Annotated in this window: 53 protein-coding genes and 2 pseudogenes (2 of these 55 running past the window's edge); 21 read left to right on the forward strand and 34 right to left on the reverse strand. The window is 59.4% G+C overall.

Going from position 1 to position 55,382, the window contains the following annotated elements; genetic code table 11:
- The 3 genes in view from xdhA to xdhC are tightly spaced (at most 4 nt apart) and all read left to right on the forward strand, a layout consistent with a single transcriptional unit that may run on beyond the window.
- Nucleotides 1-104: the final stretch of a xanthine dehydrogenase small subunit gene (gene xdhA / locus ACPYOP_RS10800; RefSeq protein ID WP_481410381.1), read on the forward strand. Its footprint begins 1,381 nt before the window's first position; only the last 104 of its 1,485 coding nucleotides appear in the window; its start codon lies off the left edge, out of view; its stop codon occupies nucleotides 102-104.
- Between the two features lie 3 nt (nucleotides 105-107).
- Nucleotides 108-2,462 carry a xanthine dehydrogenase molybdopterin binding subunit gene (xdhB, locus tag ACPYOP_RS10805; RefSeq protein ID WP_481410382.1) on the forward strand — a complete coding sequence of 785 codons (2,355 nt, stop codon included), beginning with the start codon at nucleotides 108-110 and terminating at the stop codon, nucleotides 2,460-2,462.
- A gap of 4 nt (nucleotides 2,463-2,466) precedes the next feature.
- Nucleotides 2,467-3,315, forward strand: coding sequence for a xanthine dehydrogenase accessory protein XdhC (gene xdhC, locus ACPYOP_RS10810; RefSeq protein ID WP_481410383.1), 849 nt, complete (start codon nucleotides 2,467-2,469; stop codon nucleotides 3,313-3,315).
- Here xdhC and ACPYOP_RS10815 read toward each other — a convergent pair.
- A complete protein-coding gene (locus tag ACPYOP_RS10815) occupies nucleotides 3,305-4,249 on the reverse strand; it encodes a LysR family transcriptional regulator (protein WP_481410384.1) in 945 nt (314 codons plus the stop codon). The two genes, xdhC and ACPYOP_RS10815, sit on opposite strands and share 11 nt — an antisense overlap.
- A gap of 157 nt (nucleotides 4,250-4,406) precedes the next feature.
- On the opposite strand from ACPYOP_RS10815, the gene ACPYOP_RS10820 reads away from it, so the two are divergent.
- The 6 genes and pseudogenes from ACPYOP_RS10820 to ligD all read left to right on the forward strand — a co-directional run bounded on the left by ACPYOP_RS10820 (nucleotide 4,407) and on the right by ligD (nucleotide 12,835).
- Nucleotides 4,407-5,645: a urate hydroxylase PuuD gene (locus tag ACPYOP_RS10820; protein WP_481410385.1), complete on the forward strand. Its 1,239-nt coding sequence runs from the start codon at nucleotides 4,407-4,409 to the stop codon at nucleotides 5,643-5,645.
- Nucleotides 5,642-6,994 carry a guanine deaminase gene (gene guaD / locus ACPYOP_RS10825; RefSeq protein WP_481410386.1) on the forward strand — a complete coding sequence of 451 codons (1,353 nt, stop codon included), beginning with the start codon at nucleotides 5,642-5,644 and terminating at the stop codon, nucleotides 6,992-6,994. Before ACPYOP_RS10820 ends, guaD begins: the two co-directional genes overlap by 4 nt.
- A gap of 260 nt (nucleotides 6,995-7,254) precedes the next feature.
- Nucleotides 7,255-8,883 (forward strand): MFS transporter, encoded by a 1,629-nt coding sequence (locus tag ACPYOP_RS10830; protein ID WP_481410387.1) that lies wholly within the window; start codon nucleotides 7,255-7,257, stop codon nucleotides 8,881-8,883.
- Between the two features lie 29 nt (nucleotides 8,884-8,912).
- Nucleotides 8,913-9,188, forward strand: a pseudogene (locus tag ACPYOP_RS10835) (hypothetical protein); the annotation flags it as partial.
- A gap of 183 nt (nucleotides 9,189-9,371) precedes the next feature.
- A complete protein-coding gene (gene ku / locus ACPYOP_RS10840) occupies nucleotides 9,372-10,259 on the forward strand; it encodes a non-homologous end joining protein Ku (RefSeq protein WP_481410388.1) in 888 nt (295 codons plus the stop codon).
- Between the two features lie 2 nt (nucleotides 10,260-10,261).
- On the forward strand, nucleotides 10,262-12,835 hold the full coding sequence (ligD, locus tag ACPYOP_RS10845) for a DNA ligase D (protein ID WP_481410389.1): 2,574 nt from the start codon (nucleotides 10,262-10,264) through the stop codon (nucleotides 12,833-12,835).
- Between the two features lie 9 nt (nucleotides 12,836-12,844).
- Here ligD and ku (ACPYOP_RS10850) read toward each other — a convergent pair whose 3' ends face one another.
- From ku (ACPYOP_RS10850) to ACPYOP_RS10865, 4 genes are all read right to left on the reverse strand, one after another.
- Nucleotides 12,845-13,651 carry a non-homologous end joining protein Ku gene (gene ku, locus ACPYOP_RS10850; RefSeq protein WP_481410390.1) on the reverse strand — a complete coding sequence of 269 codons (807 nt, stop codon included), beginning with the start codon at nucleotides 13,649-13,651 and terminating at the stop codon, nucleotides 12,845-12,847.
- A 63-nt stretch (nucleotides 13,652-13,714) separates the two neighbouring features.
- The gene (locus tag ACPYOP_RS10855; protein ID WP_481410391.1) at nucleotides 13,715-15,322 is read right to left on the reverse strand and encodes a DHA2 family efflux MFS transporter permease subunit; all 1,608 of its coding nucleotides are present in this window, start codon (nucleotides 15,320-15,322) and stop codon (nucleotides 13,715-13,717) included.
- A gap of 1 nt (nucleotide 15,323) precedes the next feature.
- On the reverse strand, nucleotides 15,324-16,466 hold the full coding sequence (locus ACPYOP_RS10860) for an HlyD family secretion protein (protein ID WP_481410392.1): 1,143 nt from the start codon (nucleotides 16,464-16,466) through the stop codon (nucleotides 15,324-15,326).
- 62 nt (nucleotides 16,467-16,528) lie between these two features.
- Nucleotides 16,529-17,179 (reverse strand): UdgX family uracil-DNA binding protein, encoded by a 651-nt coding sequence (locus tag ACPYOP_RS10865; protein WP_481410393.1) that lies wholly within the window; start codon nucleotides 17,177-17,179, stop codon nucleotides 16,529-16,531.
- A 143-nt stretch (nucleotides 17,180-17,322) separates the two neighbouring features.
- Between ACPYOP_RS10865 and ACPYOP_RS10870 the strand changes: the two genes are divergently transcribed.
- On the forward strand, nucleotides 17,323-17,676 hold the full coding sequence (locus ACPYOP_RS10870) for a hypothetical protein (RefSeq protein ID WP_481410394.1): 354 nt from the start codon (nucleotides 17,323-17,325) through the stop codon (nucleotides 17,674-17,676).
- Between the two features lie 63 nt (nucleotides 17,677-17,739).
- Here ACPYOP_RS10870 and ACPYOP_RS10875 read toward each other — a convergent pair whose 3' ends face one another.
- Together ACPYOP_RS10875 and ACPYOP_RS10880 are read right to left on the reverse strand one after the other, a co-directional pair.
- The gene (locus ACPYOP_RS10875) at nucleotides 17,740-17,931 is read right to left on the reverse strand and encodes a hypothetical protein (RefSeq protein WP_481410395.1); all 192 of its coding nucleotides are present in this window, start codon (nucleotides 17,929-17,931) and stop codon (nucleotides 17,740-17,742) included.
- Nucleotides 17,928-18,281 (reverse strand): DUF982 domain-containing protein, encoded by a 354-nt coding sequence (locus ACPYOP_RS10880; RefSeq protein ID WP_481410461.1) that lies wholly within the window; start codon nucleotides 18,279-18,281, stop codon nucleotides 17,928-17,930. The genes ACPYOP_RS10875 and ACPYOP_RS10880 overlap by 4 nt, the downstream gene beginning before the upstream one ends.
- Before the next feature lie 178 nt (nucleotides 18,282-18,459).
- Between ACPYOP_RS10880 and ACPYOP_RS10885 the strand changes: the two genes are divergently transcribed.
- A complete protein-coding gene (locus ACPYOP_RS10885; protein WP_481410396.1) occupies nucleotides 18,460-18,852 on the forward strand; it encodes a response regulator in 393 nt (130 codons plus the stop codon).
- Here ACPYOP_RS10885 and ACPYOP_RS10890 read toward each other — a convergent pair.
- A complete protein-coding gene (locus ACPYOP_RS10890; RefSeq protein WP_481410397.1) occupies nucleotides 18,849-19,613 on the reverse strand; it encodes a sigma-70 family RNA polymerase sigma factor in 765 nt (254 codons plus the stop codon). The genes ACPYOP_RS10885 and ACPYOP_RS10890 overlap by 4 nt on opposite strands.
- A 70-nt stretch (nucleotides 19,614-19,683) precedes the next feature.
- Nucleotides 19,684-20,241, reverse strand: a complete 558-nt coding sequence (locus tag ACPYOP_RS10895) for a NuoB/complex I 20 kDa subunit family protein (protein WP_481410398.1) — start codon at nucleotides 20,239-20,241, stop codon at nucleotides 19,684-19,686.
- A gap of 275 nt (nucleotides 20,242-20,516) precedes the next feature.
- Between ACPYOP_RS10895 and ACPYOP_RS10900 the strand changes: the two genes are divergently transcribed.
- Together ACPYOP_RS10900 and ACPYOP_RS10905 are read left to right on the forward strand one after the other, a co-directional pair.
- Entirely contained in the window at nucleotides 20,517-20,762 is a 246-nt protein-coding gene (locus ACPYOP_RS10900; protein WP_481410399.1) for a hypothetical protein, read from the forward strand.
- 66 nt (nucleotides 20,763-20,828) lie between these two features.
- Nucleotides 20,829-21,797: a DUF72 domain-containing protein gene (locus ACPYOP_RS10905; protein WP_481410400.1), complete on the forward strand. Its 969-nt coding sequence runs from the start codon at nucleotides 20,829-20,831 to the stop codon at nucleotides 21,795-21,797.
- 37 nt (nucleotides 21,798-21,834) lie between these two features.
- Here the strand turns inward: ACPYOP_RS10905 and ACPYOP_RS10910 are convergent, their stop codons facing one another.
- Both ACPYOP_RS10910 and ACPYOP_RS10915 read right to left on the reverse strand, forming a co-directional pair.
- Nucleotides 21,835-22,761, reverse strand: a complete 927-nt coding sequence (locus ACPYOP_RS10910; protein ID WP_481410401.1) for a helix-turn-helix domain-containing protein — start codon at nucleotides 22,759-22,761, stop codon at nucleotides 21,835-21,837.
- 222 nt (nucleotides 22,762-22,983) lie between these two features.
- Nucleotides 22,984-23,892, reverse strand: a complete 909-nt coding sequence (locus ACPYOP_RS10915) for an AraC family transcriptional regulator (RefSeq protein ID WP_481410402.1) — start codon at nucleotides 23,890-23,892, stop codon at nucleotides 22,984-22,986.
- A gap of 505 nt (nucleotides 23,893-24,397) precedes the next feature.
- Between ACPYOP_RS10915 and ACPYOP_RS10920 the strand changes: the two genes are divergently transcribed.
- Nucleotides 24,398-25,615 (forward strand): sensor histidine kinase, encoded by a 1,218-nt coding sequence (locus ACPYOP_RS10920; RefSeq protein ID WP_481410403.1) that lies wholly within the window; start codon nucleotides 24,398-24,400, stop codon nucleotides 25,613-25,615.
- A 54-nt stretch (nucleotides 25,616-25,669) separates the two neighbouring features.
- The gene (locus ACPYOP_RS10925) at nucleotides 25,670-26,281 is read left to right on the forward strand and encodes a response regulator transcription factor (protein WP_481410404.1); all 612 of its coding nucleotides are present in this window, start codon (nucleotides 25,670-25,672) and stop codon (nucleotides 26,279-26,281) included.
- Between the two features lie 6 nt (nucleotides 26,282-26,287).
- Here the strand turns inward: ACPYOP_RS10925 and ACPYOP_RS10930 are convergent, their stop codons facing one another.
- The 6 genes from ACPYOP_RS10930 to ACPYOP_RS10955 form a co-directional block, all read right to left on the reverse strand.
- Nucleotides 26,288-26,662, reverse strand: coding sequence for a response regulator transcription factor (locus tag ACPYOP_RS10930; protein WP_481410405.1), 375 nt, complete (start codon nucleotides 26,660-26,662; stop codon nucleotides 26,288-26,290).
- Nucleotides 26,663-26,864: 202 nt separating this feature from the next.
- Entirely contained in the window at nucleotides 26,865-27,440 is a 576-nt protein-coding gene (locus tag ACPYOP_RS10935) for a helix-turn-helix domain-containing protein (protein WP_481410406.1), read from the reverse strand.
- Nucleotides 27,441-27,778: 338 nt separating this feature from the next.
- Entirely contained in the window at nucleotides 27,779-28,846 is a 1,068-nt protein-coding gene (locus tag ACPYOP_RS10940; protein WP_481410407.1) for an MBL fold metallo-hydrolase, read from the reverse strand.
- A 55-nt stretch (nucleotides 28,847-28,901) separates the two neighbouring features.
- A complete protein-coding gene (locus ACPYOP_RS10945; RefSeq protein WP_481410408.1) occupies nucleotides 28,902-29,243 on the reverse strand; it encodes a DUF2188 domain-containing protein in 342 nt (113 codons plus the stop codon).
- Between the two features lie 326 nt (nucleotides 29,244-29,569).
- Nucleotides 29,570-30,682, reverse strand: a complete 1,113-nt coding sequence (locus ACPYOP_RS10950) for an FAD binding domain-containing protein (RefSeq protein WP_481410409.1) — start codon at nucleotides 30,680-30,682, stop codon at nucleotides 29,570-29,572.
- 9 nt (nucleotides 30,683-30,691) lie between these two features.
- Complete coding sequence (locus tag ACPYOP_RS10955; RefSeq protein ID WP_481410410.1) at nucleotides 30,692-31,903, reverse strand: MFS transporter; 1,212 nt, start codon at nucleotides 31,901-31,903, stop codon at nucleotides 30,692-30,694.
- Nucleotides 31,904-32,007: 104 nt separating this feature from the next.
- Between ACPYOP_RS10955 and ACPYOP_RS10960 the strand changes: the two genes are divergently transcribed.
- A complete protein-coding gene (locus tag ACPYOP_RS10960) occupies nucleotides 32,008-32,907 on the forward strand; it encodes a LysR family transcriptional regulator (protein ID WP_481410411.1) in 900 nt (299 codons plus the stop codon).
- Here the strand turns inward: ACPYOP_RS10960 and ACPYOP_RS10965 are convergent.
- Genes ACPYOP_RS10965 through ACPYOP_RS10975 form a run of 3 tightly spaced genes read right to left on the reverse strand, consistent with a single transcriptional unit; the run spans nucleotide 32,897 to nucleotide 36,938 of the window.
- The gene (locus ACPYOP_RS10965) at nucleotides 32,897-35,155 is read right to left on the reverse strand and encodes a xanthine dehydrogenase family protein molybdopterin-binding subunit (RefSeq protein WP_481410412.1); all 2,259 of its coding nucleotides are present in this window, start codon (nucleotides 35,153-35,155) and stop codon (nucleotides 32,897-32,899) included. The two genes, ACPYOP_RS10960 and ACPYOP_RS10965, sit on opposite strands and share 11 nt — an antisense overlap.
- On the reverse strand, nucleotides 35,152-35,640 hold the full coding sequence (locus ACPYOP_RS10970; protein WP_481410413.1) for a (2Fe-2S)-binding protein: 489 nt from the start codon (nucleotides 35,638-35,640) through the stop codon (nucleotides 35,152-35,154). Before ACPYOP_RS10970 ends, ACPYOP_RS10965 begins: the two co-directional genes overlap by 4 nt.
- Entirely contained in the window at nucleotides 35,637-36,938 is a 1,302-nt protein-coding gene (locus ACPYOP_RS10975) for a c-type cytochrome (RefSeq protein WP_481410414.1), read from the reverse strand. The genes ACPYOP_RS10970 and ACPYOP_RS10975 overlap by 4 nt, the downstream gene beginning before the upstream one ends.
- A gap of 395 nt (nucleotides 36,939-37,333) precedes the next feature.
- Between ACPYOP_RS10975 and ACPYOP_RS10980 the strand changes: the two genes are divergently transcribed.
- Entirely contained in the window at nucleotides 37,334-38,896 is a 1,563-nt protein-coding gene (locus ACPYOP_RS10980) for a cyclic nucleotide-binding domain-containing protein (protein WP_481410415.1), read from the forward strand.
- A 741-nt stretch (nucleotides 38,897-39,637) separates the two neighbouring features.
- Here ACPYOP_RS10980 and ACPYOP_RS10985 read toward each other — a convergent pair.
- From ACPYOP_RS10985 to ACPYOP_RS10995, 3 genes are all read right to left on the reverse strand, one after another.
- The gene (locus ACPYOP_RS10985; RefSeq protein ID WP_481410416.1) at nucleotides 39,638-40,156 is read right to left on the reverse strand and encodes a Dps family protein; all 519 of its coding nucleotides are present in this window, start codon (nucleotides 40,154-40,156) and stop codon (nucleotides 39,638-39,640) included.
- A gap of 43 nt (nucleotides 40,157-40,199) precedes the next feature.
- On the reverse strand, nucleotides 40,200-40,382 hold the full coding sequence (locus ACPYOP_RS10990; RefSeq protein WP_481410417.1) for a hypothetical protein: 183 nt from the start codon (nucleotides 40,380-40,382) through the stop codon (nucleotides 40,200-40,202).
- 274 nt (nucleotides 40,383-40,656) lie between these two features.
- Nucleotides 40,657-41,409: an SDR family oxidoreductase gene (locus ACPYOP_RS10995; RefSeq protein WP_481410418.1), complete on the reverse strand. Its 753-nt coding sequence runs from the start codon at nucleotides 41,407-41,409 to the stop codon at nucleotides 40,657-40,659.
- 97 nt (nucleotides 41,410-41,506) lie between these two features.
- Between ACPYOP_RS10995 and ACPYOP_RS11000 the strand changes: the two genes are divergently transcribed.
- On the forward strand, nucleotides 41,507-42,463 hold the full coding sequence (locus tag ACPYOP_RS11000; protein WP_481410462.1) for an AraC family transcriptional regulator: 957 nt from the start codon (nucleotides 41,507-41,509) through the stop codon (nucleotides 42,461-42,463).
- Nucleotides 42,464-42,541: 78 nt separating this feature from the next.
- Here the strand turns inward: ACPYOP_RS11000 and ACPYOP_RS11005 are convergent, their stop codons facing one another.
- Nucleotides 42,542-43,222 (reverse strand): YoaK family protein, encoded by a 681-nt coding sequence (locus ACPYOP_RS11005; RefSeq protein WP_481410419.1) that lies wholly within the window; start codon nucleotides 43,220-43,222, stop codon nucleotides 42,542-42,544.
- A gap of 107 nt (nucleotides 43,223-43,329) precedes the next feature.
- The gene (locus tag ACPYOP_RS11010; RefSeq protein WP_481410463.1) at nucleotides 43,330-44,286 is read right to left on the reverse strand and encodes an alpha/beta fold hydrolase; all 957 of its coding nucleotides are present in this window, start codon (nucleotides 44,284-44,286) and stop codon (nucleotides 43,330-43,332) included.
- Between ACPYOP_RS11010 and ACPYOP_RS11015 the strand changes: the two genes are divergently transcribed.
- Entirely contained in the window at nucleotides 44,171-44,416 is a 246-nt protein-coding gene (locus ACPYOP_RS11015) for a hypothetical protein (protein WP_481410469.1), read from the forward strand. The two genes, ACPYOP_RS11010 and ACPYOP_RS11015, sit on opposite strands and share 116 nt — an antisense overlap.
- 25 nt (nucleotides 44,417-44,441) lie before the next feature.
- On the opposite strand, the pseudogene ACPYOP_RS11020 reads toward ACPYOP_RS11015, so the two are convergent.
- From ACPYOP_RS11020 to ACPYOP_RS11060, 9 genes and pseudogenes are all read right to left on the reverse strand, one after another.
- Nucleotides 44,442-45,752: pseudogene (locus tag ACPYOP_RS11020) on the reverse strand (alginate export family protein); the annotation flags it as partial.
- Nucleotides 45,753-45,897: 145 nt separating this feature from the next.
- Nucleotides 45,898-46,779: a VOC family protein gene (locus tag ACPYOP_RS11025; RefSeq protein WP_481410420.1), complete on the reverse strand. Its 882-nt coding sequence runs from the start codon at nucleotides 46,777-46,779 to the stop codon at nucleotides 45,898-45,900.
- A gap of 134 nt (nucleotides 46,780-46,913) precedes the next feature.
- The gene (locus ACPYOP_RS11030; protein ID WP_481410465.1) at nucleotides 46,914-47,345 is read right to left on the reverse strand and encodes a DoxX family protein; all 432 of its coding nucleotides are present in this window, start codon (nucleotides 47,343-47,345) and stop codon (nucleotides 46,914-46,916) included.
- Nucleotides 47,346-47,365: 20 nt separating this feature from the next.
- Entirely contained in the window at nucleotides 47,366-49,348 is a 1,983-nt protein-coding gene (locus ACPYOP_RS11035) for an amidohydrolase (protein WP_481410421.1), read from the reverse strand.
- Nucleotides 49,348-49,635: a XapX domain-containing protein gene (locus ACPYOP_RS11040; protein ID WP_481410422.1), complete on the reverse strand. Its 288-nt coding sequence runs from the start codon at nucleotides 49,633-49,635 to the stop codon at nucleotides 49,348-49,350. Before ACPYOP_RS11040 ends, ACPYOP_RS11035 begins: the two co-directional genes overlap by 1 nt.
- A gap of 31 nt (nucleotides 49,636-49,666) precedes the next feature.
- The gene (locus ACPYOP_RS11045; protein WP_481410423.1) at nucleotides 49,667-50,374 is read right to left on the reverse strand and encodes an alpha/beta fold hydrolase; all 708 of its coding nucleotides are present in this window, start codon (nucleotides 50,372-50,374) and stop codon (nucleotides 49,667-49,669) included.
- A gap of 123 nt (nucleotides 50,375-50,497) precedes the next feature.
- The gene (locus tag ACPYOP_RS11050; RefSeq protein ID WP_481410424.1) at nucleotides 50,498-51,154 is read right to left on the reverse strand and encodes a hydrolase; all 657 of its coding nucleotides are present in this window, start codon (nucleotides 51,152-51,154) and stop codon (nucleotides 50,498-50,500) included.
- Nucleotides 51,155-51,372: 218 nt separating this feature from the next.
- Complete coding sequence (locus tag ACPYOP_RS11055) at nucleotides 51,373-52,212, reverse strand: helix-turn-helix domain-containing protein (RefSeq protein ID WP_481410425.1); 840 nt, start codon at nucleotides 52,210-52,212, stop codon at nucleotides 51,373-51,375.
- A gap of 161 nt (nucleotides 52,213-52,373) precedes the next feature.
- A complete protein-coding gene (locus tag ACPYOP_RS11060) occupies nucleotides 52,374-53,279 on the reverse strand; it encodes a helix-turn-helix domain-containing protein (protein ID WP_481410426.1) in 906 nt (301 codons plus the stop codon).
- Nucleotides 53,280-53,664: 385 nt separating this feature from the next.
- Here ACPYOP_RS11060 and ACPYOP_RS11065 point away from each other — a divergent pair, with 385 nt between their 5' ends.
- Nucleotides 53,665-54,735, forward strand: a complete 1,071-nt coding sequence (locus tag ACPYOP_RS11065; RefSeq protein ID WP_481410427.1) for a glycosyltransferase family 25 protein — start codon at nucleotides 53,665-53,667, stop codon at nucleotides 54,733-54,735.
- A gap of 142 nt (nucleotides 54,736-54,877) precedes the next feature.
- Nucleotides 54,878-55,382, forward strand: the 5' portion of a protein-coding gene (locus tag ACPYOP_RS11070; protein WP_481410428.1) for a polysaccharide deacetylase family protein. 56 nt of this gene lie beyond the right edge of the window; the window shows 505 of its 561 coding nt (coding positions 1-505); the start codon lies at nucleotides 54,878-54,880; the stop codon falls past the right edge of the window.

Raw genomic sequence — 55,382 nt, forward strand, 5'->3', positions numbered from 1 at the left:
CGGAATACCGCGCGCTCGCAGCCAGGAACCTTCTCTTGCGTTTCCATCTCGAAACGACATCCAGTGCGGCGCCGGCTCAGGTGTCCAGATACGAGGCCGCGTAAGCCATGAACAAACACACTTCAGATATCAAGGCCGAAACCATCGTCGGCGGGGTGCATAGCAGCCCGCGCCATGATTCCGCCCATAAGCATGTCTCCGGTACGGCCGTCTATATTGATGACATCACCGAACCGACAGGAACGCTGCATGCCGGTCTTGGCCTGTCCACCGTCGCGCATGGCGTCCTGAAATCCGTCGATCTTTCCACCGTACGTGCTGCACCCGGCGTTGTTGCCGTGTTGACCCATGAAGACGTGCCCGGCGTCAACGATATCTCCCCTTCCTATATGCACGACGACCCAGTGCTTGCCGACGGCAAGGTCGAGTTTCATGGCCAGCCGATCTTCTGCGTGATCGCCGAAACGCGCGAGCAGGCCCGCCGCGCCGCAAGGCTCGCCAAGATCGACTATGAGGAATTGCCGGCCGATATCGACATCTGGGATCTCGACGTTTCGACCCACCGTCAGGTCGTCACCCCACTAACGCTGAAGCGTGGCGATGCGGCGGAAAACCTTGCGAGCGCACCGCGTCGCGTGAAAGGCCGCATGCGGCTTGGCGGCCAGGATCATTTCTATCTCGAAGGCCAGGTTTCGCTAGCCGTCCCCGGCGAGGATGACGAGGTCGTCGTCTATTGCTCCACTCAAGGCCCGAGCGAGACGCAACATATGGTTGCTCATGCGCTCGGCGTACCGAGCAATGCTGTTACGATCGAGGTTCGTCGCATGGGCGGCGGCTTCGGCGGCAAGGAAACCCAAGCGAACCAGTGTGCCGCGATCGCAGCCATCGCCGCCAAGAAGCTGAAACGCGCCGTCAAGGTCCGGCTCGACCGCGACGAAGACATGGTCGCGACAGGCAAACGGCACGATTTCGCCATCGATTACGATGTCGGCTTCGACGATGAGGGCCGCATTCTCGCCGTCGATTATACGTTCGCGCTCCGGGCCGGCTTTTCTGCCGACCTTTCCGGCCCGGTCGGCGACCGCGCGCTGTTCCACTGCGACAACGCCTATTTCTTCCCGCATGTTCATGCGAAATCGGCGCCGCTTTACACCAATACGGTTTCCAACACCGCCTTCCGTGGCTTCGGCGGCCCGCAGGGCATGGTCGGCGCAGAGCGCGTCATCGACGAGGTGGCGTTTGCCGTCGGCAAGGACCCGCTCGAGATCCGCAAGCTGAATTTCTATGACGCGATGGGCGTTCAGGGCGAGCGCAACCTCACGCCCTATTACCAGACCGTCGAGGATTGCATCGTCCAGCGCATCGTCGCCGAACTGGAGGAAAGCGCCGATTACGCCGGACGCAGAAAGGCTATTTCCGAGTTCAATGCGACGAGCCGTATCGTCAAGCGCGGGATCGCGCTGACACCGGTCAAATTCGGCATTTCCTTCACCAAGACGGAATCGAACCAGGCCGGCGCTCTGGTGCATGTCTATAGCGACGGCTCCGTGCACATGAACCATGGCGGCACGGAGATGGGGCAAGGCCTGCACCTGAAGGTGGCGCAGGTCGTGGCGGAGGAATTCCAGATCGATCTCGACCGCGTGAAGATCACCGCGACGACGACAGCTAAGGTGCCGAACACCTCGCCTACCGCCGCCTCCTCGGGCGCGGACCTGAACGGCATGGCGGCGCAGAACGCCGCGCGCCAGATCAAGGACCGGCTGATCGCCTTTGCGGCGGAAAGCCACCAGGTGCCTCGCGAAAAGGTGGTGTTCCTGCCCAATCGCGTGCGGATCGGCGATATCGAGATCTCCTTCCCCGATCTCATCAAGAAGGCCTATATGGCCCGCGTCCAGCTTTCGGCCGCCGGCTTCTACAAGACGCCAAAGATCCATTGGGACCGAAGGGCGGGCCGCGGCCATGCCTTTTATTATTACGCCTATGGCGCTGCCTGCTCAGAGGTATCGATCGACACGCTGACCGGCGAATATGTCGTTGAACGCACCGATATCCTGCACGACACCGGCCGCTCGCTGAACAAGGCGATCGATATCGGCCAGATCGAAGGCGGCTTCATCCAAGGCATGGGCTGGCTGACGACGGAGGAGCTCTGGTGGGATGGGAAGGGGCGGCTGCGCACTCATGCGCCCTCCACCTACAAGATCCCACTTGCATCCGATCGGCCAAAGATTTTCAATGTAGCTCTGACCGACTGGTCGGAAGCCTATGAGCCGACGATCCATCGTTCCAAGGCGGTCGGGGAACCGCCGCTGCCGCTCGGCATTTCCGTCTTGCACGCCCTATCGGACGCGGTGGCGAGCGTTGCCGACCACAGGATCTGCCCGCGTCTCGACGCGCCGGCAACGCCCGAGCGGGTGCTGATGGCAATCGAGCGTCTCAAGGCCGCGCAAAAGGAGTGAGGTCATGTCTGCCGCCTGCGAAGATATCCGGGATTTCCTGCGCCGCGAACCGGCATCGATCCTGGTCGAGGTGACCGGCGTCGCGGGTTCGGCGCCGCGCGACACCGATGCCTGGATGCTGGTGTCGGAACGGGCGATCTTCGCGACGATCGGCGGCGGGCAGCTCGAATATATGGCAATCGACCAGGCGCGCCGGGCGTTACGCTCCGGCCTTGCCGCCGAGCCGATGAACGTGCCGCTCGGCCCGGAGATCGGCCAGTGCTGCGGCGGCCGCGTCGGCCTTGCCTTCACCGCGCTCAATCCTGCCCTTGCTAACGACCTCATTGCCCGCAGCGACCGCGAACTGGCGGCTCGACCGCATGTCTATGTTTTCGGAGCCGGCCATGTCGGCGATGCACTCGCCATGGCGCTTTCACTGGCGCCGCTGCGCGTCGTGCTGGTGGATACGCGCGAGGATGAACTCACCACCTGCACCGTGCCGGGTATCGAAACCTGCCTGACTGCTATGCCCGAAGCTGTTGTACGCGATGCGCCGGCCGGCAGCAGTTTCGTGGTCCTTACCCATGATCACGCGCTCGATTTCCTGATTGCCACCGAGGCGCTCAAGCGCATGGACGCCGCCTATGTCGGCATGATCGGCTCCAAAACGAAGCGCGCCACCTTCCGCAACTGGCTGCAGCGCGAAACCGGTCGACCGGACCTTTTCGATCGCCTAGTCTGTCCGATCGGTGGGACGGCGGTAAAGGACAAGCGCCCAACGGTCATCGCCACCCTCGCTGCCGCCGAGATCATGACGGCTGCGCTGGCCTGGGCCGCCGATCGCGCAAAGCTTACTGGAGCCGTCAGCCGCTAGCGGCTGCGGCCGCTGCCTCATCCTCGAGCAGCTTGCCGATGAGCCGCTGACAGCGCTCCGCCATGAAATCGATCATCAGGCGGACCTTCGGGTCCTGGAACCGCTTGTGCGGATAGATCGCTGCGAGCTGCACCGGAGCCGGCGGGCTCTCCTTCAGGATTTCCACCAGCCGCCCTTCTCTCAGATAGGCCTTCACCTCGAACAGCGGCTTGTTGATGATGCCGCGACCTTCGAGCGCCCATTGGGTGAGCACATCGCCGTCATCGCTGTCATAGGGACCGGCAACCTCGAATTTGCGCGGACCTTCCGCCGTCACCAGCGTCCAGTAGTATTCCTTCGAGCCGGGATAGCGCAGCAGAAGACAGTCATGCTTGTCGGCAATCAAGGCGTCGGCGGTCGGCGGCACGCCGCGCTGCGCGAGATAGGCGGGAGATGCACAGAGCACACGTTCGCAATTGAGGATGCCGCGCATGCGCAGGTTCGAATCCTCAAGCACGCCAAGCTTGAAGGCGACATCGACGCCCTCGGCCAGGATATCGACATTGTGGTCAGACAGGCGCACCCGCACCTCGATATCCGGGTACTTGTCGTGGAATTCCGGAATGCCCGAAGCGATCAGCCGCCGGCCGATGCCGAGCGGCGCCGTGATCCTCAGCGACCCCTTCGGGTTGCGCGAGAGATCGGCGATCGCCGCCTCCGCCTCATTGACAGCCTCGATGATCTTCACCGCCTTTTCATAGAAGACGCGGCCATGTTCGGTCGGCGACAGCTTGCGCGTCGTGCGGTTGAAAAGGCGCACGCCGAGATGGCGCTCGAGCTCCTTGATGCGATTGCTGGCAACCGCAGGCGTGACCCGCTGGTCGCGCCCTGCTGCCGAAAGGGTACCGAGTTCGACCACGCGAACGAAGACACGGACATTATCAAGATAGGACATGGCCTCTTTCTACCACATCGGCGTGCGGAACAAAGCAGGGTTCATCTTATAGATTTTTTTGAAAGTGTTGGCGGATTAACCGGGATTTTCGAGAAAATCGCGTGATGGCAAACAGTCCCGTGAAGATCGGCCTATGAAGATCGGGAGGGGAGTTCCCATGTACGAATATGCCATCGCCTGGGACTGGATAACCTTCGCCGTCCGCTGGCTGCACGTCATCACCGCGATCGCCTGGATTGGCTCGTCATTCTATTTCGTCGCGCTCGACCTGGGCCTGAAGAAACATCCGGCCCTGCCGCCCGGCGCCTATGGCGAGGAATGGCAGGTGCATGGCGGCGGCTTCTACCATATCCAGAAATATCTGGTGGCGCCGGCCAATATGCCTGACCACCTCGTCTGGTTCAAATGGGAGAGCTATGTCACGTGGCTTTCGGGCTTCGGCATGCTCTGTCTCGTCTATTATGCCGGCGCCGATCTCTACATGATCGATCCGGCCGTGCTCGATGTCTCCAAGCCGGTGGCAATCGCCATTTCGCTCGGCTCGATCGCTGGCGGCTGGCTTCTATACGACCTGATCTGCAAATCGCCCTTCGGCAATGACAATACGCGCCTGATGGTGGCGCTGTATTTCATTCTGGTCGTGGTGGCCTGGGGATACACGCACCTGTTTACGGGCCGCGCGGCCTTCCTGCATCTCGGCGCCTTCACGGCCACGATCATGTCGGCCAACGTCTTCTTCATCATCATTCCGAACCAGAAGATCGTCGTCGCCGACCTGATCGCCGGCCGCACGCCCGATCCGAAATATGGCCGCATCGCCAAGCAGCGCTCGACACACAACAACTACCTGACGCTGCCGGTGCTGTTCCTGATGCTATCGAACCACTATCCGCTGGCCTTCGGCACGCAATTCAACTGGATTATCGCCTCGCTCGTCTTCCTGATGGGCGTCACGATCCGCCACTGGTTCAACACCCGCCATGCCAATGCCGGCAACCCGACCTGGACCTGGCTGATCACCGTCGTCCTCTTCATCGTCATCATGTGGCTTTCCACCGTGCCGAAGATCCTCACGGGCGAACCGGCGACGAAGATTTCCGCAACCCAGCAGCCCTTCGTCGCGGCCGAATCTTTCCCGAAAGTTCGCGATACCATCATGGGGCGCTGCTCCATGTGCCATGCGAAGGAACCGAGCTGGGAGGGCATCATCGCGCCGCCGAAGGGCGTGGTGTTCGAGACCGATCGCGACATTGCCGCCCATGCCCGCGAGATCTATCTGCAGGCCGGCCGCAGCCACGCCATGCCGCCGGCCAACGCCTCGCACATTACCGACGAGGAGCGCCGCCTGCTCGTCTCCTGGTACGAAAGTGCCATCAATGGGGAGAAGACCCAATGAATGAAATCCTGATCCGTGGTCGCGTGCTGACCTTCCTTGCCGAGCCACAAGGCATCGATGATACGACCTCCTATCGCTATATCGAGGATGGCGCGGTCTTCGTGCGCAACGGCAAGATCGTTGACATCGGTTTGTATAGTGACATTCGCAAGCTGGCGGATGCCGGTATCAAGATCGCCGACCATCGTCCGAACCTTATCCTGCCCGGCTTTATCGACACGCATCTGCATTTCCCGCAGACGCAGGCGATCGCCTCCTATGGCGCGCAGCTGCTCGAATGGCTGAACACCTATATTTTCGTCGAGGAGCAGAAATTCGCGCGCGCCGCCCACGCGGCCGAAGTGGCGGACCGCTTCATGGACGAACTACTATCCAACGGCACGACGACGGCGGTCGCCTATTGTTCGGTGCATCCGGAAAGCGTCGAGGCCTATTTCGCGGCCGCCGAAGCACGCGGCATGTGCATGATCGGCGGCAAGGTGATGATGGATCGCAATGCGCCGGACGCGCTGCGCGATACGCCGCAGCGCGGCTACGACGAGACAAAGCGGCTGATCGAGAAATGGCACGGCCGCGGTCGCGCGCATTACGCCATCAGCCCGCGCTTTGCCATCACTTCCACGCCCGAGCAGATGGAGATGAGCAAGGCGCTCGTCGCCGAACATCCGGACTGCTACGTCCAGACGCATCTCTCCGAAAATCGCAACGAGATCGCCTTTGCCACCTCCCTTTATCCCGAGGCGAAAGACTACACGGATATCTACGCCCGCTACGGCCTGCTCAACGATCGCATGCTGCTCGGCCATTGCATCCACATGAGCGAGCGGGAAGTTGCCGTTCTGGCCGAAACCGGCGCGGTCTGCGTCTTCTGCCCGACCTCGAACCTCTTTCTCGGCTCCGGGCTTTTCAACGCCGCGGAACTCGACAGGCTCGGCGCGCGCTGGTCGGTCGCAACCGATGTCGGCGCCGGCACCAGCTTCTCCATGCTGGAGACGATGGACGAGGCCTACAAGGTGCTGCATCTGCAGGGGCAGCGGCTGACGCCGTTCAATTCCTTCTATCGTATGACGCGCGGCAATGCTCTGGCGCTCGGCCTCGAAAAGCAGATCGGCTCGCTTCAGGCCGGCGCGGATGCCGATATCGTCGTGCTCGATTCCAGTGCCAAGTCGGCAATGGAATTCCGCATGCGCACGGCAACGTCGTTAGCAGAGGAGCTTTTCATTCTGCAGACCATGGGCGACGACCGCTGCATCAGGGAAGTCTATGTCGCCGGCAAGGCGATGAAGACGAAGCATGCGAAGTCTGAGGCAACGGTAAGTCAAAGATCGGAAGCCGCCCTGTTCGCATAGGGGTCTGCATGCGGCTTCAATCTCTCTGGGAAAAATGGGCATAGGACCCGATGAAATAGCGCGCGCCTTCGCCTGGCCACGGATCTGCGGATCAGGCCCGGCGTGGCGCGCATTTTCCGCTTCACCAGTGAGAATATTATTCCAAAATCATTTCGGAAATTAGCAAATCGCTATAGGCTAAGGTCGACTCGGCTGCGCATGCGCTTTGGGGGAGTTTGCCGCGCCCGTCGAGCAAGACAATCCGATAAAGAAAAGCCGACATGCCCAACAGAACCTCGCCGCTCGTCGCGTTCCAGTCCAGGACATTCCGTTCGCTCTGGTCGGCAACGCTCATCTCCAATCTCGGCGGGCTGGTCGAAGGCGTCGGCGCTGCCTGGCTCATGACCAGCCTTGCCACCTCTCACGGCATGGTAGCGCTGGTCCAGTCCTCCACAACACTGCCTGTCATGATCTTTTCGCTCGCCGCCGGGGCGCTGGCCGACAATTACGATCGAAGACGGATCATGCTGATCGCGCAGATGCTGATGCTGTGCGTGTCCGCGACGCTGGCGGTGCTGTCTTACAGCAATGCCTTGACGCCCTGGCTGCTGCTTAGCCTCACATTCCTGATCGGCTGCGGCGGCGCCTTGCACAATCCGTCCTGGCAGGCCTCCATGGGCGATGTCGTGCCGCGCGACCACCTGCCGGGCGCCGTCGCGCTCAACAGCATGAGCTACAATCTGATGCGTAGCATCGGGCCGGCAATCGGCGGCGTCATCGTGGCGGCGGCGGGTGCCGCTTTCGCGTTTCTTTTCAACGTTTTCTGTTATTTCGCTCTCATCTCTGCCTTGTTGCGCTGGAAAAAGGCGCCTGACCGCAATGCTCTGCCGCGCGAACCCTTCGGCAGCGCGATGTCGGCCGGCTTTCGCTATGTCCTGATGTCGCCGAACCTGCTCAAGGTGATGTGCCGCGGTTTCACCTTCGGCCTGACGGCGATCGTCATTCTGGCGTTGCTGCCGCTGGTTGCGCGCGATCATGTGCATGGTACTGCCGTCACCTACGGCATCATGCTCGGCTTCTTCGGTTTCGGCGCGATCTGCGGCGCGCTGCTGATCGGCCGCATTCGCGACCTCCTCAGCAATGAATGGGTGATCCGCGGCGCCTTCTTCACGCTGGCGGTCAGCTGCGTCTTTCTGGCGCTGAACGATCAGGTATGGCTGAGCTGCCTGCTCCTCATGCCGGCGGGCGTTGCCTGGGTACAGGCCTTCTCGCTGTTCAACGTCACCGTCCAGCTTTCCACACCGCGCTGGGTCGTCGGCCGTGCGCTTTCGCTCTACCAAACCGCCACCTTCGGCGGTATGGCGATGGGAAGCTGGCTCTGGGGCGAACTGGCCGACGCCCATGGTGTCACCGGCGCGCTCTTCATCGCGAGCGCCGCCTTGGCCGTAGGCGGCCTGCTCGGCATCCTGCTGCGCCAGCCGGATTTCGAATCCCTCAACCTCGATCCGACGAATACTTTCAGCGAACCACAGCTGCAGCTCGACCTGCGCTCCCGCAGCGGCCCGATCCTGGTCATGGTGGATTACAGCATCGATCAGGAAGACGTGCCGGAATTTCTGGCCGTCATGGCGCAACGGCGCCGGATGAGGATCCGGGATGGCGCAAAACAATGGTCGCTGTTGCGCGACCTGGAAAAGCCGAGCACCTGGACGGAAAGCTATCACCTGCCGACCTGGATAGACTATGTCCGCCATGGCCAGCGCCAGACGCATGCCGACGTCGAGGTCGCCGAGCGCCTCGATGCCCTGCATCGCGGCGATCAGCCGCCAGTCATCCACCATATGATCGAACGGCAGACGGTGCCGAGACGCGATGACATGCCCTTGAAGCCCTATCTCGACGCAACGTGATAGTGCTTACGGCTGGGCGCGGCCACCCACCGGAACTCGTCGCGCAAGGGAAGAAAGGCCCGTCCGTCATGACGCGGCTCGCCAGATTCTTCCTCGTCACCCTCCTGATCATCGGCGGCCTTTTCGGTTATTGGCTCTGGTATGTGACCAGCGCGGGCTCGCAATTTACGTCGCCGGCCATGGATCTCAACAATATGATGCCTGCTCCTCTCAACAGCTGGGGCTGCGATCAGCTGAAAAAGCGTTTCGGCGATCAACGGGCGCCCTTCGGATGTGTCGCATCGGACTATACCAGCTGGAAGTGAGCTCGGGCTGATATCGATGGACGCGGTTTCCCCCGGGAGCCGCGTCCACGTGCGACTTCGCGTGCTCGATGGTTCCCGGCATGGCTGACGTTGCGCCGCCTCCCAGCAGGAAGGGAACAATGATCGGCGAATGTCGTTTGACTTCCATTGTCGATCTGGAACCTGGACGACTGGAGCCCGCATATGAGCCCGCGCGCGCAATGGAAGGGATATCTGAAATTCGGAGAGGTCAGCTGCGCCGTCGCCCTTTACACGGCGGTCTCGACCTCGGAGCGGATTTCTTTCCATACGCTGAACCGGGAAACCGGCAATCGTGTCAGGCGCGAGTTCATCGATAGCCAGACCGAAAAACCTGTGCCGCGTGATGACCAGGTCAAGGGCTATGAGCTCAACAAGGATGATTTCATCGTTCTGGAGCCCGAGGAGGTCGCCGCCGCCGTGCCGGAAAGCGACAAGGTCCTGCACGTAAAGGCTTTTCTGGCGTGCTCGGATATTGACGATGTCTATCTTGACCGGCCCTACTACCTCGCTCCTTCCGCCTCGGCCAGCGAGGAAGCCTTTGCGCTGATCCGTGAGGGCATGCGCAGGAAGAAAGTGGCCGCCATTGCCCAGGCCGTCCTGTTTCGCCGTCTGCGAACGCTCATGATCCGTCCACACGGCAATGGGCTGATCGCCACCACCTTGAACTTCGACTATGAAGTTCGCTCGGCACGGGACGCTTTCGAGGACGTGCCCGACATGAAGATCAAGGGCGAGATGCTCGATCTTGCCAAGCACATCATTACCACGAAGGAAGGCAGCTTTGACGCTGGCGAATTCGACGATCGCTACGAAGCCGCGCTGAAGGAGCTCGTCAAGGCCAAGATCGAAGGCAGGGCGATCCCGCAACGCAAGCCCGCGAAGGTCGCCAAGGTGACCGACCTCATGGAGGCCTTGCGCCAGAGTGCCGGCGCGGATGGCCGCGGTAAGGCAAGTCCGAAACGCGCTTCACAAAAGGCTGGTTCGACGTCTCGCAAGGCGGAGAAATCGCAAGCCGCATCCTCGTCCCGGTCGCAACGCAAGGCGGGCTGACGATGGTATTGGAAACCTATAACCGCAAGCGTGATTTCACGAGAACGACCGAGCCGAAAGGGCTGGCAAACAAGGGAAAGCGGAGAGCTACGGGAGATAGCTTCGTCATCCAGAAACATGATGCGCGCCGGCTCCATTACGATTTCCGCCTTGAACTCGATGGCGTCCTGAAGAGCTGGGCCGTGACCAAGGGGCCGAGCCTCGTGCCGGGCGAGAAGCGGCTCGCCGTGCTGACCGAAGATCATCCCCTGGAATACGGCGATTTCGAAGGCACGATCCCGAAAGGCGAATATGGCGGGGGCACCGTCCTTGTCTGGGACAAGGGCTCCTGGACGCCGCTTGGCGATCCCCACAAGGGTCTGACTAAGGGACATCTCGAATTCGAGCTCCATGGAAAAAAGCTCGGCGGCCGCTGGCACCTGATCCGCATGGCGGGAAAGCCGCGCGAAAAGCGCGAGAACTGGCTGCTGATCAAGGGGGAAGACGATGCGGCTCGCCCGGAAGGGGCACCCGACATTCTCGACGAACGTCCGGAATCGGCGAAAACGGGGCGCGTTATCGCCGAGGTCGAGGGCGAAAAACCGGGCTGGTCCTCGAAGACCGGCAAGATCGATCGCCGGAAGAGCCGGGCGAATGGCGCCACTGAGGAAAAGACGAGCAAAACCCAGCCGGAAGCGGATGCGAAGACTGTCGATCCATCGTCCCTGAAGGGCGCCAGAAAGGCCCCATTGCCAGCCTTCATCGAGCCGGCCCTGGCAACGCTCGTGGCAAAGCCACCCACAGGCGCGCGCTGGCTGCACGAAATCAAGTTCGACGGCTATCGGCTCGAGGTCCGCATGGAGGCCGGGCGCATCAAACTGTTTACCCGCAGCGGGCTCGACTGGACCGGAAAGTTCGGCAAGGAGATCATCGCAGCCTTCAAGGACCTGCCCGTCGGCACGGCGATCATCGATGGCGAACTGGTCGTCGAGCCGGCAGCCGGTGCCTCGGACTTTTCAGCACTTCAGGCCGACCTCAGCGAGGGCCGCAGCGATCGCTTCGTCTTTTATGCCTTCGATCTCCTCTATCTGGATGGCTATGATCTCGCCTTGTGTCCATTGGTCAGCCGCAAGGAATTGCTGCGGACGATCATCTCATCCGAGACCGGCATACTTCGCTTCAGCAGCCATTTTGATGAAAACGGCGACCTGCTGCTGAGCCACGCCTGCCGGCTGAGCCTGGAAGGGATCGTCTCCAAGGTCGCCAACGATCCCTATCGCCCCGGGCGCGGAAAGAGCTGGGTCAAATCGAAATGTTCGTCGCGGCAGGAATTCGTCATCGGCGGCTGGGTACCCTCCACGGCGTCGCGAAACGCGATCGGCTCGCTGGTTCTCGGCGTCTATGAAGACGGCAAGCTCGAACATGTCGGTCGCGTCGGCACGGGCTACACACACGTCGTTGCCGAGCAGCTTTTCAAGACGCTTGGCCGCCTGAAAGCGGAGGAAAATCCCTTTGCAACGAAGCTGACGGCGGAAGAAAATCGCGGTGTCCGCTTCGTGCGGCCCGAACTGGTCGCGGAGGTCGAGTTCCGTGCATGGACGGCCGATGGCCACCTGCGGCACGCCTCCTTCCGTGGCTTGAGAGAGGATAAGAACCCGCTCGAGATCGTCCGGGAAACACCGAGAGCCGCCACCGCAACCTCGGCCGAAAAGCCTGCCCACAGCAGTGTGTCCTTGACGCATGGCGACCGCCTTTACTGGCCGGACGAAGGTGTTACCAAGGCAGGACTTGCGGACTATTACACCGAGGTTTGGCGCTACATGGGCCCCTACGTCGTCGGTCGGCCGCTTGCGCTCGTGCGCTGCCCGAACGGCATTACAGGCCAACATTTCTTTCAGAAGCACGCCTGGAAAGGCATGAACCGGAATATTGCCTTGGCGAAAGATCCGCAGGACGAAGAGCCCTATGTCAGTATCAACGACCTGAACGGCCTGATCGGCCTCGTGCAGGCCGCCGTTCTCGAAATCCATCCCTGGGGATCGATGGTCGGCAATTGGGAAAAGCCTGACACGATCATCATGGACCTCGATCCGGGGCCGGGTGTTGACTGGACCGAGATCATCGCCGCCGCGGAAGAGACGGGCGAGCGCCTGAAACAGGCAGGTCTCGTTCCCTTCATCAAGACATCGGGTGGCAAAGGGCTGCACATCGTCTGCCCGTTGGTCGCCAAGGCCGAATGGCCTGCCGTCAAGGCTTTCACCAAGGGTATCGCCGACGCGATGGCGGCTGACAGCCCGGGGCACTACGTTTCGACCATCACCAAATCGAAACGACACGGCAAGATCCTCATCGACTATCTCAGAAACCAGCGCGGTTCGACGGCGGTTGCGCCCTATTCGACCCGTGCTCGCCCGGGAGCCGCCGTCTCCATGCCGCTCTCCTGGGAGGAGTTGAGTCCCGCCATCGGCCCGGACTACTTCACCGTGCCCAACGTGACGACACGGCTTGCCGCGCTCCGCTCTGATCCCTGGGCCGACTTCAGGGCGGCTGCCGAACCATTGCGTCCGTCGCAAGCAAAAGGAAAACGCGGTTCGTGACCAAGCTCACTATCGCTTCTTTGCACCCTTCTCCTGCGAGAGGCTCTTTCGAAGCGCATCCATGATGGAGACGACGTTGCTCGGTGCCGCTTCTTCCTGCGCCCTCGCCTTGGCCGGACGCTTGCGGCCTTTCTTCTTGGAGGCGATAATCTCGAGCAGCTTTTCCTGTACGGGGTCCGAGACCATGCCAGGATCCCACGACTTCGTCCGCTCCTCTATGAGCTCCTCGACAAGCCCCATCAGCTTGGTGTCCACCGATTTGGACGCGATATCGCCGAAATAATTTCTGTCGTCACGCACCTCGTCGCCAAAGCGCAAGGTCCACAATACGATGCCCTTGTCTCTTGGCTCCAGCATGACGGCGCGTTCGCGGCGATACATGACAAGCCGGGATATGCCGACCATGCGGCTCGCCGCCATTGCGTCGCGGATGACGCAGTAAGCCTCCTCGCCGACGGGATCGTCCGGCGTCAGATAATGCGGCGTATCGAACCATATCCATTCGATGCCGTCGCGCGGCACGAACATCTCGATATCGATCGTCCGAGTACTTTCCAGGGCGACCGCGTCAAGCTCTTCGTCCTCGAGCAGGACGTAGTCATCCTCGCCGCGCTCATATCCCTTGACCTCATCGTCCTCATCGACCGCCGTGCCGGTGACGGAATCCACATATCGGCTGACGATCCGATTGCCTGTCTTCCTGTTGAGCGTATGGAAGCGAACCTTCTCATTGTCGCTGGTTGCAGGCGTCATGGCGACGGGGCAGGTCACGAGCGACAGCTTGAGGTAGCCCTTCCAGAATGATCGCGGAGCCATGAATTTTTCCTCCAATAGGAGAAGGAGGAACGGTCTTCGCCTTGCATGGTTCCGCTCAGCCGGTCAATGCATGCCGCCGCCATCTCCCTTGAGATCGACATTGCTGAGGATCAATGCAAGCGGAATGGCACAAAGCACGATCAGCATCAGCACATGGAACACATCGATATAGGCGAGATAGCTCGCCTGGGTCTGCACCTGCTGTCCGATCCAGGCGGTCGCCTGCGCCTTCGCATCCGCCATCGTCGCGCCCTTCTCGGCAAAATAGCGCGACATGGTCTGCAGCGTCTCCTGATAGGCCGGCGAGGACGGCACCACATGCTCCACAAGGCGGCTCTGATGCCACTGCTCGCGATGGGCCAGGACGTTCGACGCGACGCATACGCCGATCGAACCGCCAATGTTGCGGGCCGCATTGATCATGGCGGACGCCTGGTTGGTCTGCTCCGGCTTGAGGCCGTAATAGGAAGCCGAGGTGATCGGGATGAAGATCAGCGGCAGGCCGAGACCGATATAGAGGCGCGACCAGACGAAGAAACCGAAGTTCAGGCCGGGATAGAGCCGCGTCAATTGCCACATGGACACCGCAATGATCGCAGCGCCGATGGCAATCAGATATTTCGGCTGAACAAGCGAATTCACGCGCCCCGCAACGAACATCATGACCATGGTGACAAGCCCGCCCGGCGACAGGGCGAGCCCCGCCCAGGTCGCCGTATATCCATAGTTCTGCTGCACGACTTCGGGAATGAACTGCGTCGTCGCGATCAGGATGGCACCGGTTGCCATCATGACGATAAAGCAGGACCCGAACTGCCGGGTGCCAAGCAACCATCCGTCGATGATCGGGTTGGCCTTCGTTAGAACCCATGGGATCGCAAGCAGAAATGCGAGAACGCATATGGCGGTCATCGCGATGATGAAGCCCGAGCCGAACCAGTCATCGGTCTGGCCTCGATCCAGCACGAGTTCCAGTGAGCCGAGAAAGGTCGCCACCAGCAGAAAGCCGACGAGATCGAAGCGGACTCCTTTTCGGCGAAACTCCTCGCGCATGCGCTTCGTCTGAGGCGTTTCCTTCAACAGCACGTAGACCAGGCCAAAGGCGAAGACGCCGACGGGGCCGTTGATAAGAAAACACCAGTGCCAGGAAAGATTGTCGGAGAGATAGCCGCCCAATGTCGGCCCGATGACGGGCGCCACGACGACTGCCACGCCGAAAAGAGCGAAGGCCTGCCCGCGCTTTGCCGGCGGAAAGGCATCCGCTAGAATCGCCTGCGAGGTCGGCACCATGCCGCCGCCGGCAAAGCCCTGGATCATCCGGAACACCAGCAATGTTTCCAGATTCCAGGATAGGCCGCACAGGACGGAAGCGATCGTGAAGGTCGCCAGGCACAGGAGGTAGAACCTGCGACGTCCGAACCGCTCGGCGAAATAACTGCTGGCAACAAGCACGATCGCGTTCGAGACGAGATAGGTCGTGACCACCCAGGAGGCCTGGTCGGAACTGACGGCGAGACCGCCTGAAATATAACGCAAGGCGACATTGGCAATCGTCGTGTCGAGCACTTCCATGAAGGTCGCAAGCGACACCACGATGGCAATCAGCCAGGGATTCGTGACATGTGCGGAAGACGCCCCTGCGCCGCCGGCCGTTGCGCTTGCGCCGCTCATCTCAGCTCCTCGGGCGCACCGTCACCGTCGGCACCACGGACATGCCGGGGCCGATGGCGACATCTGCGGGCCACTTGTCGACGATGATTTTGACCGGCACGCGCTGCGTGACCTTGACGTAGTTGCCGGTCGCATTCTCGGCCGGCAATAGCGAGAAGGCCGTTCCGGAGCCTGGCTGCACGGATGCGACCTTGCCGCGGAGCGTATGATCCGGATAGGCGTCGATCGTGAGCTCCACAGGCTGCCCCGGCCGCATATCCGTCAGCTGCGTCTCCTTGAAGTTAGCCGTAATCCAGATTTCGTCGGGAACGAATGTCGAGATCGCCTGCCCCGCATCGATATATTGACCTTTTGAGCCGGTGAGGCGGACAACGCGACCCGGCTGGGCTGCGGTGATCGTCGTATAGCTCAGGTTCTGCTGTGCCTCTTCCGCCTGCGCTTGCGCCTGTTTCAGACTGGCGAGCGCGCTGGATTGCTGCGCTTCCGAAACGGTCTTGTTTTTCAACGCGGAGATCACATTCGCCTGCATCTGCGCAAGGCTTGCCTGATCCTGCTGCAGGGTCGACGCCGCCTGTTGGACGGCCTGCACGCTGCCGGAACCCGTCTTGACCAATTGCTGCTGGCGAGCAGATTCCTGCTGAGCATATTGGAGGGCGGCGGCAGCGGAATTCTGCTGCGCTCTGGCAACATCGACGGAAGCATTGGCCGCTTCGATCTGCGCGCCGGCGCTATCGACGGAGGCCTTGGCCACCTCGACCTGGCCATTGGCCTGGTCGAGCGCGATTTGATAGTCGCGTGGCTCGATCCGCAAAATGATATCTCCGGCCCCGACGTGTTGGTTGTCGGTCACGGGAACGTCCGCGACATAACCGGAAACCTTGGCGGCCACGGAAAAGCTGCGCGCGCCGACGAAGGCGTCATCCGTCGACTCGTAGGGATAGAAATAGATCTTCCAGCCGAACCACGCGCCGACCATCAGAGCCACCAGCACCAAGATGCCGGAGAGTATCCAGAAGGGATGGCGGCGGACGAATGAAGGCCGTTTTCCCTCCGAGACGTCGTTTCGACGATCCGCGTCGTCGGCGGGCTGCTGTTTCGGCCGATCCGGCTTGGTTTCCATGATATTGGGTTGATTGTCAGCCATGACATGACCTTTGCTTGTTGTCGTGCGGGGTTCAGCTCCCGGTCAATCGGTTGAAACGATGGTCAATGCCGCAGAAAGCGCCGGATCTTTTTCAGATCCCGAACGAAGGCGAGCCGGCTCTTTTCCTTTTCATCCTGCTCCCTGATCCGCAAAAGTGCGGAAGGGTGAATGGTCACGAGAACATCGGGCTTCCCCGAGGAATGCAGGATGTGGCCACGGTCGCGCATGACCTTGACCTTCGAACCGAGCAGCGAGGAGACCGCTGTGGCGCCGAGTGCGACGACCAGTTTGGGTTTCAGAAGCTCGAGTTCAGCCCCGAGCCACCAGGCGCAACGCTGCACCTCTCCGGCATTGGGCCTTGCATGCAGGCGCTTCTTGCCGCGCATCTGGTATTTGAAATGCTTGACGGCGTTGGTGACATAGCAGCGATCCCGATCCACGCCCGCCTCTTCGAGACATTGATCGAGAAGCCGGCCCGCCGGCCCGACGAAGGGTCGCGCGGCCAGATCCTCCTTGTCGCCGGGCTGTTCGCCGACAAGCACGATATCGGCCGTATCGGGACCTTCGCCGAAGACGAGATGGGTGGCATTGCGATAGAGATCGCATCGGGTGCACGAGCGAGCATCGTCGCGCAGCTCACCAAGGGTTTCTGCGTCCGCATGTTCATATGCCAGCGAAGGACCTGTACCGGCCAAGGGAAATCTATCGAGCATTGGGGGCTCGCAATGGTTCCAGACTCTACGACGATCAACTAATCGCCGTTCTCTTTGTTCCATGCTCGGATGTCCTCGGTATGGGAACCCACTTCTCCGCTGCTCGTTAGGATGATGAAACCGTAGGAACGGAGGAACTCGTCATGAACGGCGACAGCCAAATAGGCTCCTTTGCGCTGAGCGCATTCTTCAACGACGAATATGATGCCGAGGCAGCAGCCCAGGCACTCATGGATGCCGGCATACCCAAGGATGCAATCACCATGACACCGGGCAATCGACCGGATACATCGCCGATCGATCACATGGGCTTTCTCGACGCGCTGACCGGAATCTTCTTTCACGAGGAACAGCGTTCCGCCTATGCGGCAGCTCTCGAACAAGGCGGAACGCTGGTGACCGTGCAGGAAATGAACGAGGCACAGCACAATATCGCGCTGCCGATCCTGGCCGAGAAAGGTCAGATCGACCTTAACGAACGGGAAGGCGACAGGTGATCCATTCGCCTTGCCGTGCGGGACCAACAGGTCACCGCTACGGTTCAGGCCACCTATGGGCTATCAACCCGACGGGCGGCCTGGCAGATGCTCATCGCTTGGGATCTTCTGCGCGTCCATGAACCCGTGCGCCCACTTGTCGCGGCGGTGGTCGCCTTCCGGAAAAGGGTTATTGTCGCCGGTCGCGCCTTTCTGGAAGGCCTTCCTGCCGAGCTCATAAGCGTCAGTTTCGGAAATCGTGTCGTCGTTTCTCATGGCCGATATCCGCCCGTTCTCATCAAACGCGCATCAAGACAGGCCATCACGAAGGCTGGTCTGGATGCCTCGACCGGAATCCGGTGTGAAACGGCTGCGACGCAGCGCTCCCTTGCATGGGCGTAGGAGGAGCCTCTTTCGCACGGCCATCGCCGCGACAGGAAATGGATTGCATCGTCCGGCCCCCGGACTGTCTGGCAGCCTTGATCTCCGACAGCAAGGCGGACAGGCGCGTTCCAAAGAATTTTAAATTCGACATCAATGACTTCGTGCATGCGATCCTCCCATTTGTGGAGGCCCCTTTCCCATTTGACGAACCACGGGCGCGACCATTTGTTCCCGAAGCCCATACCTATCCGGCATGCTTGCACGAGATTCTTTTGCTGTTGATTTGGAAACTTTTATCGCTCTTGAATGTTCGGGATGCTAGGTCCCTCAGGCGAATGCCCTGCCTTTGTCTCGCCTTGCGGTTTACTTTCAGTTCACGCAAAACCATCTATAAGCGATTAACTCAGTCTGGATTGACGGATGGACAATTCGACGCCCCCTTATAGCCAAATGTTCCGGGGCAAACGGCTTTTGATCGTGGAGGACTGCTATTTCCTCGCCGATGACGCGCGGCAAAAACTGCAGGAGCTCGGCGCGATCATAGTCGGACCGGTCGATGATATCGAACACGCAGTCGGACTGATTGAGGCAGGCAACGCGGATGCGGCAATCCTGGATTTGCATCTCGCCACCGAGCGCGCCTTTTCTCTCGTTGAGCGGCTTGAAGGGCAGAGGCTTCCCTATGTCTTCGCCCTCAGTCGAGAGCCCTCCGGCGCGATGGCGGATTTTACCGGCTTTGTGCTGTGCGAAAAATCGGTTGCCATGGAACACATCGCCAAGGCTTTATTCGGCAACCGAAAACGAGACATCTAGCGCCTTTCTTCGTCAAGCCGGGCGGCCAATTGCTGCCGTGCGCGATTGATCCTGCTTTTCACCGTACCGATCGCGCAGCCGAATTTTTCCGCCGCTGCATCATACGAGCGGCCTTCTATAACGACATATTCAAGCACCGCCCGGTAAGGCTCGGGCAGGAGATTGCAAGCCTCCTCGAGTTCCCTTGCCCGGATAGTCCATTCCTGCGACGGCAAGGCGATGCCATCACCGGAAACACATTTCTTGCTGCCCGGAGCCTCGCGCTTGGCAATGCGGAACTTCGTGCAAAACGTATTGCGCATGATCGTGAACAGCCACGATTTCAGTCGGGTGCCACGGTCGAACTGATTGAGGTTGGCCAATGCCTTCGCCAAGGTCTCCTGAACCAGATCGTCGGCATCGTTGGTATTTCTGTGAAAGGTCCGCGCAAAGGCGCGAAGGGCTGGAATAAGTTCGACTATTTCGGTTTGCAGACCGGTTGTTCGAGACAGGTCGGTCACAACTTTCCTCCTTGGCAGGTTCCAATGAGAGCGACCTCGCGCCCGCATTGCATACAGCGTCCGATCTCGCTCAACGCCAGCCGTGCCCAATGAAAACCGGCATCCATGCTGGCGCCGGGCCCAATCGCCACTGATCTTGATTTGAACAATCTTTGCTGTTCGCTGTACGTCGCGATGCGTATTCGGGATGCTTTGGATTGCCTCTCGGGCGACGCCGTTTGCATCTTGCTGGAAAACGGTTGTATTCCGAGCTTGTTCCATCCAATTCCAAAAAATCGCTAGATGCCGCTGGGGAGGGATCGGAATAGAAGCGGGCTGATGCGAAATTCGATTATCGCTCGATTGTCCCGTTGCGGCGAATCTTTCGCTGGAGAAGCATGATGCCATAGAGCAAGGCTTCCGCGGTCGGCGGACAGCCCGGCACGTAAATATCGATGGGAACGATCCGGTCGCAACCGCGCACGACCGAGTAGGAATAGTGATAGTAGCCGCCGCCATTGGCGCAGGAGCCCATCGAAATGACATAGCGCGGCTCGGGCATCTGGTCGTAGACCTTGCGCAGCGCCGGCGCCATCTTGTTGCAAAGCGTGCCCGCGACAATCATTAGATCCGACTGCCTTGGGCTGGCCCTTGGCGCGGCGCCTATGCGTTCGACGTCATAGCGCGGCATCGACATCTGCATCATTTCGATCGCGCAGCAGGCGAGCCCGAACGTCATCCACATCAGCGATCCCGTGCGCGCCCAGGTGATGAGCTCGTCCGTGCTGGTGACAAGAAAACCCTTGTCGGCAAGCTCGCTATTGATCGTTCCCAGGAATGGATCGCCGCCTGGAGCCTCGCCGGGATGTTGAAAGTCGCTGATCACAGGACGGTCTTTGAAGGAAGACATGGTCCGTTCTCCATGGAAAAGACCCCCCAACTCCCGCAACGCCGGCTTGTTCCGTGCATGGCCTTCTTCGAAGGCATGATCCCGCCATGGGCAAAAATCCAACAAACCTGGAAACAACCACTCTGCTGTTGAGTTTGAAGGCGAAAAAGAGAAGAGAGGAATGATCCCATGTTGATGAAAATCATCGCAGTCAGCGCCTTGTCGATCGGTATGGCCACGGCTGCGGCCGGATGAAATGTGATTGCCGGCGAAGCAGCAATAGAGGAGCAGATCCCATGAAAAGCCTAGACACTATGAAAAACCCAGACTCCAAAAAAAACGGCGCTCAGGAACTTGCGAAGGAATATCTGCGGCTCGGCGGACGCAGGCTTCTGGTCATGGATGACAATATTCTGTCGACCAACAGCTGGGACGCGGACCCTCCGGAAGCCGAGACCTTCTGGAAACGGGAGATCGAGATACTCGAGCCAAGGCAACGCAACGAAGTCATGTCGTTCCTTCCTTCCATCAATGCCACCTAGCGGGAAGTTCATCGGCTTTGCCGCAGTCGCCATGAAGCAATCCGATTCAGACATGGCCATGAATAGATGACAAAGACAGGCGCGATCCGTATCGGTATTTCTGGCTGGACCTATGCCCCGTGGCGCGGCGTTTTCTACCCGAAGGGCACGACGCAGAAGCGCGAGCTGGCCTATGCCTCCCGGCAGTTTCCCTCCATCGAAATCAACGGAACATTCTATGGGTTGCAACGTCCCGAGGCCTTTGCGAAATGGCGGGACGAGACGCCGGACGACTTCGTCTTCGCCGTCAAGGGCTCGCGCTACATAACTCACATGCGCAAGCTGCGCGATGTCGAGACACCGCTTGCCAATTTCATGGCTTCGGGCCTGCTGCGCCTCGGATCGAAGCTTGGCCCGATCCTCTGGCAGTTTCCACCGCGGCTGCGGTTCGACCCAGAGCTCTTTTCCGCCTTCATGGCAATGCTGCCGAAGGACACCCATGCCGCGGCCAGACTTGCCAGAGGGCGCGATGCATGGATGGAAGGCCGCGACTGGCTGGAGACGGACGAAAACAGGCCACTGCGCCATGCATTCGAGATCCGCAACGAGAGTTTTGCGCAGGCCGATTTCATCAAGCTGCTGAGGAAGCACAAGATGGCACTCGTCTGCGCCGACACGGTCGAATGGCCGTTACTCATGGATCTCACGGCAGACTTTGTCTATTGCCGCCTCCATGGCTCGAAAGAGCTCTATGTCAGTGGCTACGACGACAAGGCCCTGAATATATGGGCAAAACGGATCAGCGCCTGGGCGCACGGCCGCGAGCCCGCCGACGCCAATCGCGTATTGAAGCCGCTGAAATCGTCCGCGATGGGCCGCGACGTCTATGTCTATTTCGACAATGACGTGAAAGTCAGGGCACCGGTCGATGCCCGGCGGCTGGCAGAGCGGCTCGGGCTTGCCTCACCCGCCGAGGCCGCGTCGTCCCCTGCTCGCAAGCGGCCGCGCAAGGTCGAGATCACGGAAGAGGCCCGCCAGCATTGGCCGGGCCGATGAGGTTCTCTTCACTATACGATAAAGGCGCCGGCTCGGTTCAGATCACTCCAGTCGGCCCCATGCGGGATCCCACTGCAAGCCGCCAAGCTTCGGGTGTGACGGTCATCGATCTTGTGAAGGCGCCGACAAAATCGGGGACTGCCGAATATCCGCAGGCTGCCGCAATGTCCGCAAGCGAGAGCTCCCCATTCCGAAGCAACAGACAAGCGCGCTCCAGACGTGCTTGTCGAAGCCATTCGTTGGGTGTCATCCCTGTCGTTTCACGGAAGGCGCGGATGAACGCAAATCTTGGCAGATCGCACAGGAGAGCAATCTCGCTGATTGAAACCTCAGTCGCAATTCGGCTTCTCAAAAGCTCTTTTGCAAGATGCTCCTGCTTCTTAGAAAGAGCCAATCGACGATCTGGTGTCCGAAGCCGTCCGTTCCCGTAGGTGTGAGCCAGGTGAACGCCAATCGCCGTGGAGATCTGGTCCACAAAGAGGCGATTGCTCTGTTGCCTTGCCCCACATCCAAGCAAAGTGCGCAACAATCCGGCTAACAGCACATCCGGGCGCGCGGTCGTAGTTGCGAGGGCAGACACGTCCCCCAAGTCTGACTCTGCGGCGATCTCCTCAAGATCAGAGCCCGAAATTTCCGCCAGAATAAAATCAAACGAGCCGCTCAAATCGGCTTTGTAGGACTCGCGCAGATCACGAACATAGATGTGATCCTCTCCAAAATCGTGAACGGTCGCGCGCTGCCCGTCAAAAATCCGCCTGCGATGCCCGCGCTGGACCGAAAGACCAATGAGATATCCGTCAGCACCCGCAGGAGTGGTGACCCTTCCTGGTGCCGTTTTCGATGCCTTTCTGAAAAAGGTCATGTTACCGGCGAAAAGCTGCCAGTCCTCATCGAGCCCTTCCACCGTACATCCGAAGGAATCCTTCTTATGCCGGACCTCGACACCAAGACCTTCCATCGCCATCGGCAGTGCCTCTCGGTTTCGACGAAACTCGGTAGAGCCCGCCCCATATTGTTCAGTTAGGTATAACTTGGTGCCTGCGTCAAATCTATACGTCGCGTCATATGCCGCCGCTCCGGAACCCTCCCGATGCTTACCGCGAAGTCGACATTATCGCACTCGACGCCAGTACCAGAGACCATGGATCGATTTTGGTAATTGCATCGATTTTTTGCAGAGATTCACTCAGTGAGTTTTCGTGTTCCGCCAAGCTGCGGGCGTGGAGCCTGTCTCACGCGCAAACACTTTTGTAAAATGGCTTTGATCGGTGAATCCGCATTCTTCCGCAATATCCTTGAGCGAGCACGCAGACGTCGGTAGAAGATCTTTGGCGTGATCGATCCGGATCTTCATAAGCCATTGATAGGGCGTTATCCCAGTTGCCCTACGGAATTCCCGAATGAAATGATTGGGCGATAGCCCGGCTACCGATGAAATCTCGGCTACGCTCAGTTCGCGCCCGAGATTTTCAATCATACATTCTTTCGCTGCCTTCTCCTGCCCCACCGATAAGGAGCTGGGCGAAACGCCGTTACGCATTAACCTGTCGCAATAGTCATGAAGCAAGTGAGCACAGATTGCGAGCGCCATGGACTTCAGGAGCGCTGGCAGGAAGAGCCTGCTTGCATCGAATAACGGCACGAGAGCCGTTGCCAAATTTGATAGAACCTCGTCGGGATGTCGTCTCTTGCAAATGAGCTTGCTATTTCTTGTGAAAGTCGAAATCTTCGCCACCTCCAGAAGAAGCGCCTTGGGCAGGACGAGTGCAAGAGCGTGGAGATCGCTATGCAATTCAAAGGCCGCGCCGTCGAAAAGATCAATGAGACATATTAATCCCCGTCGATAGGAATTGACGGCAGTGCGGGTGCCGTATGTGCCGATGTCGGCGTGAAGCGTATCTTCGAGGTATATCATAAGGAGATAGGCATCCGAGGCCGGAATCCTTACCTCCTCACGCTGCCCTTCACCCAGTGCTTTTGTTAGCTTCGCCGCACAAAAGACAGCCGATTCCACCGGCACCACTTCCAGAGCCACAGCGTCCGGGACGCCGAAATAACTCCCCATGCTCGCTCCACTGAAATGTTCAGAGCTCAACAGTCTCTCCCGTCCAAGTCTTTGGCAAATCAGCCAAGATTCCCTCCCCTAGCTAGAACATACTAGAACGGATGTATTCGACAACCGCCAATAACAACAACATCCGCCGTCCGGAAGCCTTAGGTTCACCTGCTCGCACGACACAATCGCAAAGCCGAGATTGGAGAACTGAAAAGAGGCTTCGGAAAAGGTCCGTGAGAGTGCAGTCAACAAGCGAGCCTTCGAACTGGGCGTCAAAAAGGCAATCAGTTTTGAACGAAAGGCTCGTCCTTTGATGCATAGCTCCGTCTTGTAAATTCCACCTATGGTGCGGCTGAAATCGCTGTGATAGCGTCCGGATAATTCAAAAAAACCTCAGTTCTTGCAACGGAGTTAGACGGATGCCAATCTTGACGGTCCGCGACGACACGTGTCTTTATTACAAGGACTGGGGCAGCGGTCCGGTGGTTTTTTTCAGCACGCACAAGGACAGGCTGAAACAAGACCTGTTTGGTTTCTTGCGGCAATGAGTATCGACGCGTTATGCGGCTTGACCGGCGACGACAGCCTCTTCCATTTCATGCCGATTGGCATCATTCGCCTCGCGGCGAAAGACGCGTGGAAAATCATCGCGAACCTTCGTTCGCCCGAGAAAGGCCATGGTGCGTTCGAACTCAGCCAGGACGTCAGTTGCGCGCTCGGCAACGCTTGCCTCATAGCGGAAGCCAATCCCAGCGCCTGCGCTTTGCTTCAGGTCAAAGATCCGGCGACGATCGTGATGCAGCCGATCGCATCGGTTCTCCCGGAAGATACGCTAAAACACTTTACGGAAGGTCTCCATCAACTCTTTCGAGGTCGAACCGCGATAGCCTATGACGGCAGTCTGACGGTCGTCGATGGAGGCAAACATCAGGTCGCTTTCAATCTGTGGCAGGTCGAGCGGGACATCGCGCCAAACGACATCTATCTCAGCTTCTCGAGCCTTCGTCAGAGGATATCGCTCGAGCAGACAAAGGATGGCCTGCAAAGCGACCTGGCGCGCTCGGCACGCATCTCGCTGCTGGGAGAGATGACCGCATCGATCGCGCACGAGGTCAATCAGCCGCTCGGAACCATCGTCGCGAGCGCCGAGGCCGGCTTGCGGTGGCTGTCCAGGGATGAGCCTGATATCAGCGAGGCCAAACTCCTGCTCGAGCGCATCGCCAAGAACAGCAAGCGCGCAGCCGACGTCATCACAACGATGCGGGCCATGGCCAGCAACAAGAAATCGGAGCATCTTCCGACCAACATCAATTCAGTCATAGAAGAAGCGGTCCTTCTTCTGCGCTCCGATTTCGCCAAGCGTCAGGTCACCCTGCGCCTCGATCTTTCGCCCATGCTTCCGCTGGTGAAGGCTGACAAGACGCAGATCCTGCAGGTGATTGTCAATCTCGCCCTCAACGCCGCGCAAGCTATGTCGGATGGACAAGCCTGGAACAGAACCTTGTGCATTCGCACCCGGCAAAGCGACACCGATGTCATGGTGGACGTCGAAGACAGCGGACCGGGGATCGATCCCCATGCTCGTGAGCGGCTTTTCGAGAGCTTTTTTTCGACCAAGGAAACCGGCATCGGCATGGGTCTTGTCATTTGCCGTTCGATCATAGAAGCGCATGGCAGCCGGATCGAGCTCCAGTCGACGCCCCACCTGGGGGCACGTTTCAGCTTCGGCCTTCCCGTGGAGCAGACGCATGTCAATGGATAGGACGCGCAGGCGGCATTGCCGAAAGACCGTCCTGCGTCTCAACTTGGTTTGGATATGAATACGACACCAATTGTGCATGTCATCGATGACGACCACGACTTGCGTATTTCGCTCGACAGCTTGCTTCGATCGGTCGGACTGAAAACCGTGCTGCACGAAACGGTTCCGAATTTCTCGGTTTTCACGGGATCAAATGGTCCGTGCTGCGCGCTCGTGGACGTCCGTCTTCCGGGCTTCAGCGGTCTCGATTTCCAGGATCAGCTTTTGAAAAGCGAGAAATCCGTCCCTTTGATCTTCATGACCGGTTTTGGAGATATCCCGATGACGGTCCGAGCCATGAAGGCCGGTGCCATCGATTTCCTTCCAAAGCCCTTCCGAGACCAGGATATGCTGGACGCTGTGTCACGAGCACTGGAAATTGACCGGCAGCGGCAGTCAAAGGATTCCGAGGTCTCATCACTGCGGACTCGCTATCAGGAGCTCAGCTCGCGCGAGAAGGAAGTGATGGCGCTGGTGGCGACAGGGCTGATGAACAAGCAGATCGCCGGGCGACTGTCGCTGAGCGAGGTTACGGTCAAGATCCATCGCGGTTCGGCGATGCGCAAGATGGATGCTCGAACGCTGGCCGACCTCATCAAGATGGCCGAAAGGCTGAACGAAGCCTGATCTGCCTCATTCCGTTATCACGCCGATTTCCTTCAGACTTGATGCGAGCTCTTCGAAACCGAACGGCTTGGTGACGAAACCGCAAGCGCCGGAACCATAGGCTTTTTCCTCCAGCTCCAGGGCGCCGCACCCAGTCATGAGGATGACCGGCAGCTCCTTGGCCTTGCCTCGGAGGATGTCGATAAGTTCCAGGCCATCGACTTTCGGCATGTCGATGTCGCTGATGACGCAGGCGAAGTCCAGGAGGTTCGCCCGATTGATCAACAATTCGGCGGAACTGAAACATTCCACCGTACACCCGAGTGAGCGAACGAGGCTGCCAAGCGCCGCCAAGAACTCGGCGTCGTCATCGACAATCCCTATAAGCGCGGTGGGCGGCATCTCAGCTTCCCTCATATGCATCGATCTTAGATGCCTCTCGGCCAAGCATAGTGAGATATTCACGCCCTTCAATCGTGCGCAGCGCGTTCCTAACTTCTTTCGCTTCTGAGGTGATCCGGACGCGAAGTGAAGGTTTCCCAATTTGTCCATTCGTCCTCGCGCAAGATCTGCGTCAGAGCAGCGCCGTGACGGCATCATTCGGTCATGCGGCGGCTCGGCTTTCCGGGCTTGCCATGTATCGCCGCCAGGCGCTCGGCGTCGTCCCAGTCACACGACGGAAAATTCGCGACAGATGAGCTTGGTCAGCCAGCCCGCAATCAAGCGCAATCTCGCAGAGGGGGGCGTCGCTGTTCAGCATGCGATATTTCGCGAACTCCACCCGACGTTCAACGACATAGTTGTGCGGCGAGATACCGAAGGTTACCTTGAACGCAGCCGAGAAGTAGCTCGTGCTGAGCTTAACAACCTGGGCAAGCTCATCGAGAGCGATCGAATGCGAAATGCGGTCCTCGATGTAGTTCTTCACGCGATTGATTTGCCAGGGAGCCAGGCCGCCAGCGGGATTGCGCTGGCGTTCCGCAGGCTCGACCGGAATTGCAAAAGGCTTCAACAGGCTCGAAGCCTGCTTCATGAGATCGATGGCGATCGTCTCGTCCTTTTCGACGCAGCGGATCGCGCAAAGAAGAAGGGAGGACACCTCCTCTGCGGTTTCCGTCGCGACATTCTTGAAAGTGATGGGAGAAGCGTTGTGGGCGAAAACGGCGGCAGTAGCGGACATCGTCTATCTCCAATGTGACCCTATAAACTTTCGATAGGGTCATCTTGGAACGGATGCTCTGATCACGAAATTGTACACTGATCCGGTTCCGGCACACGTACGTCCTAGGGGATCATACTAAGGTATTATCTCGGCGCGAAGCGGATACAGCAGCGCTCGGCAGGACGCCTCCTGGAACATTACGGTCCTGCGTAAGATTCTCGTGGATCCGGAAGACAAGCCGAGCTTTAGCCAAAAAGGGGCTCGACTGAAACCAGCCGCTGCGGACATAAAGATGGGGCGTCGTGAGCCCACGATATGCCGCCTCATTTCAAGGAACTCCGCGCAGATGAACGCGATCACTTTGCGCCTGCCAGAGCAGCGTCGTAATTGGCGGGAATCCAGAAGAAATGCCCGTCCTTTGCCTTCACATGCCCGAGACCGGGAAAGGAGATATGGGCCGCTCCGATCCAGTAGCCCTTCTGTGCGGCGTCGGCGAAGATGGCGAGCCGTTCGCTTTCCGCCATTTCGGCATCGCTATCATAGGCGACCGTCACCGCGGGGTCGGGGAATTGCACGGCGCCGACATGCACGACATCGCCCCATAACAGTAACTTGGCACCGCCGCTCTCGACTTCGAAGAAGCTATGACCAGGCGTGTGGCCGGGGCTGGCGATTGGCTTGATGCCTGGGGAAAGTTCCTCGCCATAGGTGAACGGCTTGAAACGCCCGGCGTCGATATAGGGCCTCAGAGACGCCTTGTCGCCTTCGAACATCGATTTCAGGAGCTCCGGAGCTGCCGTTTCATTAACGTCCTTCAGCCAATAGTCGGCATCGGCCTGGCTCACTCTGACGATGGCGTTCGGAAAAGCGATCTTGCCGTTCGGTGCCACGCCGCCGACGTGATCCGCATGCAGATGGGTCAGATAGATCTCATCGACCTGCTCGGGCGCATAACCAGCCGCCCGAAGACTGTCGATAAGGTGGCCGCAGCAATCGCCGTAAAGGCTGCCAGCGCCGCTGTCGATCAGGATAAGCTTCGATCCGGTGTTGACCAGGAAGGCATTGATCGATCCTGCGACCGGAGCCGCGAGATTGTTTTCCGCGAGCAGTGCATCGACCTCGCCTGGGGAGGACAGATCGAGCGGCACGTTCTGCCCGCCGGTCGACGATGTCTTGGTGAGGACCTTGTGGACCGAGAACGTATGCGTGCCATCGGACAGCGCGGTGATTTCGAAATTGCCGAGCGTCATGCGGTAAAAGCCGGGGGCTTGCGTGCCGACCTTGGGAGCGGCGGCCAGCGCGGAATCAGCCAATAGCGTGACGGAAAGGATTGAGCAGAAGACGAGCAAGCCGAGGTTTAGCCTCAGGCCTGCGACCCTCCATTTCCGCCCGAAAGACCCGGCGAGGAAATCTCGGTAGTTCATAAATTTCTCCTGATTTTGACGGGATATACCGTTTCATCGCGCTGCGCATTGCCGCTCAGCGTCGCAATCGGTTCGGAACGGATATATATATATGGAGCGCGACAGCAGCGGAGTTGGCAAACCGGCTTGCCGGGCGTCGGCAGGCGCTGGAATGCGCCCTACTTCCGGTGCTATTCGTTAGCGACATCGACCTCGGGACGATCTGTTCCCGATGCCACGAGCCGTCCTCGGATTGGAAAAGGATCTCCGCATCGTGGCCCTCGAGCTGCTGGCGGCGAGCTGCGCGATGGGCTGCGGCACGTGCCGCCGCGTGGCTTGGGTAGGGCTCCGACCAGACATCGTTCAGTCGATAAGCCCAGCCACCGTCATGCTGGCCAATGTGATATGTCAGGTGCATCGATGCGCTTCCTTTTTCATGGTCATCCTCTTTTCCCGAGGATCAGTCTGGCCGGAAGCGGGGGCAGTTGCGACGAGCTCTTGTCGAACGACCCACATGCCTCCGGTGTTCTGACGCCGTTGTAGGGGAAAGCCGGTCTGTCCGTATTGTCGGTTTCTCCGCTCCGTGGACGTTTCACCTGCCGATCTCGCCAAATGGAGCGGTGGTATGCAAAGGCGTTACCACGACCAGGCGACCGTATGATTGCGGCTGTTGGCTGAGCTGGTTACGAGGATAAGCCGAGGGAGCCGTCGCGATAAGGCCGATCGCGATGCCATCAACCCATCCTAAAGGGCAGACGCGCCCAGCCGCCGCCCATAATCAGCGATGGACTTTCCGACAGGCAGCCGTTCCTGTTCATAACGGGCGAGCGCCTCGGAGAGGTCCTCAGACGCCAGCAACGCTTCTCTCAGCGCGAGCGTATCGCCGGCAGCCTTCGAGACACCCATCGCCGTGTGTGGCCGAACGACAAAGGCAGCATCGCCGATCAAGGCCGTATGCGCGGATACGATTTTTGCCGCTTCAAAGTCGAAGATCCCCTGGATGGAAGCCTGGGGTTCGGCTTCGATCGCCTTAACGAATGGGGGCGGCAGCATCGCGACGGCATCCGCGCGGAGCCTCTGCAGCCGCTCCTGCGACAATGCGCCCCGCGGCAGGGAATAGTCGAATGACCGGCCATCGGCGGCGGTGAACAGTGTCTGCAATTCGCCCGCGGCAGCGGGACGATACCAGACCCAATTATACCGGCGCTCGCCGGGGCCGGTTTCGCCGTTCGGACCGGGAACGAGATAGCCGAGGACATGAATCCCGCTCGTCACGTAAAAGGCGAAGCGATCCAGCAGGATCGCTGCTTCCTGCGGCAACGCCGTCTCCGGAATAAGACCGCGCCAGGCCACGTAACCGGCGAAGCGGTTCGACGCATCCGCGTTGAGCAGAGGGCGAACGACCGAGCCGAGGCCGTCCGCGCCGATGACAAGATCGGCGTCTTCTCGTCGGCCATCGGCGAACAGGAGCTGAGCACCTTCGGAGCCTTCGACCACTCCGACAACGGGTTGCCCGATCAGATAGCTTTCGGCCACCATATGGGACGCGACGGTCGAATAGAGAAAGTCCCAGGAGATCTGCATCTGCGGCGTCCGCAATGTCTCCGCGACGCCTCCATCCCGGTTGAAGTAGATCCGCTCCTTGGCGACCACACCGACGCGGGCGACATGCTCGCAACCGACGGCGCGCAGCATCCTGAAGAGATCATGCTGTCCGACAAGGCCCGCTCCCCGTCCGGCCAGGCCGGACGAAGAGCGTTCGTAGATTTTTACATCATGGCCGTCGCGCTGGAGGAGGATGCCAGCAAAGAGACCTGCAAGCGATCCTCCGACGATCCGAATACGCAGCCGCTTCATGGCAATCTCCTATCGCGCGCTGGCAGCCGTGGTCGAACGGGCACGATGTTCGACCGCACGAATGGCCAAGGCGACCGCCGCAAGTAGGGCGCCGAGGGCACTGACGCCGATCCAGCCGCCATACTCCCAGGCCGCAGTCGCCAGCGCCGCGCCGATCGCACCACCGAGGAACATTGAGGTCATGAAGATGGTATTCAGTCGGCTGCGGGCATCGGCATCGAGCGCATAGACGATATGCTGGTTGGACACGAGCGCACTCTGGATGCCGAAGTCGAGGATGACGACACCGATCACCAGAGCGGCGAGCGAGGCCCACAGACCGAAGATCACCCAGGCGACCAGCGTCAGCAAAGCGCCCATCCAAACGACGAAGTGCGGTCCACGGCGATCTGCGATCTTGCCGGCAAGCGGCGCGGCAAAGATGCCGGCTGCGCCGACGATCCCGAAGAGGCCGGCGACATCGGCGCCGAGGTTGAAGCGCGGTGTCTGCAGGTAGAGCGCCAGGATTGTCCAGAAGGCCGTGAACGAGCCGAAGAGCGAAGCCTGCATCAGTGCGGCCGTTCGAAGCGCTCGTTCCCGCTTCCACAAATGGGCAAGTGACTTGATGGCGTTATGATAGGCCATGCGCGAGGTCGGACGATGATGAGGCAGAGCGAAATACATCAGGACTGCTGCGCCAAGCGCCAAAGGCACGCCGATCCAGAACATCTCGCGCCATCCGGCATGCTGACCGACAAATCCGGACAATGTTCTGCTGAACAGGATTCCGGATAGCACACCCGCCATCACGGTACCGATCGTCGAACCGCGCTTCTCGGGAGAGGCGAGCGAGGCGGCAAAGGGAACGATCTGCTGGGCGACCGTGGAACTGGCGCCGACGACGAGCGAGGCCAGCACGAGCGACCAGGCCGAGGGAGCGATGGCCGCCAGCGCAAGCGCGACCGACAGAACGACGAACTGGCCGATGATCAGCTTGCGCCGATGGACGAGGTCCCCGAGCGGCAGCAGGAAGAAAAGGCCGAGTGCATAACCGAGCTGCGTGGCAGTCGGGATAAAGCCCGTGATCGGCTGGTGCTGGAATTCATTCTCAATGATCCCGAGCATCGGCTGATTGTAATAGATATTCGCCACGGCGATGCCACTGGCTGCCGCCATGGCAAATAATGCCGGCCTCGAAAGCTCTTTCGACACCACCGGCCGATGATGATTTAACGTGTCCATGATCCTTGCCTTTCTGGCTGAAGAGATGTGCTTTTATCTAGCTTTTTATCTCAAAGCGTTTTAGCCATCTTGGATGATCGGCCTGTGTAACGGATATCGATATAATGAACACGGATGATGTGTTGGTCTTCACCGCGGCGATTTCGGCCGGAAGCCTTTCCGCTGCCGCACGGCGTCTCGGCGTCACTCCCATGGTCGCAACACGCAGGCTTGCCGCGCTTGAAGCCGCGGTCGGCGTCAGGCTGCTCCATCGCACAACGCGGTCGCTTTCGCTCACCCCGGAAGGCGAGAGCTTCCTGCCTTTCGCGCAAGCGCTCGTCGATAACGAAGCGGCTGCCATGGCGCTCCTGCATTCCGGCACCGAGAGCGCCGCCGGCTTGCTGCGCATATCCGTGCCGATCTCGTTCGCGCTGAAGTTCATCATGCCGATGGTGCCAAAGCTGCTAGAGGACAATCCGGATCTGAGAATCTCGGTCGACATGACCGACAGCTTGCCCGACCTCGTGGCGACCGGAACGGATCTCGCAATTCGCATCGCCCGGCTCAGGGACAGCAGCCTTATCGCCCGCAAACTCGCGGACAATCCGCGGGTCGTCGTCGCCAGTCCGCGCTATCTTGCCCGTCGCGGCACGCCCTCCTCCCTCGACGAACTCGCCGATCACGACTGCCTGTCGCTCGCCGGCGCCACTCATTGGACGTTTCGCGAGCATGGTGCTGAGCGGCACGCCAGACTGAACGGGCGCTTTTCCTGCAGCAGCATCGCAGGCTGCTACACGGCATGCCTTGGCGGAGGCGGCATCGCCATGTTGTCGACCTGGTACGCGGCCGACGATATCAAGGCTGGCCACCTGGTGCCGATCGATTTTCAGGGCGCGGAACCCGAGGCGATCAACATCTGGGCCGTCTATCCGACGACGCGTCTGGTGCTCCCCAAAGTCCGTGTCTTCATCACCGCTCTTCGCGCCGCGCTAGCGGAGGCTGGCATCGAGGGACCTAAAGAGTGACGATCGCCGCCCTCACCCGTTCCGGGGTCATCGGCATGTCGCGGAAGCGTATGCCGGTCGCGTCGGCCAACGCATTGGCAAGGGCGGCCGAAGTCGGCCCTTGCCCGCATTCGGCGACACCAAGAAACGGTTGGCCGGGTTGCTCCTCGACGATCACGTCGATCTTCTCAGGAATATCGAGGAAACGCAGGATCGGATACGCGCTCCAATCGAAGCTGGTGCGGATCGTTTCATCGTTGGTGACTTCCTCGCGCGTGCACCAACTGAGTGACTGAATGATCGCACCCTCGATCTGGTTCTGAACGCCATTGGGGCTGACGACTTCGCCGCAATCGGCGGCGGCTTGAACTCGGTGAACGGTGATGCGCCCTGTGTTCTGGTCGACGCTGATCTCCAGGCAGACGGCGCAATAGGCGCCGAGGTTCTTGTATCGGGCGAAGGCCATGCCGAAACCGTGGAAGAGACCTCTCTTTTGACGCTTGCGCCAGCCGAAGGCATCAGTCGCCGTTTGCATGACCTGGCGCGCCCGGACGTCGGCCATGTGGTTCAGCCGAAGATCGAGCGGATCGATATTGCCTGCAAGCGCCAGTTCGTCGAACATGCTTTCGATCGAGAAGACATTGAGATGGGCGCCGAGCGAACGCAATGCCGAGACCCTGATCGGCATGTCCTTGATGAAGTGATAAAGGACATTCATGTTCGGCAGATCGTAGAGCGGATTGGAATTGCGGCTTCCGTCTCCTTCCGGCATCGGAATTTCTTTACCTTCCGGCTGCGGAAAGCCGGGAACGATCTGGTTGCCGATGAGCACACCGCCGGCGCCGACCGGACGGTTGTTGTGCGGATTGCTCCAAACATCGTATTTCCACGCCACGATGCGGTTGGACGCGTCGAGACCAGCTTCGACCTCGGTAACCATGCCCGGACCGAGCGGCTCCCATCCGAACTCCTGTTCTCGCATCCATTGCAGCCGGACCGGCCGGCCGGGAACCGTCATGGCGATATAGGCCGCTTCGGCGGCGACGTCATCCGCGCCGTTCTGACCGTAGCAGCCGGAACCTTCGGCATGGATTGCACGGATTTTCTCGATGGGCCGGCCAAGCAGCTCGGCGGCGACGAGGCGCACGTCATAGGTCCCCTGGCTATGGGTCCAGATGGTCAGGAGATCGTCCTTGAGCAGCGCGACCGCACAGGAGGGACCGATCGAGCCGTGACTGATCCATCGGCGCGTATAGCGCGCCGACAGCGTTTTGACAGGCGCTGCGGCCGGATGGGCGACGTCGAGAATAACGATATCGCGAGCCGGCAATGCCTTCAACGTATCCGTGACGCTTCCCGTCGGAAACGGCGCTCCGGCGGGCTCGTAGTCGGATGCCTGGAGCGTGCGCATCAGTTTGATCGCGTCCCACTCTTTCTCGGCGACGATGGCCGCGAAATCACCGTTCTGCACGAACTTGACCACCTTGGGCATCACTTCGATCTCGGCGGCGGGCGGCAGCTTCAGACGTGTCCTCTCGCTCGGCCCGCGCAGCAAACGGGCATGCAGCATGCCCGGCAGGCGCATATCGTGAAGGAAAGCCTGACCGCCCGTCGTCTTGCCGGGGATGTCGATGCGCGGAAGGTTTGTGCCCATTGTTCGGAATTCGGTCTTCTGGCGCAGCGGTGCATGGGCGATTGCCTCGACATGCAGCGAGAGCACTGCGGCGACCTCGCCATAAGAAACAGTCTGGCCGTCGGATCCAAGAATTCGTCCATTTCCGGTCGTCGAAAGCTTCTCGGGCTCGACCTGCAACCGCTCGGCCGCCTTCTGCAGAAGCACCATCCGAACATTGGCTGCCGCGTTGCGGATTGCAGTGCCGCTATCCTGCATCGAATGGCTTCCCGCCGTCAGGCCCTCGTCAGGCGTGCGGGCGGTATCGACCGTCACGAGCGTGACCGAAGCAGGCGGCAGATCGAGCTCTTCCGCTGCGACCTGCAGCAATGCAGTTTTGATACCCTGCCCGAGCTCGGCCTTGCCGGTGAAGACGGTGGCATGACCCTTCTCATCGAGCTGGATCCACGAATCGAGATAGGGCCAGCTTTTCAGACTGCCGGGAAGGTCGGGAGCGACGACCGCAGGGCCTGCCCCTCCTTCGCCGCCGCCGGCAAGCTGGGCGAAAGCCGGACGCGTAAGTGCAAATGCGACGGCGATGCCGCTTGCGCTGAGGAAGGAACGCCGGGTGAGACCGGCATTCGGAATGGCGTTCATTGCGCGCCTCCCGTCACAGAAGCGGCGGAAAGAGCGCGGCTTGCGCGATGTACCGCCCTCAATATTCGGGTATGGGTTCCGCAACGGCAGAGATTGGGCTGCATATGCACGCGAATCTCCTCCTCAGTCGGCGACGGGTTACGATCGAGCAGCGCCTGGGCACGCATGATCATGCCGGCAATGCAATAGCCACACTGTGCGGCCTGCTCGTCCTGGAAGGCCTTCTGGACGACATTCGGCTTTTCGGCCGTGCCCAGCCCCTCGATGGTGCGCACCTTCCTGCCTGCGAGCAGGCCGACCGGCGTCAGGCAGGAAAAGACCGGCTTCCCGTCGACATGCACGGTGCAGGCACCGCATTGTCCAAGGCCGCATCCATACTTTGCGCCGTTCAGCTCGAGGTCGTCACGGAGCACATAGAGAAGCGGCGTATCCGGATCGGATTCCACCTCATGGCCTTCACCATTGACGTTGATCGAGATCGTCATTGCGCATTCTCCTTGCGAATATCGCCGACAGTGGCTTCCAGATTCGGCCATGCCGGCTTGTCGGTGAAGCGGGCGCGGGCATAGGAGAGCACATCGGCCAGTTGGCGATCGGTCATGGTGCTGGAAAAGGACGGCATGTAGGCGCCTTTTTCCCCTGGCGGCACGATCCCTTGCAGCAGTGTCTGCACGGCGTTTCTCGGATCGTCTGCTCTGAGGTCAGACGCGGTCGAAAGAAGCGGCCGGCCGTTGACGTTCATCGGCGCTCGCGGCGCGTGGCAGCCGGAGCAGGCACCTTCGAAGAGAAGATCGGCCTCGGAATGCGCGGCGGCGGCAGGTCGGTTATCGGTGGTGGCATCGACTGTGGCGACTGTCGTAGTGGCCTCCCGGGAGGGATGCATCTGGGAATCGATATATACGGCGATCGCCCTGACGTCGGTATCCTTGAGACGGGAGAGGCCTTCGGCAACAGGTCCCATCGGGCCGCCCGCCGCACTGTGCCCCCGATCGGATCCCGTCTTGAGATAGGCAAAGAGCGAATCCGCATTCCAGCTCGCGGCGGAAGGGTTCGTCTCGTCGAGCGCGGGCGCATTCCAGCCCTCCGCGACGCCGCCGGCAAATTCGCGCGCCCTTTCCTCGCCACCAGCGAGATTGCGCGGCGTATGACAGCCACCGCAATGGGCAAGTCCGTCCACCAGATATTTGCCCCGGTTCCATTCGGCGCTTTCGTTCGCCTGGGGCTCGAACGCCGACTGCCGGAGGAAGAGCAGTTTCCAGCCGGCAAGCAGCGGCCGGAATCCGAGGCCCGGAAGCAACTGGTTTTCAGGAGCCTGCTGCGAGACCGGCTGGCGGGTCATCAGAAATGCGTAGATGGCCTTGAGGTCATCGTCGCTGACATGGGTAAAATGCTCATAGGGCAATGCCGGATAGAGATGGCTTCCATCGCGACCGACGCCCTGCCTCATGGCGCGGCTGAATGCGGCAAGCGGCCAGGCGCCGATGCCCGTCTTCTCGTCAGGGGTGATATTGTCCGAGAAGAGCGTGCCGAAAGGCGTCGGCAAAGCCCGCGCGCCGGCAAAGGGCGCGCCGTTCGGCGCCGTGTGACAGACGATGCAATCGCCGACGGTGGTGAGTTGCTCGCCCTTTGCCACGAGACCGCGGTCGAAGCTCGAGGGGGATGGGCGCGCGATTTCGGGAAGTGCCGGCTCATAGACGATCCAGGCGGCAATCCCGACCCCAGTAACGATCATAGCCGATACGAACGCGGCTCCGATTGCCAGATGTCGCTTCGAAAGTTTCATATGGGAGTGCTTCGCTGTTGCAAACGTTGCGAATATTTCGCGCATAGTCATGAAGCGCGTCTTGTCGTCATGGCTGTATTTTGGACAAATCGATTGTTCGTCAAAGCCTTTGACGGCCCGGAAGCGCACCGCTCTTAAGGTCGCCCCGCGTTGCTGATAATCAGATCAATATGTGCCTGCCTTGCGAGCACTGCGGTCAGCGACAGTATTTCTGACCGCATCAAGGAGAAGAGTTATCAAAGCCAAGTCGCGACCGTGGCAACGCCCAGATCCACCGCTAAGGAGAGCTTGCCCTGGTCGCGATCTTACCCAACAATGAATTCCAACGAGATTGAAATTGCATACGTGAACTAAGCGTTGTTCACCGTTGCTGAACGATAGAACGCCAAAATTCGTTGAAATCGCCAAGACGCCGTTCTGAAAGTGGTCTACCGGTGGTGGGTTGTTCCCTGGGCCACGTGATGCGATATCTCTTTGATCCTATTCCGCAATTTTTGCTCCTCGTCGCCATTGTCGCCGGTGCGCATTGGCTATTGCCGAAGCACAGGGCCGTCCGTTTTGCTATCGATGTCGCTTTTTTTATTACATTGACCACCATTCTGCTGGCGAACGGCGTTGCGCCCTACGCCGAAACGTTGACATCGTCGGACCTTTGGCACCGCCTGTTCTATGGACTTGCAAAGACGATCTGGTGGCTCGGCGGGGCGACGATGCTTGTCAGCAGCATCAGGCTGTTCCTGATCTTCGAGCGCCGCCCCCGCGAAGCGAGGTTCGTCCAGGACTTGATCGCTGGGATTATCTATGTCGGGGCGGCACTTTCGGTGGTGGCCTATGTATTCAGTGTGCCGGTTGGCACGCTGATCGCCACATCCGGTGTCTTTGCTATCGTCCTTGGTCTGGCGTTGCAAAGCACGCTTTCCGACGTATTCTCCGGCATCGCCCTCAATCTTGGTCGTTCGTACACGGTCGGAAACTGGATCATTTTGGAAGGTGGTGTCCAGGGTCGCGTCATCGAGACGAACTGGCGCGCGACCCATCTCTCCAACGCCACCAACGATCTCGTCGTCATTCCAAACAGCGCGCTCGCAAAATCGCAACTCGTCAATCTCAACAGCCCCGATGAAACACATGGCATTGCCATGTCGATCAAGCTTGCTCCGACGAGCACACCAGCGACCATGACGAGACTGCTCGAAACGGTCACGCTGGGAAGCAATCATATGATGCGCATTCCGGATCCCCTGATCTCGATCGTCAGCCTCACCAAGGAAGTCATCGAATTCGAGCTTGCTTTTCGCATCCGTGACATTTCCGAGACGACACCCGCAAGGAATGAGATTTACGATCTGTTGTACCGGCACGCGCTGGCGGCCGGAATTCCACTCGCAAGTAACGCCGTGTTCAATGCAGCGCTCAGACCAGAGGCTTTGACTGGCACAGAGGAAGCGTCCGAGAACCCGTTACGGCTCATGGCGATGCTGCCACTCTTTTCCGCCCTTACGGAAAAAGAGCGTGAAACGCTCTTCAGATCCGCTACGCGACGAACTTACTCCAAAGGGACAGAGATTATTCCGCAGGCAGAACGCTCACAGGCGTTGACGCTCGTGGAAAGTGGCGTGGTGCATGTCGTCCGCCAGGAGAATGGTCGGGATGTGGAACTCAATCGACTATCGCCGGGGGATTTCTTCGGCGAACGTGGTCTCTTGATCGGCGCGGAAGAACCCGGCCGCATCGTCGCCCTGACGGCGGTCGTTGCCTGCGAGATTGGGAAAGATCAGCTCTGCGAAGTCCTGCGGGAGCGTCCCGTTTTGGCTGACGCGATCGGCGCAACGCTCGCCGATAGGCTCGAGCAGGAAAAGCGCCTGCGCGGGGATGGCATCACACCATTGCAGCATGCGCAGACATTGGCCAACCGCATCCGCCAGCTCTTTCAGCTTTCACACGCAAGTTCGGCCTGATCGAAGATGATCGGACCGGACCTGGAGGCGGATCGAAGAATTCACCCGGTGGATCTCCATGATACATCGGCGTCCCTGCCGAAAGCTATTTCATTTTATAGGGCGAAAGTCCTGATTGATCGGGACTTTCGCCCGTGTTCAGAAGCGCTCGTGAGATATAATATCCGCGGAACAAAGCCTTGCTTAGGCGGCGTACAGGTCGGAATGGAAAAACACATGAAAAATATCGCAATAGCAGCGCTGGCGCTCGCAACGACGTTGGCCGCGTCACCGGCATTTTCCCAGATTTATTTCGAATACGGGGTTGGACCGCGCTACGATTATGACCGGCCCCCACCACGCTACTATCGTTATCCGCCAGCCTACGCTTACGATGGCGATTACGACGGCCCTAGATATAGGTACGGCCAGCGCTGCTGGACAGAAAGACGTTACGGATACCGCCATCACCATAGGGTCGTGGTGCGACAGACCGTTTGCGACTAGCAGCTATACGCCATCTAGCTCGCTTTTCACTCTCGTTTCAGGAAAGCCCTTTAGAAGACCGCCGTGCGAACCCATCTGCCCTCAACCGGATGTTCGCACAAGAGGCTATTGCCTAGCCTCAAAGCCCTGCCTCATCCCCAACAGTTGAGGCAGGGCTATTTTTGTATAGGCGCGAGAATTTCCCCGCACGACGCTGCCCTTTCACGGGCGACTTCCTGTCGCGGTTATCATCGGCGCTTTAAGGCTGCTGGCTGGTCAAGCATTGGTATTGCGGAGCGTCTCGAAGAGGAACCAGATGCGGCGCTCGCCCTCATCGATCCAATTTTCCAGCAGGCTGGCGGTGGCGACATCGTTATACTCGTCGCATGTATTGTGGAGAGCACGCATACTGGCGACGAGCGCGCCATTGTCGTCACGAAGTTCGGCGAGCATCTCATGCGGATGGACGAAATCGGCATCATTGTCCAATATGCGCTGGCGGCGGGCGATATCACCGATCGAACGAAGAGTTCCGCCGCCGAGCTTGCGGACACGCTCAGCGAGAGGGTCCGTCATAGCGAAAAGCTGTTCGCCCTGCTCGTCGAGCAACAGATGATAATCGCGGAAGCTCGGCCCCGACATGTGCCAGTGAAAGTTCTTGGTCTTGAGGTAAAGGGCAAAGACATCGGCAAGCAGGGTCGTGGCGCTGGCGGATATGTCGGTCACCGCCTCGTGACCGAGGCCCGTCGGGGTTTTCAATGGTGCCAAACGGCGCGATTTCACAGATTCATCCATCTCTCGGATCCTTCGGGAAAGGTTTCAGCAGTAGACTTTAACGTTACTCAAAGCGGCCGGTGGCCGGCACATCGCTGGCGGGAAATGTCTCCAGCAAGGCCTCGTCGAGGCGTTCTTCCGTAGCCGGTTCGATCGCGACCGGAAGCTCGAGGCGGAGGTCTTCCATTTCCGGGAGACTCTCTTTGCCGTCGCGAATATGGGCCTCGGTTCTCTTTGGCTCGATCATAAGGAAAATCCTTCACAAGGGTCGTAGACGATCATCATCCCGTTGGGCGCGAACTTCTTGAATATTCGCATTCAGATTTGGATTTCTCACCTGAACTGTATTCGGACGCCGGGGCTCGCCTGCTTCACGCCAATTGCAAACATCGTAATCGAAAAAGCGTCGACCCTTCGATGGTCCAAAAACAAGGGGAACCTTCGCCGGACTGCAGCATATTCCCCTTGATTGATTGGCCCAAGCGGAAGCGGTGTCACCGCTTTGGCTACCGCAGTTCCGGTTACAAACCTGCTTCGGCCATCCAAAGCTCTGCGTCAGCACCACCGGGAATACGCAAGGGGACAGACGGGTCGGTGGCAGCTCGCCAAACCGCCTCTGCCACGTCGGGTGCATGGGTCACGGGGCCTGTGTCTTCCTGCACACTCTTCACGAATTGTTGGAGCAGCGGTGCATAGTCCGGGTCGTCCATGCCACGCAGATGCGGGCGGGCATTGGCGCCAAAGCTTGTTTCCGGCGAACGGCCCGGCAAAACGATGTGGACGCGCACACCAAATGGCTCCATTTCCACCGCCAGCGACTCGGTGAAGGCGTTTACCGCCGCCTTGCTCGCGCGATAGACCCCAACGACTGGCAATGTCTTGACCGTCACAGTGGAAGTGACGTTGATGATGACTCCGGCCCGGCGCCGCCGCATTTGCGGCACGACAGCCTGAACCATTGCCAGTGTACCGATCGTATTGGTTTGAAACAGCGCCTGGACTGTTTCTGGTGCTGTCAGTTCGACCGGAGATGGCGCGCCGAAACCGGCATTGTTGACCAGAACGTCGATGCGGCCTGCCGCCTCCACTGCCTGCGCGATGCTTGCCGGATCGGTGACGTCGAGTGCAAGGACGCGCAGGCGCTTTGAGGCTGGCAGCAAATCTTCGTTGGGTGTTCGCATCGTCGCGATCACCTCCCAGCCCCTTTCGAGAAACAGTTTTGCGGTTTCCAGACCAAAGCCGGACGAGCAACCGGTGATCAATATCGTAGGCATAGGCATCTCCATATAAGGTGAACGACACTATGGTAGTGACCAGGCCGAAGACTTAATATAGGCTGCAGTCTGCATTTCTTTAGCGTTAGTCCTGATGATGGCCGTTGATCCTCTTGCCGAAATCGTCACTCTGCTACAGCCCGCCGCCCGTTTGTCGAAGCTGGTGGAATGTGCGGGTTCGTGGCGAATTCATCGCGAGGCGACGGGCGAACCATTCTATTGCGCGATCCTGGAGGGGAGTTGCCGCGTTACGTTCGGCAGCCATCAATCATTCATCCTTCAGGCCGGCGACTTTGTACTCGCGCCAGCGATGCGGAACCTTGTCAACGAGAGCATCGATGCGCCGGCCGATCTGTCCGCCATGTTCCCGACACAGGTCCGCGAAGGACATTTCCGAGTCGGACGCCATGACGGTCCTGCCGATCTGCGCATGCGGATCGGCCATTGCAGCTTCGGCGCACCGGATTCAGCCCTGCTTGTCTCACTGTTGCCGGATGTGGTTCTCGTTCGCGACCGGCCCCGGCTTGCCACGCTGATGCAATTGGTCGACGAGGAAACGCGCGAGCAGCGAGCGGCGCGCGAACTTGTGCTGGAACGGCTTCTCGAGGTGTTGTTGATCGAGGCATTGCGATGCGGAACGGAAGCCACATCCGCGCCTGGCCTGAGCCGCGGCTTGGGTGACGAACGCCTGGCGGCCGCGCTTCATGCAATGCATGCTCGCCCCGAACATCCTTGGACTGTCGCCGATCTTGCCAACGAAGCGGCGCTGTCCCGTTCGGCTTTCTTTGTGCGGTTCAACCGTATCGTCGGCCTCCGCCCGATGGAGTATCTGCTGGCCTGGCGCATGGCGCTCGCAAAGCAGCTATTGCGGGATCGGAATCTCGGAATCGATCGGGTGGCAGAACGCGTCGGCTACGGATCGGCAAGCACCTTTAGCGTTGCGTTTGCGCGATATGCCGGAATGCCGCCGGCTCGATATCGCGCACGGCAAGCTAAGAAAGCGATGGTGGACGTGATCGCCGGACTGGTACCAACATCGATGACATGGCTGTAACTGGAATCAGACATCTGCCGGTCGGACATTTCATTCTCCTGGGTTCGACAGATGCTGCGTTTTGGTGGTCTATGCCAATCAATCGCCTTCCGGCGTTTCGACATGCGCAACAAGCGCCAGGGCCGCTAGGACGGCAGGGGCGACAAAACTCCAGATGGGCGAGAGAATGAACGTCAGCGCCGCGATGGCGCAGCCCAATGCGAAGGCGACAACGGCGAGCACCATCCGCTTCAGACGCGAGTAGGCCGCGGCCGTGCTCTCCGAATGCCCGCCCGTGGCGATATCGGCAAGGTCGAGCATGATCTGGGTCGTCGTTCCGGTCATCAGGGTCGACGGCGGAGACTTCGCCAGATGAACGCGATGAATGCCATTCTGCACCGCCATGGCGGCAACGAGGACCATGCCGATTGCGAAGGCGGTCGAACTGTTCGGATCGCTGAAGGGAGCGTATGCCAAGGCGATCGCCGCAGCGATGACAAGCAACGCCAGCTTGACGACAAGAAGAGGACGCAGGACCGGCCAACCGCCGCGCTGCAGCCCCAGCCCGACGATCCGTGAGGCGAATACAACGGCGCAGAAAACCGGGAGTGCCAGGAGCTTCGACAGAGTGCCTCCCGTACCCAAGGCTATCGATGCGCCCAAAGTCACGAAGTTGCCTGTTACGTGCGCGGTGAACAGCCCGCCGAGCGCCAGGAAGCCGACAGTATCGACATATCCCCCGTTGAAGCTGAGCAGAAGAGGAAGCGGAACGGCTTTCATTGGTGGAGCCTCCTGGAGACCTTGGTAAAGTGCTCCGGCGCTTCGGGCACTGCTTTCGTGATGACCTGCCGCCAGCCTTGAGCTTAGCGGCAGGCGGGATCGTGTTGTCAGGCCTTGATGAAGGCGAGCAGGTCCGGATTGATGACATCGGCGTGGACCGTCAGCATGCCGTGTGGGTAGCCCTTGTAAACCTTCAGGGTACCGTTCTTGAGGAGCTTGACGGAGAGTTCGGCGGAGTCGGCGATCGGAACGACCTGGTCGTCATCGCCATGCAGGACGAGGGTCGGAACGGTGATCTTCTTGAGATCTTCGGTCTGATCTGTTTCGGAGAAGGCCTTGATGCCGTCGTAATGGGCCTTGGCGCTGCCCATCATGCCCTGACGCCACCAGTTTTGGATCACGCCCTGATAAACGGTCGCGCCCGGACGGTTAAAGCCGTAGAACGGGCCGGTGGGGAAGTCGACGAAGAGCTGCGCACGATTGTCGGCAACTGCCTTGCGGATGCCGTCGAAGACTTCGATGGGCAGGCCGCCCGGATTGGATTCCGTCTTCAGCATCAGCGGGGGAACGGCGCTGACGAGAACAGCCTTGGCGACGCGGCCCTGCGGCTGTCCGAACTTAGCAACATAACGAGCGACTTCGCCGCCACCGGTGGAGTGGCCGATATGGACGGCGTTCTTCAGGTTCAGATGTTCGGCAACTGCGGATGCATCGGCTGCGTAGTGATCCATATCGTGACCTTCGCTGACCTGCGAGGAACGGCCGTGACCACGACGATCATGGGCGACGACGCGATAGCCGTGCTGGACGAAGAACAGCATCTGCGCATCCCAGTCGTCCGAGGACAGCGGCCAGCCGTGATGGAACACGATCGGCTGGGCGTCTTTCGGACCCCAATCCTTATAGAAGATCTGTACGCCGTCTTTAGTTTCGACAAAGCTGGTGGTCATGGGCGGTATTCCTTTAGTCTTTGTGGAGGTGGCAGCGGAAAAGGCAAGAGACGGCATGGCTATCGCAGCGGAAAGGGTTGCGCCGGCCAGCAATGTTTGCCTGCGGGAAAACATTATCTCGATCGGGTTTTCAGACATCTTGGTAACCTTTGGCATGGACGTCGATTTCTTAGCCTGTGATGCGCCAGCGCCGCTTGTCCGATATTCGTCTTATTTGGATAAAGCTAAGGTCGCCGCAGGTTGACGGTGGGGATCGCTCGAAAAACCTGTCACCATGCGAAGCTCAGCTGAGCACCAAGGTAGTTGCCATTATGGCCTCCGGCACGACGTATAGTGTCGCCGACTTCATAGTGTACCGCCTCGATGGCGCCTGTCAGATTGGCATTGAAGGCATAGTCGAGCCTGATCTGCCCGTAAGCTCCCGACCACGCGCCGCCGCGACCCGCCGTTCCCGCGAGCGGCTGATTGGGCTGGACGTAGATCGCATCCGCGGTGGTTTGCCGCCACTGAAGGCCGACCGCCGCCATCAGCGTCATCTTGTCGGTTGGTTTCACTGTGATCGAAGGTTTGAGATGTATCAGGTTTGCGTAGCCGGTGTAGCCGGCGAGCGTGAAATAGTAACCGTTGGGAAAGAGAGGATTGAAGGTCCCGACAGTGCCGTCGCCGGGATTGTGGTCTCCCGAGGCCATATCGAACTGGAGGCCCAGCCTCGGAGTCCAGGATGCATCCTCGAAGGTGTACCCGCCGCGCGCGCCGATCGCCCAGGCTCGAATATCCTTGTCGCCGACGGAACCCAGCTGCCCCATTCCCTCAAGATCCCAATCGAAACCGCTCGAACTGCCGGCAAACCGGGTGTCGAATATATGCCGGTCTTCGTCTCCGGATCCGTCCAGATAATGTGCGTTGCGCTTCTGATAGAGCGAGTAGTAAGCGGAGAGTTCGTTGGTTCCCAGGACCTGCCGTTCCACGCGCAATGTGCTGAAGCGGAAGTCGCCGTTCGACGTATCGTCGAATGCCTCGTCGTTTCGATATTGGACCGGCTGGCTGACGAAGCCGATGAATCGCCAAGGCCCCGTTTCCCAGTCCGCCCAGACGGCATCGAAAGATTGACGCACGTTCGGCCCGTCGCGCGAGGAGACAAAGCGCTGAAGGTCGAATGCGAAATCCTGCCGGCCCACTCGGGCCTTGAAGGTGCCGGCATCGAAATCATGCGAGTAGGAGACAAACGCCAACCTTAGGTCCATTTTGTCGGCGTCGGCGGGACCAACGGACTGCTTCCCAAATGCACGGTCGTCTTCGAACTGGGTGAATATTTGCCAGTCATCAAACAAATGCAGATCGATGTGAAATTGCGCCCGCTGGATCACATAGCTGTCGCGCGCGATCCCTCCGATTCCGAAGCCTGGGGCGTTGTTTGTCTCAAATCGGTCTCGCAAATTCGCGCCGAACGATACGTAGGTTCCCGGATCACCAGACGAAAGCGGGAGGTATTTCAGGCTGTCGAGCGGCCGCGTCCTGAGCGTGGGATCAGCCAATGCAGACCAATCTTCCTGCCAACGATTGCTCTTGATCACAGGCCGTTTGGCTGGCGAGGATGAGTCGGCGGGGGTTTACCGCCGCCGACGAAAGGGCCAGCACCACAGCCGTTGAAACAAGGCATCGTTCGATCGTCATCTAAGCTCTCTCCAAGATCGAGCGACCGCGCTGGACGTGGCCGCGGCATCGTCATCGCGGCTTGGCAATAGAGTGGATCTCCGCGACGTAGCCGCCCGGAAATTCCACCATGGCAGCCCGACGATCGCCCGACTGAGAGGGCTCGACGAGGATCTTGACGCCCGCGTCCTTCGCCTTTTGCAAAGTGGCATCGAGGTCGACGACTTCATAGCCGGTCATCTCGTGACCGTAGGGGAAGGGCAAATGTCCGTCGGTGGCAAGGATCGTCATCTTGCCGAAATCAGATTCGATGCGAATCCGGTGGTACGCACTATCGGCGCGGCCGATTTCCACGCCGGGAGCCTTTTTATCGTCGGATACGACCTTGCCATGGGCGAACGTGGTGAAGTCGCGTACGAAAGCAACCACCGCGTCAGGCGATACGTAGACACGATTTTCAGGGATGGTCTCGAACGCCGCGTAGTTCGGCTTCGTGTTGTGCCAATAGAGCTGCATGTTGACACCGCCCGGCCACTGGATGACGGCATCGCGGCCGATCGGGTCCGGGAAAGGCGCGACGAGGACATCCGCGCCGGCTTTCTTCGCCGCGTTCACGGCCTTGTCGAGATCGGTGACGAGATAGCCGGTGCGCTCGGCGCCGAAGGGATAAGGAATTGGGGTCTTGAAGCCGAAGAGCGAAACAGTTCCGGCGGGCGTCTGCAGGAGTTGCGAGGTCGTGCTGCTTGGCGTCGGCGTAACGTTTGCCACGACCTGCTTGGTGCTGGTGCCGCCAAAGGTAGCGAGGAAGCCCTTGACGAAGGCGTCTACATCAGCCGGCTCGACGTAAACATGGGTGGTATCGTATTGAGGCGCGACGGCAAACTGGGGGGCAGCTAGCGCCGGGGTACCGCCAAGCGCAATCAAGGCGGCGAATGCGAGGGAACGGCAGATCATCAGGGCTCTCCTTGGTGGTTGTGGCGGCAGGGCTGAGGCAGGCCATGTCGCTTCTATGGGAAAAAGGTGCAATCAATTAGCGATCGGCATACGCCTCTGATCTCTGCCGGGGTCGGGTTAAATACCAGTCCTCTTCAAGTTCGGCCGGTCTGCCGCTCTGTAAGATCGAGCCAGGCGACAAGCAAGAAGCCGCCGACGAGGCCGAGATGCTCGAAGAAGGAATTGGCGGCCATGAAGCGTTCCATGCCGGGCGGCAATTCCCAGAAGCGCAATGCCAGGAAGGTAGCGAGCAACGTGAAGGCACCGAGCCCCAGCGCGCCAAGCCAGCGGAAGAAACCAACAAGGATCATCACGGAAGCTGCAAGCTCCAGGATGATGACGAGCGCGGCGAAGGGCGGGGCCGGTGACAGGCCGAAATGCGTCATCTCACCGATCGCGGCCGGAAAGTCCGTGAGCTTGTTGAGGCCGCCCTGGAGATAGGCGGCGCAGAGGCCGAGATAGGCAAGGAAGCGCATCCAGCGCGCCCCGAAGAGAGGGCGCGCAAGTGATGCGAGTTTCGTTTCCATGGATCCCATTCCGCTTCTCCTCAAACTGCCCAGCAGGCGCAGCCGAGCGCGCCGAAGAACCCTTTGAGGTCGGCAATCGGCAGCTTCGAGGTCCAGGCGTTGGCATGGGCATGGCCGTGGACGTTGCAATCATTGGCGCAGCCGCAGGAGGCGATCATTCGGCGATGCAGGGAATTCTTGCCCGCGCCCTCCGGCTCGCCCCAGGCGGCATAGCCCTTGAAGCTGCGCACCGGCGACCAGTCGGGCATGGCGGGCGGAACTTCATTTTCATCGAGGCTGGCGAATTCACCGGCGCCGTAGACGATCTTGCCGCCGACCATGGTGAGTTCGGAGGTGAGGAAGGAAATCTCGTCCTCGGCGCAGGCGAAGAAATCTTTGTCCGGCACGATGAGATCGGCGAACTGGCCCTTCTCGATGCGCCCCTTCTTGCCTTCCTCGTTGGAAAACCAGGTGACCTTCTCCGTCCACATCCTCAGCGCGGTCTCGCGATCGAGGCAGTTGGCACGGGGATAAAGCTGCATACCACCGACAGTCTTGCCGGTGACCATCCACGAAAGCGAGACCCACGGATTGTAGGAGGCCACACGGGTGGCGTCCGTACCCGCCGAGACGTTCACGCCCTTTTCCAGCATCCGCGCGATCGGTGGCGTCGCTTCCGCTACGCCATGGCCGTAACGTTCGACGAAATATTCGCCCTGATAGGCCATGCGGTGCTGGGTGGCGATGCCGCCGCCAAGCGCGGCGATGCGGTCGATCGAACGTTCGGAGATCGTTTCGGCATGATCGAAGAACCAGTTCAACCCTTCGAGCGGAATATCCCGGTTGACCTTTTCGAAGACGTCCAGCGCCCGGGAGATCGTCTCGTCGTAGGTGGCGTGCAGACGCCAGGGCCAGCGGTTTTCGGCAAGCACCCGCACGACCTCTTCGAGCTCACCTTCCATCTCCGGCGGCATGTCGGGACGCGGCTGGCGGAAATCCTCGAAGTCGGCGGCGGAAAAGACCAGCATTTCGCCGGCACCATTGTGGCGGAAATAGTCGTTGCCCTGCTTGTATTTCACCGAGGAGGTCCAGTTGAGGAAGTCTTCCTTCTCGGCCTTCGGCTTCTGGGTGAAGAGATTGTAGGCCAGCCGCACGGTCATCTGACCTTCGTCGGCAAGCTTCTGGATGACGGCGTAGTCGTCGGGATAGTTCTGGAAGCCGCCGCCTGCATCGATGACTCCGGTGACGCCGAGACGGTTCAATTCCCGCATGAAATGGCGGGTGGAATTGACCTGATAGTCGAAGGGCAGCTTCGGTCCCTTGGCGAGCGTCGAATAGAGGATGCCGGCATTCGGTTTGGCAAGCAGCATTCCGGTCGGATTGCCTGATGCATCGCGGGTGATCTCGCCGCCGGGCGGGTTCGGTGTGTCCTTGGTATAACCAACCGCGCGCAGCGCCGCAGCATTCAGAAGCGCACGGTCATAGAGATGCAGCAGGAAGACCGGTGTATCGGGGGCGATCGCATTGATTTCGTCGATGGTTGGCAGGCGTTTTTCGGCGAACTGGTGTTCCGTGAAGCCGCCGACGACACGCACCCATTGCGGCGGCGGGGTGATCGCCACCTGGCGCTTCAGCATGTCCATAGCGTCAGCAAGCGAACGCACGCCATCCCAGCGCAGCTCCATGTTGAAGTTCAGGCCGCCACGGACGACGTGAGTGTGGTTGTCGATCAGGCCTGGTAACGCGCGCCTGCCCTTGAGGTCGATGACTTTGGTATCAGGCCCGGCGAGCGCCATGATCTCGGCGTCGTGGCCGACGGCGAGGAACTTGCCGTCCTTGATCGCGACGGCGGTAGCGGTCGGGTTGGAACGGTCGAGCGTAGTGATCAGGCCATGGTGAAAGACCAGGTCAGCATGCATGGTATCTACTCCGGTCTTGAGAGGATCGGCGGCGATGGCTGATGAGAAGAGGTTCGAGAATGCCAGCCCCGATGCCCCGCCGAGGAAGGTACGGCGCGTGGTCATCAGCTCCGCTCCTCCACGTTCGCTTGAGCTCGCCCGGCGACATCCGCTGGATTGCCACCCTTCGGCAGGTGACCGAACATATGCGGCTTGATCTGGTGTATCCACGAGACGGCAGCCGGTTCTTTGTTGATCAGTGTCTTGGCGAAGGGAACGATCTGCTCGCCGACAAGGATGCCCAGGAGACCGACAAGGGCTACGACCGGCGGCGCCGGCGAGCGGACATTCAGCAGGCTATAGACGATGCCGACAAGCAAGCCGGCTGCCAGGGAATACAGATAGATTTTCATGGGGGTTGTCCTTTTCCATACTTCTCGACAACTAGGCGGCGGTTGCGTCGGCAACGGCTTCGAGGATGACCGAGGCAACGGCCTCCGGTTGCGAAAGCAGTGACATGTGGCTGGCTTTGAGTTCGGTCGTGCGGGCGTTCAGCTTCCTTGCCAATTCCCGCTGAAGCTCTACGCTGACCGCTCGGTCTTCGGTTGAAATCACGTACCAGTTCTTGCGGTTCGCCCAAGCAGCCTTGCTCACCTTGTCGGAGAAAGCGCCGGCGCCGAGCGGCGGCTGGGTGGCAGCGAGAACCCGCGCATCCTGTTCCGGAAGATCCTGCGCGACGGCGTTGATCCAGCCGTTCACGCTCATCATGTAGCTGCCGCTGCGGTCGGAGCTTACCTCCCCCAGACCGGGGGGCGCTGGGTGAGCCGCGACCTGATCTCCAGTTGATTGACCGACATCCGGTGCAAACGCCGCCACGAAGACTAGAGCCTTGACCTTCGGGTCGTCGCCAGCTTCCGTGATGACGGTTCCTCCCCAGCTATGACCGGCGAGAACGACAGGCCCATCGATCTCGTTCAGCACGTGGCGGGTGGCCTCGACATCCGCCGACAAAGATGAGGTCGGGTTCTGCACCGCGACAACGGCAACGCCCTGCTTCTGCAAAAGGGAAATAACGGATCTCCAGCCCGATGCGTCCCCCCAGGCCCCATGCACGAGGACGACGGTCGCGCTATTCGGTAGTGAAGCGGTCATGACGAGCTCCGTGCACATGACAGAAAGGAAATGGGGGATACCGTGGCGCAAAGGCGAGTGCACCACGGGAAAGATCGAAGGGCAGGCAGCCGCATCGCATGAGTACGAGCGGCCGTTCGCTCCTCAATGACCTTCGGACGCGCCGAACATCGTCTTTGCGTAGATGATGCCGAGGCCGTAAGAGCCGCCGAACTTCTTGGCGATGCCCGTCGTCATGTCGTAGGTCTCGGTCCGCGCCCAATCGCGCTGAAGCTCGAGCAGATACTGGAGCGAGGTCATCGGCTGAGCGCCGGCCTGAATCATGCGGTCCATCGCCCGGTTGTGGGCTTCGTCGGAGACGTCGCCGCAGGCGTCGGCCAGTACGAAGACTTCAAAGCCCTGCTCGATCGCCGACAATGCCGGGCCGACGATGCAGACGCCCGTCCACAGACCGGAGAGCACGATGCGCTTCTTGCCGATGCGGTTGATCTCTTCGATGACAGGAGCGTCCTCCCAGGTGTTCATCGAAGTGCGGTCGAACAGCTTCTGGCCGGGAAACGCATCGGTGATTTCGGAGAACATCGGACCGGAGAAGCTCTTTTCCGCAACCGTGGTCAGAATGGTGGAAACGCCGAAACCCTTGGCGCCATTAGCGACGAGAGCTGCATTGTTCCGGAGATTGACAGCATCGATGCTCTTCGTCGCAAAAGACATCTGCGACTGAAAGTCGATCATGATGAGCGTATGGTCCTTCGGAGTAAGAAGCTTCGAGCCCGGCGTCGGTGTCGCGTTTACGGTCATTGTGTTTTCCTCAAAAGCGTTGAGCTGAATTGCGTTGACGGCGCGGATGATGCCCGCTGCGGGAGCAATCTTCTTGTCGCTTAGAGGGATAGTTTGGATATTTGGACTGTTTCGGCGGCCGGATATCAGACGGCGCCGAAAGGAGACGAGCCCCAGCTCGAGACGGAATCTGACGGGAAGTTTTTCGCCAAAGCGTAAGCTTCTGGCCGGCTGCGACCTTATGAGGTCTTATCGCCGAGTTTCAAACGGTTCTGCCGGCGCCAGGTGCCAGGAGGCTCTCCCGCAATATCCGAAAACACTCGTGTGAGATGGCTCTGATCGGCAAAACCGCACGTTGCGGCGACTTCTTGAATCGAAAAATCGGCAAGCAGAAGATCTTTGGCCTTTGAAATCCGATACTCCATGACCCAGCGGTATGGCGTCCGCCCGAATGTCTCCTTGAAGGCCCTATTAAAGTAACTGCGGGACAGGTTGCAGAGTTCGGCGAGTTCGGTGATCGAGACCTGCGTGAAGGCATTGGCAGTCAGGAACTCCAGCACCCTTTTTTCCTGCCATGGCGCCAGAACGCCATTCCTGCTCGTCGGAAAATATTGCCTGGCATAGGTATGGGTCAGATGCGTCAAAAGAACCAAACTGATTTGCTCAAAGAACAATTGGTTGGCCTCATGTCGGTTGACGAGATAAGGCAAAACGGCCTGAGCAAGGCCAAGAATGACGTCGTCCCTGGTGCCGGGCCGACAGTCGAATCCGTCGAATTGCGGGCGTCCGATATCCTCCAGGAAAGAGCGCACGAAGGACAGCGGGATATTGAACCTCAAATTATCGAAAGGCGAGAGATGATGGCACTGCCATTCATTTCTGAGATCGGTAATAGCGATCGCGCCTTTGGGATGCCCGCCTTCGAAAATGAGCTCGTTGTTCTTCCAAAGTCGGTGCATTCTGAAATCGGCGAGCTGGATGATGACAGAGACCGCCTCGTCGCGCTTGCTCGCCGGGGCGATCGGAAGATCATCCTTGTCGTAGCACAGGCGCGTGATCGTGATAGCCGACGCCTTCATCGTCCATTGACTGGGAGCAGGCGTTCTGGGCGCGTTATTATCCCCCGATTGTCTTTCCAATGTCCACTCCGGCCAGCACCCCTACAGCCACAACGGTAGAGTATTTCCCTGGTAAATTCCAACGATTTTTTTACGAAAAAACTCCTTTCCCTTAGCTTAAATTAGTTAAGGCACCCGGCGCGCCAGACTGCCGGTGTCACACCGGTTTCACGGGAGAAAACCTTCGTAAAATGACTTTGATCCACAAATCCGCATGCGTTCGCGATCGTTTTCAGCGATGATTCGCTTCCACGCAGCAGCTCCTTTGCGGCGTCCACGCGTATGTGCATCAGCCATTGGTGAGGCGTGATGCCAGTTACTTTCTTAAATCCCTGCGAGAAATGATTGGCGGAGAGACCAGCCGCCGCGGCGATTTCCGCGACGGACAATTCGCAGGCAAGGTTTTTTCTCATGAACTCTTTTGCCGCCGCCTCACGATTGAAGGGAAGGATCGTGTCGTCCGCGCCAGCCTCCGTCTCGCCGAGAGGGTCCTCGATCAGATGAGAGCAGATCGCAATTGCCAGGTGTCTGAGGAGCGCTTCCCGCGCACCGGTTTCTCGATCAAAGAGGGAAAGGATGATGTCGGTGAGATTGCTTAGAACCGGATCCCTCTCGCCTCTTCGGCACCGCAGCTCGATTTTCGGGCTTGTGCTGGATAGCTCCCCGACTTCCTCTATAAGCGTCTTTGGCAGTAAAAAAGTAGCTGAATGAAGGTCAGCATATAAGACGATTGACGCCCCTTCGGAAAGATCGACAAGGCAGACCGATCCCCGCTCGAACTTTCGCGGCAGCGTCCTAGTCCCATCAGCCAGGATATCGCAATGATGGGCTTGTTTGGTGTAGACCATCAGGAAATAAGCGTCGCACACGGGAAGGGAGACAATCGGCCTCTCGCCACCCGGGACATCCTTGGCTATTCTCGTAACGCAAATCGATGAAGCTCTGACAGGCACCGCGTGCAACGCGGCAGCCTCGGGAAGCCCGAAATACGGGCCGAGCGTTTTCAGTTCAAGATAGTCCAGGCTCAATCCCTCTCCTCCAAGACGCCTCCGCGCCTGTGGCATCCGTGAGAACATTTCGGCTGCAGCAGGACCATATTAATTCTGCTGAACGCCCGCGCAATGCTCATTCTCACGGAAAATCAGGTTTCAACCGCGGTGAGAACAAGCGTTGCGATAACGATCACAACTATCTTGTACAATCTTATGGCAACAACCGAAAAGGCCACCAATCCGCAAAACTGGACTGACTGTGGCTGATTTTCCATTCTCAGTATGATATCCGGAGGCTCTGCAGGTCAGAGCCTGTTCTCCGGCGATCTCCTGAAGTCGAACTCGCGAGACCCCGCATAACGCAATCATAGGCCTTGTCACGCTGTCGTTGGCTTACCGGTTGGCGGATGGCAGCGATTTGATGAGCACGCCCGCGATCAGCTGCAAGAACCACCACTTTCTGCCGAAGGTCACTGTCCATTCCCTTGCTGCGCTGGCCGCATACTCGATATTTTTTGCATCAAGTGTCAGCCCATTCTCCACGCAATCTGGATATTGCGGTGCTCTAAGCTTTTTCCAGAAGCACGATCCGAACGTGGAAGGGAAGATCTTGAAACACGACAACTCCTGCCCGGCGAACAGAAAAGCGACGACTGCACGGCGAACGCCCTATTCTGTTTGCGAAGCATCTCAGCTTAGTTTCTCCTCCCAGTTCAGGCGCCAGGATAACCTATCCACAATGGGCTTCATCATCCACTTGCTGCGCGTCAAACAGCGCCAGCAACATGCTGAAAGGCTGTTGAAACTTCTTCCTTTTTCCACATCGATTTTGCCCGCTGTCGACGGTCGCCTGCTTCTGAAGCGGGAGCGGCGAGAGTTCTATCAACGACACTTGCATCAGCCTTTCTATCCCTTCGAGCTTACCAACGCCGAGATCGGTTGCTTCCTTTCGCACCGAAAAGCATGGCAGGCAATTGTCGATCAAAACATCGATATCGCTTTCGTCATGGAGGATGATATCGAACTTGATGACGGCTTTTACAGGAGCCTCGCACTGGCGCTCGCCCATATAGGTCCCGACGATCTCATACGGTTCCCGATCCGTAGAGGTCGTGAGAGCGGCCGTCAGATCGCCACAGCCGGCAAGTTTGCCTTGATCGAGCCCACCTGCCCCGGGCTTGGAATGGGAGCGCAACTGGTCACCCGCGGCGCAGCAATCAAGTTGCTCAAGGCAACCGAACAAGTGGATCGACCCGTCGATGTGTTCTTGCAGATGTTTTGGTTGACGGGCGTCGTGCCGAAGTCGATCACGCCCCATGCCATTCACGAGATTTCCGGCACATTGGGCGGGAGCACGCTCAAACGACGCGAGCCGCTCTTGCAGAAATGCATCCACGAGATCTTGCGCCCGCTTTATCGCAGCAGGATCAAACGGCTCGCTCGATTGGCCGGTAAACGTCGCATTCTGCCCTCCAATGTTGCGGCAAGATAGCATGTCGATATCGATTTTAAGATACAGCCAGATCGCTGACCCCGCTGAGCAAGGTATCTACCTCCGCTATCGAACCGTTCCCCCGAGCAATTTTCGCATCCAGATGCGACGATTGAAGAGACTGGGATTTACCGGATTATCCATGCGTGATCTCAAGCCGTATTTGCGCGGAGAAAAGTCGGGCAGAGTCTTTGGCATCACCTTTGACAATGGCTTTCGGGGCGTTCACACGGATGCTCTACCGACCCTTCAAGAATTGCAATTTACAGCGACAAGCTATTTTGTCGCGAGCCAAATCAGCGGATTCAATATTTGGGACTCACCGTTCGGGGCTCCATACTCGCAATGCATGTCGAAGGAAGAGATACTGGAATGGCTGCAAATGGGCCAGGAAGTCGGTGCCCATGGTCTTGATCATATCGCGCTGACGGAAGTCTCAACTGCGGAGGCAAGACGGCAAATCACCCTTGCTCGTTGCACACTCGAAGACATGTTGGGAACTTCGGTCGACAGCCTCTCCTATCCGTATGGCGCCGTGTCTGAACAGGTCAGATATGTCGTTGAGCAGGCTAGCTATGTCAGCGCGACCACGACCTTTAGCGGAAGGATCTTACCCAAGGACGACATGCTGTGGTTACCACGGCAGA

The organism is Rhizobium sp. KNZ2-6A (assembly GCF_056755475.1).

Excerpts from the sequence above, each read along its gene's own strand:
- ACPYOP_RS10865 (WP_481410393.1), bottom strand. The coding sequence starts at position 17,179 with ATGCTCGATAGATTTCCCTTGGCCGGTACAGGTCCTTCGCTGGCATAT.
- ACPYOP_RS10885 (WP_481410396.1), top strand. The coding sequence starts at position 18,460 with ATGGACAATTCGACGCCCCCTTATAGCCAAATGTTCCGGGGCAAACGG.
- ACPYOP_RS10970 (WP_481410413.1), bottom strand. The coding sequence starts at position 35,640 with ATGACGATCTCGATCAACGTCAATGGTGAAGGCCATGAGGTGGAATCC.
- ACPYOP_RS11055 (WP_481410425.1), bottom strand. The coding sequence starts at position 52,212 with ATGAAGGCGTCGGCTATCACGATCACGCGCCTGTGCTACGACAAGGAT.
- ACPYOP_RS10975 (WP_481410414.1), bottom strand. The coding sequence starts at position 36,938 with ATGAAACTTTCGAAGCGACATCTGGCAATCGGAGCCGCGTTCGTATCG.
- ACPYOP_RS10895 (WP_481410398.1), bottom strand. The coding sequence starts at position 20,241 with ATGTCTTCCTTCAAAGACCGTCCTGTGATCAGCGACTTTCAACATCCC.
- ACPYOP_RS10925 (WP_481410404.1), top strand. The coding sequence starts at position 25,670 with ATGAATACGACACCAATTGTGCATGTCATCGATGACGACCACGACTTG.
- ACPYOP_RS10990 (WP_481410417.1), bottom strand. The coding sequence starts at position 40,382 with ATGATCGAGCCAAAGAGAACCGAGGCCCATATTCGCGACGGCAAAGAG.
- ACPYOP_RS11035 (WP_481410421.1), bottom strand. The coding sequence starts at position 49,348 with ATGACCACGCGCCGTACCTTCCTCGGCGGGGCATCGGGGCTGGCATTC.
- ACPYOP_RS10905 (WP_481410400.1), top strand. The coding sequence starts at position 20,829 with ATGACAAAGACAGGCGCGATCCGTATCGGTATTTCTGGCTGGACCTAT.
- ACPYOP_RS10930 (WP_481410405.1), bottom strand. The coding sequence starts at position 26,662 with ATGCCGCCCACCGCGCTTATAGGGATTGTCGATGACGACGCCGAGTTC.
- ACPYOP_RS10920 (WP_481410403.1), top strand. The coding sequence starts at position 24,398 with ATGAGTATCGACGCGTTATGCGGCTTGACCGGCGACGACAGCCTCTTC.
- guaD (WP_481410386.1), top strand. The coding sequence starts at position 5,642 with ATGAATGAAATCCTGATCCGTGGTCGCGTGCTGACCTTCCTTGCCGAG.
- ACPYOP_RS11050 (WP_481410424.1), bottom strand. The coding sequence starts at position 51,154 with ATGACCGTAAACGCGACACCGACGCCGGGCTCGAAGCTTCTTACTCCG.
- ACPYOP_RS10965 (WP_481410412.1), bottom strand. The coding sequence starts at position 35,155 with ATGAACGCCATTCCGAATGCCGGTCTCACCCGGCGTTCCTTCCTCAGC.
- ACPYOP_RS10950 (WP_481410409.1), bottom strand. The coding sequence starts at position 30,682 with ATGAAGCGGCTGCGTATTCGGATCGTCGGAGGATCGCTTGCAGGTCTC.
- ligD (WP_481410389.1), top strand. The coding sequence starts at position 10,262 with ATGGTATTGGAAACCTATAACCGCAAGCGTGATTTCACGAGAACGACC.
- ACPYOP_RS10875 (WP_481410395.1), bottom strand. The coding sequence starts at position 17,931 with ATGAGAAACGACGACACGATTTCCGAAACTGACGCTTATGAGCTCGGC.
- ACPYOP_RS10880 (WP_481410461.1), bottom strand. The coding sequence starts at position 18,281 with ATGGGCTTCGGGAACAAATGGTCGCGCCCGTGGTTCGTCAAATGGGAA.
- ACPYOP_RS11000 (WP_481410462.1), top strand. The coding sequence starts at position 41,507 with ATGGCCGTTGATCCTCTTGCCGAAATCGTCACTCTGCTACAGCCCGCC.
- ACPYOP_RS10900 (WP_481410399.1), top strand. The coding sequence starts at position 20,517 with ATGAAAAGCCTAGACACTATGAAAAACCCAGACTCCAAAAAAAACGGC.
- ACPYOP_RS10860 (WP_481410392.1), bottom strand. The coding sequence starts at position 16,466 with ATGGCTGACAATCAACCCAATATCATGGAAACCAAGCCGGATCGGCCG.
- ACPYOP_RS11040 (WP_481410422.1), bottom strand. The coding sequence starts at position 49,635 with ATGAAAATCTATCTGTATTCCCTGGCAGCCGGCTTGCTTGTCGGCATC.
- ACPYOP_RS10955 (WP_481410410.1), bottom strand. The coding sequence starts at position 31,903 with ATGGACACGTTAAATCATCATCGGCCGGTGGTGTCGAAAGAGCTTTCG.
- ACPYOP_RS10830 (WP_481410387.1), top strand. The coding sequence starts at position 7,255 with ATGCCCAACAGAACCTCGCCGCTCGTCGCGTTCCAGTCCAGGACATTC.
- ACPYOP_RS10870 (WP_481410394.1), top strand. The coding sequence starts at position 17,323 with ATGAACGGCGACAGCCAAATAGGCTCCTTTGCGCTGAGCGCATTCTTC.
- ACPYOP_RS10960 (WP_481410411.1), top strand. The coding sequence starts at position 32,008 with ATGAACACGGATGATGTGTTGGTCTTCACCGCGGCGATTTCGGCCGGA.
- ku (WP_481410390.1), bottom strand. The coding sequence starts at position 13,651 with ATGGCTCCGCGATCATTCTGGAAGGGCTACCTCAAGCTGTCGCTCGTG.
- xdhC (WP_481410383.1), top strand. The coding sequence starts at position 2,467 with ATGTCTGCCGCCTGCGAAGATATCCGGGATTTCCTGCGCCGCGAACCG.
- ACPYOP_RS10995 (WP_481410418.1), bottom strand. The coding sequence starts at position 41,409 with ATGCCTACGATATTGATCACCGGTTGCTCGTCCGGCTTTGGTCTGGAA.
- ACPYOP_RS10945 (WP_481410408.1), bottom strand. The coding sequence starts at position 29,243 with ATGCACCTGACATATCACATTGGCCAGCATGACGGTGGCTGGGCTTAT.
- ACPYOP_RS11010 (WP_481410463.1), bottom strand. The coding sequence starts at position 44,286 with ATGTTTTCCCGCAGGCAAACATTGCTGGCCGGCGCAACCCTTTCCGCT.
- ACPYOP_RS10855 (WP_481410391.1), bottom strand. The coding sequence starts at position 15,322 with ATGAGCGGCGCAAGCGCAACGGCCGGCGGCGCAGGGGCGTCTTCCGCA.
- ACPYOP_RS11045 (WP_481410423.1), bottom strand. The coding sequence starts at position 50,374 with ATGACCGCTTCACTACCGAATAGCGCGACCGTCGTCCTCGTGCATGGG.
- ku (WP_481410388.1), top strand. The coding sequence starts at position 9,372 with ATGAGCCCGCGCGCGCAATGGAAGGGATATCTGAAATTCGGAGAGGTC.
- ACPYOP_RS11015 (WP_481410469.1), top strand. The coding sequence starts at position 44,171 with ATGGGCGGTATTCCTTTAGTCTTTGTGGAGGTGGCAGCGGAAAAGGCA.
- ACPYOP_RS11025 (WP_481410420.1), bottom strand. The coding sequence starts at position 46,779 with ATGATCTGCCGTTCCCTCGCATTCGCCGCCTTGATTGCGCTTGGCGGT.
- ACPYOP_RS10815 (WP_481410384.1), bottom strand. The coding sequence starts at position 4,249 with ATGTCCTATCTTGATAATGTCCGTGTCTTCGTTCGCGTGGTCGAACTC.
- ACPYOP_RS11030 (WP_481410465.1), bottom strand. The coding sequence starts at position 47,345 with ATGGAAACGAAACTCGCATCACTTGCGCGCCCTCTCTTCGGGGCGCGC.
- ACPYOP_RS10820 (WP_481410385.1), top strand. The coding sequence starts at position 4,407 with ATGTACGAATATGCCATCGCCTGGGACTGGATAACCTTCGCCGTCCGC.
- ACPYOP_RS11005 (WP_481410419.1), bottom strand. The coding sequence starts at position 43,222 with ATGAAAGCCGTTCCGCTTCCTCTTCTGCTCAGCTTCAACGGGGGATAT.
- ACPYOP_RS10890 (WP_481410397.1), bottom strand. The coding sequence starts at position 19,613 with ATGGAACAAGCTCGGAATACAACCGTTTTCCAGCAAGATGCAAACGGC.
- ACPYOP_RS10940 (WP_481410407.1), bottom strand. The coding sequence starts at position 28,846 with ATGAACTACCGAGATTTCCTCGCCGGGTCTTTCGGGCGGAAATGGAGG.
- xdhB (WP_481410382.1), top strand. The coding sequence starts at position 108 with ATGAACAAACACACTTCAGATATCAAGGCCGAAACCATCGTCGGCGGG.
- ACPYOP_RS10935 (WP_481410406.1), bottom strand. The coding sequence starts at position 27,440 with ATGTCCGCTACTGCCGCCGTTTTCGCCCACAACGCTTCTCCCATCACT.
- ACPYOP_RS10910 (WP_481410401.1), bottom strand. The coding sequence starts at position 22,761 with ATGGCGATGGAAGGTCTTGGTGTCGAGGTCCGGCATAAGAAGGATTCC.
- ACPYOP_RS10985 (WP_481410416.1), bottom strand. The coding sequence starts at position 40,156 with ATGGATGAATCTGTGAAATCGCGCCGTTTGGCACCATTGAAAACCCCG.
- ACPYOP_RS11065 (WP_481410427.1), top strand. The coding sequence starts at position 53,665 with ATGAGCACGCCCGCGATCAGCTGCAAGAACCACCACTTTCTGCCGAAG.